Origin of the sequence: Planomonospora antibiotica (genome assembly GCF_014647955.1) — a bacterium.
In the GTDB taxonomy this organism is placed as follows: domain Bacteria; phylum Actinomycetota; class Actinomycetes; order Streptosporangiales; family Streptosporangiaceae; genus Planomonospora; species Planomonospora parontospora.
The window spans coordinates 1-51,429 of the sequence record NZ_BMQE01000050.1; the positions used below are offsets into that span (position 1 = coordinate 1).

The following is a 51,429-nucleotide window of genomic DNA, read 5'->3' on the forward strand; positions in this document are numbered from 1 at the left end:
TGGCCACCAGCGGTGACCTCAACCCGGCCACCTGCGGCTACTTTTACACGGCCACGGACAGATGCCGAGCTGAACACCCGCCCCAGTTTCCGCGGAGATAGCGGTTCAGCAGGCCACCCCGTAACAGGATCGGCGGCCAGGGCGATGGGCCGTTGCGCTGGTCCCAGAGAGAGCCTCTGTCACTGAGCCGGCTCGCCGAAGGGCAGGAGCTCATCGATGCCTTACCTGCAGTGAGTACGGCCCCGCCAAGAGTGCACACGGACCGTGCGGCCTCTTGCCCGGCTCGATCACACCCGGCCTGCTGGTCTGGCGCGGGCAGGCAGCGCTCACAGCGATGGCCATGGCCTCCGCCCTTGGGGCCAGGGGCAATCCAGCCACGCACGGATCTCCTCCGATGCCATCGCGAGAACGGAAGTGACGTAGCGCAACAGGGGTTGAGCGCCGCGTTCGGTGCGGGCGTTCATCTAACGGCCGGAGAACATCCTCCCCGGCCGCCGGTACGAGATCAGCGATGTCGATCGCGTGACCGTTCTCGCCGGGGGAGTGAGCGGCCGGGAGCTGCTCGACGCCCCCAGACTCAGTTGGACGGCTACCTCGAGGAGGATCCGATGTGTTCGAACATCGCGATGGTCGACGTGGCCGTGCTCATCCAGCGCCACTCGGTGGAGACCCGCCGTCACGAGCGAACTCCAGAGCCTCCTCGCGCAGGCCCTTCAGGATCTCGAAGTTGCGCACCATGACGTCGGGGTCGTAGGTGTGGTTCTCCTTCAACCGGGCGATCCGATCGAGCACCTCCTCGTCGGTCAGCTGGGCCAGCCAGGCCGTGATCTGACGGGCGCTCGGGGAGCCGTCCATCTGGCCGATCGTGTCGACGAGACCGTCCCGGGCCGACGCCGCGCGCAAGCGCTGCGTGTGGCGCTCTGCGGCCGACATCGTCGACCCCGCCGCCATCGCCTGACGCTCGTCCTCGTGTCCGACGGCGATTTCGTAGCGCGTCGGGAGCGCGGGCTCGGGCGGCTCCATACCCGTCACGAGGCGCGGCACCGCCTGAGTGCGGACCCAGTGAGAGATCTCCTCAAGCTCCTGCATCAGCACCGGCCACCGGTCCGTGCCCGGCCGGTTGATCCCGACCGTCGGGAACAATGTCATGGGGACCCGGGTGCCCATCGGGGTCTGGGCGATGACGTCGCCGACGCGCAGCGGCTCCTCGGGGCGCGGCGGGAGGTCACGGATCGAGCGGGGCCTCTGGTCGTCCTGGTACATGGCGGCTATGCGGACAGCCGTGATCGCCGGCGTCCGGTGCTTCGCGTGGTTCGTGTGGAGGACCAGCCGGGCCAGAGGGTGCATATGAGGATCGCTCTGACGGTGGAAGGGCTGCAGGCCGTCGATCCGCCGCACGAGCTCGCTGCCGGCCCGCAATGACGGCGGGCCGTTCTTCGCGCGCTTCTTCTTCCACTCCTCGAACGTCGCGTAGGTGCCCGACGCGGGCATCTCGACGAGCCTGGCCGCCTTCGCGTCCAGCGGTGAGCCGTCCAGGAACTCGACCTCGGCGAACAGCGCATGCTCGAGGGCGGCCCGCAGCGCCACCAGCGCGTCGGCCACGAGCAATGGAATCTTGCGGGGGATCGGAGCCACTCGTTCGACGACGGACCGACTGAACGGGCCCGCTGGCACCTCCGCCAGGCCGAAGACGCCGCCGGGCTGGGTCTGGTAGTCGAAGAGCAGGTCGGCGACCTGCCCGATCAGCTCGTCCGAGTGCGACAGCGTCGCGGCGACGCCGAGGTGGCGATCAGGGAGCCAGTGGTGCATCACGTCCTTCACGACGGGATTTTATGCGGCTGCGCGGCGCGCTCCTTTCCGCCCCGATCTTCCAGAGCCCAGGGGCGGAAGGTCCCGATTGACCGGAATAGTGCATCAGCTATCCCCGCCGCTCGCGGCGATTGCGTCGCGACGGCTCGTACGGCACCGCCGACTCCACCCATCCCGAAGATCACCCATGTTGGCGATCAAACCTTAGCGATCATGCTGCAGGCAGGCGAGACAGCCGGGGAATGCCTCATGATCGATGAGGCTGCCTCAAGTCCAGTGGGACTGGTGAACCACCTGCAGCGGCACTGCGAGTTTTGCCTGCTCAACACCGCGAGGGGAGCGAACACCGAGTGCAGCATAAGAATAGTTATGCATCAAAAGCGTGAGGATTCCTCGGGGGAGGGGCATTCTCCACCGCATCTCGGCATCCAGCGTCTCTACCGAGCACGTCGATCTGCACGTTGGCTCTATGGCTGCGCCGATCCATCCAGCACTGCAGGGTCAGTACGTCATAGTCCACCGAGCGGCGAACGCCTGGGCTGTCACTGCCGGTTGATGAAGGTGAGACAATAGGTAAATGCCGGATCCACTCCTGCCACGTCGTGACAGCAAACATAAGACCGGCAAGCGTGGCGTCGTGGCGGTGCATCACGCGGTACTCAACGAGCTGAACTGGGTTTTCCGGGAACAGTCCGATGAGGACTACGGCATTGATGCCCATATCGAAATCGTCGCTCAAGGCGATCAGCATGAGCTGGTAACCGGCCAGCTGATCGGCGCGCAAATCAAGGGTGGACCGACCCAGATCCGTGCGGCCACGGACCGCGAGGGCTGGTACTTCTACAGCACCAAGCTGCGGCAGTTGAACTACTGGCTCGGTCACAGCCTGCCGATCATCGTGATCGTCTACGACCAGGACACCGCCGCCTGTTACTGGCAGGCGGTCACTAATGCGACGGTGCAACGCACCAAGAAGGGCTTCAAGATCTTCATCCCGAAGGCGCAGCGCCTGGGTGCCTCCAGCCGGGAGGCGCTGGAGGATTTGGCACGCCGCCGCGGTCAGCACGCTCTGGAGGCCTATGACCGGTCCCTGTCACTGCTGCCCGAGGGGGCGTGTGCGGCGCTGCGGCATGCGCACGCCGTCGATCCCACCGCCGCGGCGCGAGTTGCTCAGCTGCTCGCCGACGGGCGGGCCCAGCCAGGAATGATCGCCTCACAGCTGCTCGGTGCTCAGCCGACCTGGTTGGTCGACAGTGATGCGGTCGCCTGGCTATGGAGTGCCATCGCCCTGTACGCAGACGCCCATCTGCACCATGAGGTCGCCGCACGCCTCTTCCTGCAGGCCGCCGCCTGCGGTGGCGAGTATGCCGACCGGCGCCGCGCCGTGGCCGGGCTGGCTTTCTACCGAGCCGACCTGCGCGAAGAAGCACGCCTGCACCTGCAGGCCGTGACGGCGGCCAACGCGCGGATGCTCGCCGATGTGGGCCTGGCGGCGTTGTCGGTTCCGCCCGGGGATGCGCGGCCCTTGCCGGAGCCGGAATCGATCACCACGGCGAGCCAGGCACAGATCCGCGAGGAGCCGGTGGTGGCGAACTTCCTGGCCGAGAATCGGCTCCGCGGCGGGGACTATGATTCCGCGATCGCGTTGCTGGAGTCGGTGCAGGAAAGCTCAGCAGGGCGTGATGCGCAGATCCGGCTGCGCCTGGCGGAAATGCTGCGCCGCCGGATGCATGCGCGCGGCGGGTTCGGCGGACCCGACAGCCACACGGCCCGTGCCCACGCCCGAGCCGCGCTGGAGGAACTGCGGCGCTGGGCCGGCCCCAGTTTCCTGGCGCTGAGCGAGCTGCTGGATCTGGAGATCCTCGACGGTGTCGCGCAAGAGGCGGTGACCATGGCGCTTCCAGCAGCGGCGGGCGGTACCGCGCTGGATGCAGAAGCCGCCCAGCCGGAGATCGCCCGCAAGGGCGCCACCGCGGCGCTGATGAGCCGAGATGAGCGCGCCCTGGCCCATTTCCGGCAGATACTGGCCGATGACGTCGGGCTGGCCCTGCTCAATGCCCAACAACAGGACCTGGCCGACCTATCCCTGCCGGAACGGCAGGAGTTGTGGCGAGGGGCCCTGCAGGCGACCGACGACGACCGTAGCCGAGCCATCATCGCCGCCCGCCTCACCGAGCTGGGCATCTGGCCGATCGCCGAACTTGAGGAGCTGCGGCAGCGATCGGCGATTCCCACCTGGATGTATCGCATGCTGGCGGCCAAGGCCCGGGCCGCGCACGGGCAGGTCGAGGAGGCCATCCGCGAGATGCGCATCCTCGCCGAAGAGTACGCCGGCGCGGCACTTGAACTGGTGCGCTTGCTGGACCAGGTCAGCGACGCCTCAGCGATGGAGGAGTGCCAGCGCCAATACCAGCGCTGGCACGACGGCATGCTCCTGGCCGTCATGCCCCACCTGAACCCGGCCGGCACCGACGTCGAACCGCTCTTCACGCGTCTGCTCGGTGATCGGCGGCTGCCGCGCGACGCGCGCGGCAGCATGCGTCGCCGGCTGGTGGCCATGGCAACCGCGCGCGGTGCCTGGCCACAGGTGGTCCAGCTGTGCGAGGCCGGGCTTGTCGAACACCCCGACGATGACCTGGCCTGGCAGTTGATCGCCGCCTGCCTGCATCTGCATGACATGCCCAAAGCCCGAGCCACCCTGGTCCGATACCGGCTGATTCCGCGCGATGAGAACACCGCTCGGTTGTGGGCGCGCCTGCACCTGGGTGCCGATCTGTCGATCGAGGCCGCTGAACTGGCGGTGGATCTGGCCGAGCGCTACGGGCCGGCGCTGGCCGAGCCCTTGGGAGTCATGCTGCTGCGGGAGATGAACCGCTCCCACACCGAGCAGCAGCCGTGGCCGCAGGCGCTCATCGACCGGGTCCACACGCTGGTAGCCACCGCTCAGGCATCCGGCTACGGGCCCGAACTGGTCGACCACGCCGAGCTGGTCCTCCGGCTCGAACAGCACGACTACGACGTCCTGGAGCAGCTGCGCCAGCAGGCCCATGCCGGGAAGATCCCGCTGAGTCAGCTCGCTGCCCGCGCGGCCCGCCCCTATGGCCAGGCGCTGTTGCAGCGGGCCGCGGGCGTGATCGTGGCGGCCGACCCTGAGCTCGGGCTCAATACCGCAGGTCAGGATGCCGCCCGCACCGTGCTGGCGAGCGGCCGGGCCGTGGCGGACCTATCGGCGCTGCTGCTGTTGCAGTTCCTCAACGATCACGGTCGCGACCTGCGCGCCCGTCTGCCCCATCTGATCATCAGCTCCAGCACCGCCGACGACGCCATCCGCACCCGCGATGCCATCTGGGCCGTCACCGGCGCCAGCTTCACCGCCCACCTGCACGACGGCGCCTTGCACCAGGACACCCTGAGTGCTCACGAGCGGGCATGGCTACGCGAGCTGGCCGCCCGGCTGGAAGAAGTAACCGCCCGCCTCAGCCACCAGGAGGCCGGCACCGGCCGCACACCCGCCGCCGATGCCCTCGCGCTGGCGGCCGGGCGCGGCATCGCCTTGTATGCCGATGACGTTGCCTTGCGGCAACTGGCCCGCGGCCGCGGGATCGCCACCTTCGGCACCGGCGACCTGATCGCAGCCCTAGGCGACCCGCCCGCCTCTCCCGCACACCTGCAGCTTCTCCTGGCCGAGCAATACGTTGTCGACCTGCCGCTCAGCGCCGAGCAGATCATCGAACTGCACCGGCGCGCCGAATGGCAGGTCGGCCCCGGCACGGCCGCGCTCGCCCGTCCGCAGTGGTGGCAGCATCTGGGCGCCAGCTGGCCCGCTGCCTGGCAGGCCATCGCGACCGCCGCCGCCCAGCACGCGGCCGGCACGCTCATCACCCTCACCCAGACGGCCCTGCGCGGCAGCCTGCAGCACGTACCGGCTGGCGAGCGCAGCCGCCGCTACCTGGAAGTGACCGTCGCCGCCCTGAAGGCCGCCCACCACACCGGCCAGAGTGTTCCCCCCGACGTCCTGGACCAGTTCGCCGACGGCTTTAACAACGCCATCCCACCCGCACCAAAGATCATCTTCCATGCGTTGCGCGCCGCCTTGCACCAGCACGGCACCGCCGACCCCGCAGCGGCCGCCGCTTGCCTACTGCCCAGCGTGTACGACGACCCGGCCACCTGGACCACCTGACCCTCTGTTCCTCAACCGATACGTCCAGCTCGGCGAGCAGACCTCTGCCCGCATCACCGCCGAGGCTGATCCAGCTCGACACCGCCGCTCCCACCGGCCGACAGCACAGGCTTTCGAGTTCCGCTGGCCCTTCGCGCCTCGGTCGCCTCTTGCCATGCCTTGTGGAGCTTGGCCGCATACGAGCGTGACGGCGCACGGCCGAAGGCCGTCATCATCCGCTCACGCGCCTGGGGGATCGAACCCTGGGTGTAGCCGAGCAAGGCGAGGAACGCCGGCCCCACATCACCACGTTGCAGGTCTTGTGCAGCCAGGGCGGCGATGTAGGTGGAGAGCTTCGCCCGATCGATCACGTCCCTCGCCTGCGTGTCTTGCAGGCGGCCGCTGAAATCATCACCGGTCAGCCGGATCCGGACAGCGATGACCTCCTCGAAGGAGAACACCCGATCCTCACTGCCGGTGAGCTGCAAGTGCTCATGCAGACTCGGCACGTACCCGTCCTGGTCATCACGCGGATACTCCACCGCTCATCCCCTCGTCGTGTTTCTGCTTCTTGAGCCAATCGGCGAAGCACTCTGGCCAGACGATCGCGATGCCGTGGTCACGACATGCGCGAACTAGGTCGCCGTCGGTTGGTTGGCGTTCGCAGGCGATGACGGGATGCACGCGTCGTCCCGGGGCAGCCAGTGCTGTCGCGTAGTGCAGCACCTGGCCGATGGCCAGCCGCACCTGCTGAACCTCGTTGGCGTCGGTAAGGCTCTTAACCTCGGTGACGTAGAGGTCGCCTGCGCCCAGGAACCATCCCAGGTCGTATTGGCTCTCGTCCGGGGCCGGGCGCAACGGGGTCAGATCAGCAGCCAGCAGCGCCTCGGCGAGCTGGTTCTGGACACGGTTGTGGGCGCGTAGCCCCCGCCCGGACAGATCGGGATCGCGCCCGCCGCCTTCTCGGGTGGTTGCCGCGAGTTCGGTGTGCTCGTCGACCGGTTCGTAGACACGCCCAACGCGAGCGTCGTCGGCGGCGGGGTGGACACGGTAACTGGAGTGGACTTCGCCGTGCTCGGCCTTGCCACGCTGGTGCTCGTTCCACCAGTACTGGCCGGACAGCTTGCCGAACAGCGGCGCCTCGGGCCGGTAGGTCTTGAAGTGGCCGCGGCAGATATGGAGCGCAGCCCCCAATCCATCGGTGCCGACCTTCCCGTCGCGCTCCAGCGCCTTGGTCACCGGATGGATGTCCAAGACGGAGTACCGGGTCAAAGGGACACCGCGACGCCGTTGATGCGCTCGCGACAGCTTCTCGGCCGGAACCTGTACGACGACGTCGACGTTCTTGCTGTGCATCAACCCGAATGTCATGGCCAGGGTGGCCATGGCGATGCCATAGCGCATGAACAGCGACTCGCAGAGGTTCTCCACGATGCCCGGGCGATCGGGATCCACGGGGAAGGACATCCTGGTGTACGGACTGGGTAGCTCACCTTCCGGGAGGTAGCGACCGTCGTCGCTGAGAAACCAGGTCATCAGGGCAAGGACGAAGGGCTTTCCCTTGTCCCATTCGACAAACAGTGTCGCATCCATCACCCAGCCGCCCTCGGCACGAGGCTGGCGGCTGACCCCCCAGCCGAAGGAGTGGTAACCCATCCAGTTGTCGATGCCCTGCGCCTCCACGAACGTGAACTCGTGCGACGGCACGACCGTCACCGTCGACAGCATCGCGTAGAGGTCATCAGGGGAGGTGCAGGGCCCCGGCGAGTTTGTGAATTGATCAGCTTGATGCGCTATGCCCGACTCGGAACAGGTCGAGGATGCGCTGGTGACCGTAAACATGGTGGCGTCGGGCGTAGGCGATGTTGACGTAGCCCGCATGACGCAGAGCGCCGATGGCGAGGTTGCGGAAGGTGGCCAGGGCGCGGGGGATGGTGCCGGTCCGCACCTGGTGAGCGTCTTCACCGAAGGTGACATCACGGACGTGATGAATGCCGTTCTCGATGGCCTTCCAGTGATCACGGACGTAGCGGGCGATCTGCGCGGCCGAGGCTTGATCGGCGGTCAGGTCGGTGACGCCGTAGACGACTTCCTTGCTGCGGCGTTGCCCGTCCAGGCCACCGCGGTAGCGCAGGATGCGGAAGACCTGACCGGCGTGCGGGAAGTCGATCCCGGTGGCCGCGGCAACGCGGGTGATGCGCTGTTCGGTGCGGCCGTGCCCGCGGTCGGCCTCCACGTGCATGGCATCGGCGAAATCGATGTCGGGGCCGGTCAACGCCGCGATCGCGGCGGCGTGCAACGTCGGCTGGTTGGCCTTGACGATCAGTACGTAGTGGCCGTGGTGGTCATCGACCAGCGCTCGCGCCGAGGCGCGCTGGGTGTGCAGCGCGTCCGCGGTGATGACCGCGCAGGCCAGTTCGGCCGGATCGAGCCGGTCAAGGAGCGGCCCCAGTGCGCTGATCTCGCTGCTTTTGGCGTCGACCTGGCGTTGGGCGCGCAGGGCGCCGGTGCCGTGCGCGGCCAGGCCCAGCAGGTGAACGCGGCCCCCGTCGGCGCGGCGGGCGCCTTTGAGCATCTTGCCGTCGGCGGCGTATCCGCGCAGTAGGCCGGTGGGCGCCGTTTGCGGGGGCCGCGCTGCGGCGCGTCGTGCCTCGCGTTCACGGCGGTGGCCGGGCGGGCTCGCAGCGCGGTCATCAGGCGGGCCATCGTCGAGTTCGGCCAGGAAGGCGCCGATCTGATCGTCGAGTTCGTCGTCGTCGAGTTCGGCCAGGATCCGGCGCAGGGTGCGTTCGCTGGGCGGCCGGCATCGTCCGGTGAGCGGGTCGCGCCACACGCCCAGGTCGGCGAGGACCTGTTGCGGGGCGTTGTCGGCCCATTGCTCGATGGCGGTCAGGCGATCGTTGCCCACGGCCACGGTCGCGCACGCCACCAGCGCCAGGACCGAGTCCAGGCGATGTCGCCGTCCCCGTGGTGAACGCGGGTCGCGAATCAGGGCGAAGTGTTCCAGCAGGCCCAGCCGGGCCGGTGAATCCAGGTGGATTCCCCCAAGCCGCAGGCGGTCGGCAGTGGTGATCAGGGATGATGGCGTAACGGGCACGGTTCCTCTTCGGGTCAGGCGGCTTAGACACCTCTGATCCTGGGGAGCCGTGCCTTTCTGTATCCGGCTGTTTGGTGTTTCCTGACCTGCGGTGTCGTACGCCTGCGAACGAACCCACTCAAAACATCAACTCGCCGGGGCCCTGAGGGGAGGTGTAGGTGTCGGTGAGGTAACGGGCGACGTTCTCGGCCGCGATCACTTTCGCCTTGCCCAACATGTCCGTCCGAACACCCGCGCCGACCTTGGGCCGGATACTGCGGGCAGCATTCTCGCCGCCGGGCCTGCTCAGAAGGTCGTAGAAAGGCTCCAGCGATTCCTCCCAACCCGGAACGCGGCTCGCCGCCACAGCGAGGTCGTAATAGCTGGGCGTCGACGCGCCCGCGGCCATGATCCGGTCGTGCAGCCGAGTCACTGATCCCCACCTTCGTCTATGACGGTCAAGGAAGACACCACCCCACAATGACGTCCGGCTACGACACTTTGCTCCGCAGTGCACGCACCCCAAGCCTGGATTCCGCGGCATCCTGAGCAGAACCGGCGACGCTCTCAAGGCGATCGTCGTACCCTTCAGAAGGTAATCGGACGCCAAAGACTCCTTGCTCAGCGTGCGGGCTGAAATCGGCGGAAGAAGAAGCGCTCGTCTCCACCCAGTTCACCCCCGTTTGGCCGGTATCCGCCGAATTCCTGGCGTGCCTCGGCGCCTTCGACGGCGAGCGCGGTTATCTGCACAAGCTGCGGACTGATCTCGGGATTCATGTCGAGTCGGAGAGTTGTGACCGGCGGCGGGTTCGCCTTAATGGGCTGGCACTGCGATCGTCAGAAGAGCGCAATAAAGCACTTAATGCCTTATTCGATCGCTACGTGCCGAAGGTGCGGCTGGAGTCCTCTATGGCGTGGATGCCCATCTGGGCACTCCATAGGGAAGGTGACGAAAACCGCATACCGGACAGTATATCAATACTGTTTGGTTAAAAGTGGGCTCCCCCGCAGAAGCAGCTGCCGTGAACGGGGCGATAGCGCATCCACCGCCTCCAGGGGTCCGCATCCGTCGGTGTGCCGATTTACCGTAGACCGCCTACAGCCAATGGATGACAACCCGCTCACGACGGTATCGCCCCATACGGTCAGCGGCTGCACCCTCAGGGGCTGGATCGCCGACCCGAATGCGGGCCTGTGGCACGGCGAGGCCGTCCAACTCGACGTGGCGGCCGACGGGACCGCGTGGGCCGGGCTCGGTGACCGTACCCCCTGCCGGGACATCCTGCTGACCGCCAACGTCTGCGACGCCTCGGGATCGCAGGCCGGGTGGGGGCAGTTCACCGGCTCCCACACCGGCGTCCCCATCGAGAACAACACCGTCGCCGGCACGCGCTGGGACGCGATCGGCACGCTCAACGCGCAGAACGTCCGCATCACCGGCAACACCGTGACCGGCCGCGCGGGCGGCATCTACGTGAAGTCGATCCAGGACCAGCCGCTGGCCACCGTCGAGATCACCGGCAACCGGATCAGCGGCATCGGTGACCGCGACGCCCTGGCGATCAGAACCGACGCGGCGGACGCCCCGATCACCGAAGCCGTCGTCGACGGCAACACCGTCGACTGCGCCGAAGTCCGCTACTACGGCGCCGTCACACCCAGGGCAGGCGCCGTACTCCAGTGCCGCTGACATGGTCATCCTGCGCGCCCCACACGACCGTCCCCGCCCCGGACGTCAGCCGCGCAACCGCTCAACAGTGATCACTCGTGCGGCTTCCACCTCAGTCGCCGCGCGGACCTCGACGAAACCGCTCTCGTTGCGCAGGATGGTGACGATCCCGGTGAGCAGCGTGTTCTGGCGGATACGGTCTCGAACGATGTGCTGCCGGTCGACCGACAGCACATCGACATGAGCGCGCTCGTCGGAGGCCCATACCCAGGCGCGGCCGCTGAACCCGGGATCGGGCCCGATCAGGACGGTGCGCACGCTGGAGGCCTCCAGCCGCAGGGTGGGTGCGCCGTGCGGGTTGAGCTCCCCGCCGATGCGCATGCTCGTCCGCAGTCGCGTGGCGTACTCCTCGATCTGCGACCGCGACCAGGAGCCAGAGCCCGCAGGCAGGCCGCCGAGCATATCGATGCGCAGATCGCCGAGTGCCTCCTCGGTGCGCTGCCAGGAGGCGGGTGTTTCCTGAGGGACGATGCCGCGGCTGATGCGGCCTTCGGCTTCGTGGTCCGAGGCGGGTGCCGGAGACTGAGCGGGGTGAGACCAGAGCAGTATGCCGGTCGGGGGTTCGGGTGCGGGCAGCGGGTGCAGGGCGGGCCACTCCCCCGAGATCGGCGCGGCGGAGCCGGGTGCGAGTGGAAGGATCTCGCGCATCCTGGCGGCGGTCTGGCCTCCTGTCTCCGACTCCGTGCGCAGCGCCGGGGCGGCGACATCGGCCAGTGGCCAGAACTGCAGCAGCCATGTCTCCTCGACGGCTTCGGTCAGAGCCCCATCACCGTCGGCAGGCCGGGTGCGGACGGGCCCGGCGTAGGCACGCAGGCCGTAGGCGAAGAACGGCGGGCCGATCAGCAGCATCTGTCCTGAGTGGCCGACCTCGAGGCTGCACAGGAACACGGTGCCGCCCGGGCTCAGGTAGAGGACCTGCCCAGCCTCACTCCAGGAGGTGCCGGGTGCGGGAGGTTCAGAGTCCCAGGCCTCCATGCGCACGTGCGCCGTTCGCGCCCAGGCCTGGCTTTTGATGCCAACTTGGCCCAGGGCGATCCGGCCGGGTTCGGTCAGCAGCGCGCCGGTCTCGGTTTCCTGTTCGGCGTCGTGACCGAGACCGGAGCCGTCGACCAGGTCGAACCGGCTGTAGGAGATCGGCATCTCGTCCTCGACGCTGCGGATCAGCTCGGCCATCGCGTCCCTCCACCCGTGATCATCACTTGCGGATGGAGACCTTAGCGACCATGGGTGACATAGGGACCTGTCGTTGGTGCTTGTTACTGAGCCGATCGTAAGTTCTGGGACTACCGGCGCTACGGCCTGATATAGGCCAGCTTCGGATCGGCGAAGAAGCCCCGGACGATGTCGGGACGTTTTTGCAGCCGGCGCATGCCGCGGTGCATGGCCGCGGCCAGCTCGTGCTCATCAGCGACCGCCTCACGGGCCGCCCTGGCCTTGATGTTCTGGTTGACCCACTCATCGGGGTTGAGCTCGGGTGCGTACGCCGGTAGGAAGAACAGGCGCAGCCGCCCGCCGGTGCGCGCGACGAAGTCGCGGACCGCCCGGGCGGTGTGGATCGAGGAGCCGTCGACGATCAGGACGATCGGGCGGGTGATGGTCCGCAGCAGCTGCGCGCAGAACCCGAGGAACGCCCAGCGGTCCATCACCCCGTGCCCCAGCCGGTAGCGCAGTGTGCCGTCGCAGGCCAGGGCCGAGAACATCTTCACCGACCGGCGGCCCGCCCCCGCGTGCGCAATCGGAGTACGCCCGACCACGCCCCAGGTGGTGCCCGAGCGGTGATCGACGCGCATGCTCATCTCGTCGGCGAACAGCACCACCGCTCCCCGCCGCCGCGCGCCGCGGCGGATCCGCGGGAAGACCGCGCCCATCCAGCGGGCGATGGCCGCCTCATCGCGCCGCGGCGACCGGTAGAGCGGGCGCTGCACCGACAGGCCCAGTGCGTGCAGCAACCGTCCGGTCGCCGCCACCGACAATCCGATGCCGAACCAGGTGGAGATCACCATCGCGACCAGCGCCCGGGTCCACAGCACCACCGCGCTGCCCAGTACCTGGCGGGGCGTGACATCGCGCACCACCGCCTGGACGGTCTGCTCCTGGCCGGGCCTCAGCCGCCGCGGCCGGCCCGGCGCCTTCTTGATCCGCAGGGCCTCGGTGCCGCCCGAGCGGGCCTGGCGTTTCCACCGGAAGATCGATTCGCGGCCCACGTCCAGGGCCTCGGCCACCCGGTCCGGTGACAGGCCCTGCTCCAGCAGCCGGAGGGCGAAGACCTTCTCCTCGAACGTCGCTCTGCGACCTTTTCTGGCCATCTCCCCAGCGTGCCCCGTACCGGCACGCTGTCCCCCACGGCCTCGAGCAAGTACCAAAACTTATGATCGGCTCAGTAGGTTTCTCAGCATGGTCATCGCGTACTTACTCACAGAGGATGAGCCGTCCAGCTGTGCGGAGCGATCAAGCAAGCATGATCACGTAGATGAGCAAGGTCGGCAGGGTGCTGATACTACTTATCTATGTGTTTCAGCGGCTTTTCCTTGCGCAGATTGGGCATCCAGACGGGTTTTTGCTTCTGCTGCGGTTCTTTAGTGGCGTGGTCCAGTCGTGACCACATCTCTGACAGTGCCAGTTAATTTGCTTCTGGCTGCCTGCAGTTATCTCATATGGTGTTACGGAATTTTTCTCGTAGTCCCAATCGAGAAGTAGTTCGGGGCGGATAGCGGCAAGGCAGTTTTCGGAATCAACTCTCCTCCCTGCACAGTATGGGCAGCCGCGTCCGCGCACACGATCGCAAATTTTCTGCTCGAATCGATGTCCTTTGCCGCAGATCCAGCTGATTTTTCTGCTGCTTTTTGTGTTAACCTGCCGGGGCGTCAATTCGCCGTTGGACGCCTCATCCCACTCAGCTGCCATATCGGGATGGGTTATGGCTAGCGACTCATCGCCGAGATCACGTTGGGCGACGTGAATAAGCATTTCACGTGCGAGCTCCTCTCCGAGAAGCTGGCCTTTTTCAACATAATCTTTCGCCGCTTCGTAGGTCGTGCCTTCAATCCATCCGCGTTCAAGCATGCGGCGGACAGTCGCAGCCGCAGCCTCAAGAGGTTTCACATTGGCGGGAACCTCTACGTCGTCAGCGTGCAACGAGGAGAGTGGATGCTCTCGAACCCGAATCAGATGGTAACCCGCTTTACGGAGCTGGCGGCTTTTACGACAATCGTGTTCCAATCGAGGGGCATGCCAGTAGGCGCCGTCGAACTCGATCGCAATCGTTCTTAGTTTCGTGGTGATGGTGATGTCGACCGGTCCGGCGCGAGAAGGCAGCTCAGATATATTGACATGGTGGCGCACAGCATCGGTGCCTAAAATTGGTTCGAATACTGCCAGAAGTTCGGTGAACAAGCGGACTTCTTGGCCTGATCGGTGTGAGGTGCTGCAAGTTGGGCATCCGGTTCCCTGACCTGTGCGCATGGCAATGACTGCTTGCCATTCATGGCCACGCGCGCAGATCCACCAAACTTTGGTGCTGGAGTAGGGTGCCATACTCTCAGGTCGGCATGCCGTATTTTTCTCGGGATGCCATTGGCGGACGATTTCCGGGAATAGGCCGGCTAAGCTTTGGCTGGGGACTACAGATCGACCTGAACATGCCGGACATTTACTCCGGCGACGGTTCGCCGGTGAAGCCGAATAAGATGGATGGCTTTTGTCTATAAGGCATTTCCAGAAAAACTTTCGATTGGATCCTGCCTTGATCATGTATGGAGTGTAGGGGTGATTTCGCTCGTCGTCCCATTCGGCTATCAAATGGGGAAGCTTCTCGGCTAAAGATTGGCCAGGATCGGGGTGGTCTCGGCGAGCTCCCGAGCAACTTCTGCACCCGAACTCAGACCCCTTGTCATTATATATTTTGAATCGGTTTGCAACTACTGCTTTGAATTCGGTCCCGCATCGACGACAGCGCCACTCTGCGCTCAGGTGACTTCTATAAGAGACAGCGTCAGGGGTTGCAGTTCCGTTTTTTGTCGGGTGCCATTCCTGAGCGAATTCCGGCATGCGGTCACTTACGCTATTGCCGGGTCGAGCAGGTCGGGAAATCCCATCGGCCACATGCCGTCCTGTACTCCGGGACACATGGTGATTATGCCTTGTATCACCGACAAAGCAAACCCGGATAGCAGAAAATGACGTTTTGTCCACAAAGGGGCCTGAGGGGCCCCTGATACAAAAGCTTTCGGAATTTTCCGCATCTGCTCAGCGGAGCACACGGCTACGAGTGACGAACCCGAGGAGTCGACTTACGGCATCTTCTCAACATCGAGCCGGAGCGGGAGGTACAGCTCCGGCTCGGCAGTGACGATCGGCCAGCCGGTCTGCACCGCCACCAGGCAGCAGTGCGCGGCGCACACGTCGCGGTGCAGCTCCGGGTACGGCGCCGCCAGGTAAGCGGCGTTTTCCAGGTCGATGCGATCGCTCAAGGCGTGTAGCGCGACTCCGGGTGAGGTCACCAGGTCGAACAACATCGGTTGTGCGCGCGGCCGACGGGCGATGGTCACCTGGTAGGCCGAGGCCGGGACAACCAGAGTGGCACCGTCGCGAGTGGCGACGTTGAGCAGGGTGCGCTGGTAGCCCTCGGGAGCGGCGGCGTACTGCAGGAGCGCGGACGGATCGAAGATCTTGCCGTAGTTGGTCACGCGCTCACTCGCGCCGGGTCCTCACCGCTGCGCCAGAACTGCTCCATGCGCTCGACGAGCGTGGGGTCCTCGGCGCGGACCGCTTCGACGGCGCGGCGGGCCTCGGCGACCTGACCCGGCGTGGCGACGCGTACGGCGGAGACGAAGGTGCCGTACAGCCGCTTCCGTAGTTCGTCGATCCCGGGGATGCCGGGTGCCTGGTCGCTCATGGTCTCCACCATAGCGCGCCCGGTGTGCGCGCTCCAGGCATGTGGCGTCTTGTTACTGGTAAACGCGGCTTTTGCGGGCGAGGGCGGCAGTTCGTTGCTGGCGCTTACCACTGACGGTGTGAGCCGATGTCAGCCTCTTCCCTTGGGCGGGCGAGGTCACCGCTTCATCACGGTGCACAGACGCTCGCTATTGCATCGCGGTCGCTTCTCCGTAGACTCTCTTGACTAGATCATGACAAACTCTGTCAGAAGCGTTCAGATGGGGTCTTCCTCTCTCTTCGGACGCTCTGATCCGAATCACCGCCGAAGCGGCCAGGCAGCGATGGCGTCACGGGGGACCCAGCGCAGCCGCATCCAGCCTGACCGCATCCAATGATCGAAACGGGGCGTGGACGTGAGTGCATCCGCCGACGGCACAGGCGCCGTCAATCTGCTCGATCTCACCGACGGCTCACCGGTGAGCGCCGGGGACGGTACGGCATCCGGCGACAGCGACACCCACAGTGAGCCCCGAACTGGTGCGAGCACCGCCTACGGATCTGACTCCCCCCACGACGGGGAGGTCAAGGAAGACATCGAACCGGACTTCTGGGGCGACGATGAAAAGCCGCGGCGGTTCTCGCTTGCGCCCCGGACGGCGCTGCTGGTCGGCACGGGCGTGCTGGTGATCATCACCGTTGCGGTGATCATGTTCTTCCTGGGCCGGGACCGGCCACCGCCGCCAGAAAGCGCCGCTCCGGTGCCGTCGGTGCCGGTCGTGCAGGAGCCCGATCCGGTCGTGGTGGAACCACCTCCTCCCCCGGTCATCAGCGAACCGCCCTCGCCACCGCCGGTTAAGCCGCGTGCCACCCGCCGGGCGGAGGCGAAGAGCACGGTGCCGCCCCCGCCGCAGGCCAGGGTCACCTCGGCGCCGTCGCGGCCGCCGGTCCGCCGCACGCCCGCCCCGGTGGCGCGGTTGACCGGTGCGCCGACGGCGGCCCCGCCCCCGCCGGACGCGCCCGGGCAGGGCTGGCCCGCCCGGCCGGCGAGCGCTCCCCCGCCCCCGGCCGGGCGGCCGCCGCTGACGGTCTCGGCGACCGCGGTGGATCTCAGCGCGGCGCGCACGGCGCCGCTGGTGCTGGCGGCGCGCGAGCCGGTCAGCTGGAGTATTAGTTCCAGCGCGGGTCTGGTGGTCTCGGCCACCGCGGGGACGCTGACGGCCGGGCAGAGCGCCACCGTCGTGGTCGGCGCGGCGCCGTCTCCCGCCGGGGCGCCGCCGGCCGGGTGCGGGCAGGCGCGCCGCGGCTCGGTCACGGTGCAGTGGAGCGGCGGCGCGGATCCGGCGCGCACGGCGGGGACGCACACGGTCGCGGTGGCGTTGTGGGTGCCGTGCCGATGAGCGCCCGCCCCGTCCACGATCCTCCAGCGGCGGGGGTGGTGCGGCTGCCCCATACCGGGCTGCAGGTGCCCGATGCGCGGCTGCGGGTGGTGCGCTGCCGCCCGCGCTATGCGAGCCGGTGGGAGTACCGGGCGCTGCTGGTGCGGGGCGAGCAGCGGGTCGGCCACATCCGGGGTCCGCTGCCGGATGTGGCCGAGCCCGGTCCAGCGGGTGTGGCGGGCGGCGGGCCGGTGGTGTCGTTCCATCCCCGCGGGCGGGCCTTCACCGAGGCCGATCTGGAGGACTTCGCGGCCGCCTGCCGCCTGGACGGCCAGGTGCTCTCGAGCGCGCGGGTGCTGACGCTGCTGGTCGATGAGTACCGGATCGAGCAGATGGTGCGCGGGTGCGCGCGCCGGGGCGGGGTCATGGCCCGCTGCTGCGGTGAGGGCTGGGTGCACTACATCCCATTGCGGGCTTATCCGCGTAGCGCCGGGCAGTGCGCGGCCGCGCTGGCGCAGCTGGAGCGGGCCAGCGGGGTGGGCGGCCCGTGGCGGATCTGGGACGGCCGGCACTGGAGCCCGCTGTCGGTCGGCTCCGGGCCGGACACCTCGCCGGGATGTGCCTGATGGCCGCGGACCGTGCCCTTGTCATTGCGCGTCGCCGGTTCGGCGTCCCTGGCCCAGCGGGCCGGGCGCGGGCGCGTGCTGGTCTTTGCCTGTGGGAGTGAATCATGGCGATCTCCGTCCTGAGAGCAGCGCGCCGTCACCCGCTCGTGCGCCGGGTGCAGCGCGCGGTGGCCATCGGGCGACGCCGGGGTGAGTATCTGGCCGGCATGCGCGGGCAGCGTGCCCGCACCGCCCAGGCGCACGGCGATGCGGCGCTGGCCACCTACGCCCGCCAGATGCAGGCGCAGCTGGCCGCCGCCCAGCCGAGCATGCGGCAGGTCTACGATCCGGCCTGGTGGGTGCAGGCCTCCCCCGAGCGGCTGGGCGCGGCCTGGCAGCTGATCGTCAGCTGGGCCGCGCTGGCCGAACCCGGCGCCCAGGCGGCGCTGGCGCACCTGAGCGCCCAAACCGAGGCCCGTTACGGGGTGCGCGTCGACAACGTGCGCATGCAGGCCCGGGACGTGGTCGGGTTGCTGGCGCGGGCCTGGCCACCGAGTGCGCGCGCTCCTCAGCCCGGTGGTCAGGCGCCGGTCGATGAGCCGGTCTACAGCTACGTGATCCGTGACCTGTGGCGGCAGACGATCGTGGCCCAGCAGATCGGGTGCCGACCCGGCGCCGGGATCGCGCCCGCGCTGTTCGGCGCCGAGCAGTTGCTGGCCTTCGACGCCGGACTCGGCGCGGCGACCGGGACGGCGGGCCCGGCGCGGTCGCTGCGGTTCGCGATCGAGGTCTACCCGGGTGAGGATGTCACCGCCACCCCGGTGGCCGACGTCAGCGGCCTGCACGCCGATGCGGTGCGGCAGCAGGCGCTGGAGCGGCGCGAAAAGGTCCTGGCCGGAGCCCCCGCCGACGCGCAGGAGCTGCACGATGCGCTGCTGGTGGAGCAGCGCCGCCTGCACGATCTGATCGCCGTGCACCGGCCGCCGGACACCGAGGAGATCACCGCCCCGGCGCACATCCCGGCGGCCGAGAGCGCCCTGCAGGAGCAACTCGCCTACATCCAGGTGCGGCTGGAAGCGACCGAAGCGACGCTGCGCGGCGAAAACGGCGAGCACGTCTACCAGCGCGCGGCCCTGCTGCACTGGCTGGATGACGCCTGGTGGCGCTCGGCCTCAGCCCAGGAGATCACCGAGGTCTGGGCGCAGGTCACCGGCTGGGGCGAGGGAGCGGCCAAACGGCAGACGCTGGACGTCCTGGCCGCAGAGCTGCACGCTCACCGCGATGTCACGGTGAGCTCGCAGACCACCGCGGCGCAGCTCCTGGACGAGCTGACCGTGGTCATCGTCGACGAACCCCCGGCCGCGCCTGACCCGTCCCGACCGGCCGCGCCCGTAGCCGATCAGAAGGTCTGGCCGGCTACGGGCGTGGTTGCGGCCTCGCCGACCGGTGATGCCGTTCACCCCCCGGTGATCAGTGACCACGCTCCGGCCGCGCCCCGGCAGGACGTGCCTGCTGCCCGGCCGGACACCGGCACGCAGCAGCCGATCACCGATCCCGATCCGAACACGACACCGCCCGCCCCCGCCGCGGCGGCCACTCCCGTCACCGGCCCGCCCGCGCCACCCCGCGCAGAACCCGCGCCTTCCTCCTCTCCCCCTGCCCAGCCCGTCAAGCCTGACCGATCAACGGCCCCGCCCACCGCCGGGGACAGGATCCTGCCCCCGGTGTCCGTTGCGCCGCCGGTCGCCGACCGGCGGGCGGCACCCCCGCCCCAGTCGGCCCCCGGCGTCCGTGACAGCGCACCGCCAGCCGCGCAACCCGCTGCCCCCTCACCTCCTGGCTCACCCGGGGACGAGCCCGTCGCAGACTCCACCGGCATTCCCGACGCGTCGGCTGCACCGGCGCGCGAGGTCGCCTCCGCAGCCGCACCTTCCGATGCGCCAGCCGCAGACCGTCAGGACAGTGCCCCGGCCACACCGGCCCCGGCATCCCCGCACAGGGATACGGCCACACCGGGCGCCGCTGTTACTACCTCGCCGCCCCGCCTCCGCGACCTGCCGCCTGCCGCCAGCGCCCCGACGCCTCCGGCTCGTCCGGATGCGGCGGTCTCGCCCGGTGACAGCGGTCCGGAGCCGGTTTCCGCGCCGGAACCGCCCGCACCCGCCCGTACTCCCCTCCCGGCACCTGCGGCATCGGCCGCTCCGCCGCCGCGGCGGCCGGGCACGGTGGCCGGACCCGATCCCCGCGCCGGCACAGCCCCGCCGGAGCCGGAGCGCACGCCGTCGCCGCCCCTGCCGGAGCCGAGCGGCCGCCGCGACCGGTTCGCCTCGGCTAAGGAGCTGGACGCCGCACGCGCCGTGCTCCAGCGCCTCTACCAGGCATGGGCCGCCACCCCGACGGCCACGCTCCTGCACAAAGAGGAAGAAGAGCTACGCGCCGAGCTCGGTACGGCCGGAACCAACGAAGGCGCGTTCATCGACCTGGCCTGGAGGAAGCTCAGTCCCGTATCCGATGCGCCCGGCCCGGCCGCCGCCGGGTATGCGGGGCTGCTTGAGGCGTGCACCACCGGGGAGCGGCTGCTGGCCGCCCGGCAGGTCTTCGTCACCGCCGATGATCGCCACATCCTGCAGCTGCTGGCCGCGCACGCCAGCGAGCTGACCGTACGGCTGCGCGCCACCGCCGCGAGCGGGCCGCCCGCGCGCACGGCTCCCGCCGGTGTCCGCGCACCGGATCGACGCACCCGCCTCGGCGACACCCCTGGCAGCCCAGCGGTGCCCCGCAACCGCGCTCCCGCCGCTTCCTCGTCTCCGGCCGGGCGGGAGCAGCCGACCCGCGCCGATACGCCCGCGTCCGCCCCGGTGCCGGCCCGCACCCCGCCGCAACCGCACCCGGCCGCGCGTCCGACGGGTGCCCGGTTTGCCAGCCTCGCGGAACTGCGCGCCTTCTACCGGCAGCAGGGCAGCGCCCTGGCCGATGAGGCCACCCTCGGGCTGGGGCGCGACGGGTCTCTGGCCTACCACCGTCCCGCCAGCCGCGTCGCCTGGCAGCTGCTGCACGCCGCGACCGCGACCCCGATCCGGCGCACGGACTTTCCCGGCGGCAGCGACGTGCTGCCGGAGTGGGGCAGCGAGCGCGCGATCCGCCGCCTGCTCGCGACGATCGAGCACCTGCGCGACGCCCAGGGCCAGCCCGTGGACTGGGACACCGACGATCCTGCGATCCTGCGGCAGCGGATCGACGCCTTCCGCACCGGCGACGGAGAGTCCTGGTGGGATGCGCTGCTGCGGGTGACCGCCGAGCACGACATCGCCGGTGGCCATCCCACCACCTCGGCGGCCCGCGGCTGGCTGGCCATCCGCACCGATCCGGACCGGCCTGCGCTGCCCGAGGGTCACAGCTACGGTGACCAGTTGCGGCCGGGCATGACGCTGACCGTGCGCGAGGACGACCACGCCGTGCCGACCTCCGCCCGCATCACCGCGGTCACGCCGGGGCACCGTACGGGCCAGTTCCAGGTGCACTTCGACAACGGCACCGACATCACCGTGCTGCGCAACGAACGCTTCCTGCTGGGTGAGGCGGCGATCGTGCGCGACCGCAGCGGAGCCGTGCGCGAGGAGCTGGTGCTCACCGCCGACCTGTCCGCCGGGCAACGGGTGCGCTGGACGACCACGGCCGGCGCGGTGGACCTGGAGCTGCTGGAGCGGGGATTTCGGCCCGGTGAGACGGTCACGATCACCGGGATGTTCCTGGGCCGCGATGAGCAGGACCCTTCCCTCATCCTGCTCGGCACCGTGGAGGTCCGCAGCCAGCAGCGCGACCGCGTCGTGCTGGTCCCGGACGTGCACGAGGTGGACGCCCCTGCCCGGGTCATGCTCCTGCACCCCCCAGCGCAGGAACGCACCGAACCCCCGGCGGACACGCACTCAACCGACCTTGCCCCTGCTGCCGTCCCCGGTCCCGAGCGGTCCCCCGCGCCGGCAGCGGAGGGGCCGGTGGCCTCACCGGATCCGCCCCCGGCACCGGCCCCGCCTGCCGGGCCGCGTCCTTTCGGTGACGCGCCTGCCTCCGCGCCGCCCCACGCGCCGGCCGCTCCTGCCCCCGCTGATCCGCCCCCTGTCCGGCCCGGTTCCGCTGGCCGTGCCGGTGATGCGGCCCCCGAACGCCCGGGCGAGGTCGATGGCGATCAGATGATGCTCGTCATCGGCGAGCCGACGCCCCTGTCCCGCAGCGCTCCCGCTCCCGGCGGCACCGCCGGTGAACCGTCGGCACCCGCCATCGCCGCGGCCGTCCCCGGCCCGCAGGCCACACCGCCAGCCACGCCAGCGATCGAGCAGCCGACCGCATCACCGCCGTCTTCAACCGCCGCCCCCGCCGCCCCGGCGGCCGGTGGCGCTGCCGCTGCGGTGCCCGGGCCCGCCACCGATGCCGACACCGCCCGCGCGCTGGGCCAACTGCCTCCATCCCTGCTGGCCACCCTGCTGCGCGGCCGCGACGACCCCCGGCACCTGCGCTTTGTGCACGCGGCCCTCGACCACCTCCGCAGCTCCGGCCAACCGGATGCCGATAGCGCACCCCAGATCGAGATCACCGCCGCAGGCCTGCGCATCAGCGCCGACGGCCACCGCGAAAGCAGCCTGACCTGGCAGGAGGTCATCCAGTGGCTGGAGCCCGCCGCCGAGCTGCCGCAGTGCGACATCCTGCGGCGCGCCGACCTGCTGCACGCCCGCTACGCCAGCGGTGAGGAAAGCCTGCGCCTGGTCGGCCAAGCACAGCTGGGCGCACTGGTGCGCGAGGAACTCCGCGACTACCAAGCGCAGGCGGCCACGTCGATCCTCCAGGCGGCCCAAGCCGCCCATGAGCGCTCCCCGGGCGGCCGCCCGGCCGCCCGCGTCCGGCCCAAGACGCGCCGCGATGCTCCCGATGACAACGCGCTGCTGTCGATCGGCGAGGTCGCCCCGGACGACGACCCCGAAGAACGCGCGGCCGCGATCCTTAAGCGCCTGGAGCGCCTGGAGGCGCTGGCCCCGCCGCGCGCCGGCGCGGGCACGCCGGTGCGGGTGAGGCAGCTGAAGGCCGGCATGGTCATCACCGACCCGCAGCAGTCCCGATGGCCGCTGCGCTTGACCGGACCGGCTACGGCCACCGGTACCGGGCTTCAGCTCAGCGGCGCCCTGCTGCAGCCCGGCCAGCCGCAGCCGGACACAGCCTGGTCCTACCCCGCTGACACCGGGGCCGATGAGCCGACCGTGTGGGCCCTGCGGACGCCTCCCTCGCTGCGCGAGCTCGACGGCACCTTCCCCGCGAACGTCACGGGAAAGGCCGGACTCTCACCGCCGTCCGCCGCCCGCGAGCGCGATGATGCGGCCGCAGCGGAGCGGGCGTGGCCGGGGTTCGCCACCCTGAGCGAGCTGCTGGCCTACCTCGAGAGTTTCCCGCCCGAGATGCGCCCCGAGCGGCAACGGCGGGCCACGCCGTTCGGGCCCGCCGACACCGACGACACCTACGCCGCGAAGATCAAAAAGCAGAAGGATCTGGCCGGGCATATCCGCCGCTGCCGCGAACTGGTCCTCAGCCCCGGCGGGCACCTGCTCATCTACACCGACCGCGACGGCCAGCGTCAGATCGCCCTGGCGCGCACGCTGCTGCATCTGCCCGCGGTGTTCCTGGAAGGGCGCAGCAGCCAGCAGGCCGTGGTCCTGGCCGGGTGGATCGAACAGCAGGTGCGCGACGCCGACGGTGCCGTCTTCCCCTGGAGTTCGCCCCAGGCCCGCCAGGAGATTAGGCAGTGGCACTCGGCCGACGGCCGCAGCATCCGCCAGGAGATCCAGCGGCAGATCGCCGCCTACGACCGCGCCCACGGCATCGCCTCCCTGGCGGTGCGCGAGGACGACGAACAGCAGGCGGCCGACCAGCAGCGCCAGCGGCCTGCGGCCGGTTCCATCACCCCGCAGGAGATCACCCTCGGCGAGCGGATCCGGGTGATCTCCCGCGGCGGCGTATGGGTGCAAGGTCACGTCCAGGCCATCACCGACCACCCCAGCCGTCCGGTCGTGAAGGTGGTGCGGCTGCGCGAGAGCGACGGCACCGAGGCCACGCAGGAGATCGACCCGGCCGAGCACAGCGTGATACGGCTGCCGGACCTGCAGGCCGCCCCCACCGGCCCGAGGGTGGGCGCCCCTGCCTCGCGCATCGACGCCGGCTCCCCCAGTGACCGTCTTTCCGCTCCTGCCGGCGAGCCCACCCGCCTCCACGACGCCGACGACCCGCAGCCGCCCGCAGCCGCCGAAAGAACCGAAGCCTCCCCCGATGCGCCGGTCCTCCCGGAGCCCTCAGCGTCCTCGGCGGCTTCGCCCGCCCCAGAGTTGCGGGCCCCTGCCAGAAGCTGGCCGGACGAACGTGACGCCCGCCTCCTGGACGCGGCAGAAGCGCTGGCCCCGGACGTGTTCACCGCAGCCGACACCGCGCGCATCCAAACCGCTCTCACCGGGCTGGCCGAGGCCGTGGCCTCCCCGCGGGAAGTTGAGGTCTACCAGGCCTGGATGGTGGCCGAGCATGTCCTGGCCACCACGCCACCTCCTGCGGACGGCGCCGGTGCCGCCGCCGAGCGGGAACGCCAGCGGCTGCTGCAGGTCGTCCGCGCCGCGGTGCGGGCCCGCGAGAACCGCTTTGCGACGCCATCGAAGATCAGCATCGAGTCGCTCATTCTGCACGGCAGTTTTGGCTTGCAGGACGGCTACGACGCCGAGCAGATGGCCGCAGCCGCACGTACGGTCCTGGCGGCCGCGCTGGCCGACCTGCCTTTGCGCGCCGCGGCCGCCGCGACGGACAAGGGCGACTTCACCGAACGCGTCTTCTCCCTCTGGCTCGTGCGGCTGGTGCGCTCCGGTGAGGCCGCGCTGCCGCCGGAGTTTCGCTCCTTGTACTTCAGCCACGTCCAGCATGACCTGCACCAGCGGCTGGCGGCGGCCGTGCAAGGCGTCGTCGCCCTGGAAGGAGTCGCGCCCGGCCACCCCGATACCGCCATCATCCCGGCGCAACCGCGCGACGAGGTGGAACGCGCCCAGGACCGGATCCTCACCGCCCTGCGCGAGGCCGGAGTCGCCTTCTACGTGATACATCGCGACGACGGTCACACATCGATTCAGATGTCCTACGACGGCAAACAGCAAGAGAGCGCCCACCTTCCGCTGGATGTCGCCGCCGCCCGGTTCGCTCCGCAGCTGGGCATCACCCCCCAGCCGCTGCGTGACAGCGACATCATCGACGCTCTTGCCCAGCGCTCCCCAGGCTGGTGGGCCAGCTTCATCAACTCGATCGACGAGGCGGCTCTCCATCTGGGCGGCTATGGCAGTGTCCTGACCATACGCACCGCCGTTGAGGTCACCGCCGACAACCTGTCCATCGAGGTCCGTGACGTCGACGGCACCCGCCGCGGCACAGTGCCGTGGCGGCAGATCATCGACCGGTGGATCCGGCCCGTGCTCACCGACCAGCACCGGCTCATCATCCGCACGTGGCTGGATGTCAGTGCCCAGTACACGCGCTGCCTCCAGCGGGGGGTATTCGACGCCACCGGCACCGTCGAGCACGCGCGCGCCGCGCAGCGCGCCCTGGATGAGGCCGCCGCCGCGGTCCGCGACGAGATCGCGGCGTTCGCCGCCCGCACCCCGCTGAGCCCGACCAACGCCTCGACCGCAGGTGCGGCACCACCGCAGGCCGAGAACCTGGTGCCGGTGGTCACCGAACCGGACCCTGCGGTCGTTGCCGCGCACCAGGACCGGCTGGAGCGCATCCGCGAACTGGCCGCGGAGGTGCCCGCGCAGTGGCAGAGCACCAAGGCGCTGTCTGAGCTGCGCGCTGGAGATGCCTTGGGCCCCTCCAACCCCGACGGGTATCTGTTCACTGAGGGACACCTGTTCGTCTTGACCGACGATCCGCGCGACAACGGCGACGAGGTCGTGGTGACCGGCCGCGTCCTGCACCACGGCGCCTACGCCGAACCCTCCACCCGCACCATCGCCAAGAACGGCGGCGACCCGGTCCAGCAGGTGATCCTGCTGCCGCGCTTCGCTCCACCGCCGCCCGAGCTGATCACCGCCGCCGCCCCGCCCGGCGCCACGGAACCGGTCCAGGCCGTCCTGCCGGCCCCCGCTGCTCCTGCCGAACAACACCCGCCCGCCGCACCGGCCCGGCCCGCCAGCGACACCCCCATAGAAGAGCTGGACGATCCCCCGTCGACCTCGGCCTGGTTTTCCGGCCTGTTCGGCTTCCCCCTGTCGCCGCAGGAGCGGGCACAAGCACTGGAAGCGCTCGACGCCGTGGCCGAACAGGCGCTCGAACATCCGGGTCTGCGCCGCGCCGCCACCGAGCTGGAGCTGCGTGACTTCGAGGTGCGGATCTTCCCGTTCTGGCTGACCGAGCAGATCCGCACCTCCCCTGCCGTGCCCGAGGCGTTACGCCGTACCTACTTCACGGGCACGCAATCGATGCTGTACATCCGCCTGGCCCGCTACCTGCACGGCCGCTGGCAGCGCATGGAGGCGCCCTCATCGCCGATATCGGCGCCGATCCCGATCAGCGACGCGTACACCGACCGGATCATGCAAGGGCTGCGGGATGAGTACGCCTACGGCCACGACCCGGTCTTCCACGACGACGGCCGCGTCCACGTCCACGTCTCCCTGCAAGGCGACACCCTCCCGCTGGATGTCGCCGCCGAACGACACGCCCCCAAGCTCGGCATCCGCTCCCAGCCTCTCACCGACGCCGATCTGGCGACCGTGCTGGGGCACCTCGGTTACCGGTGGCTGGCCCGCGCCCTGCGCGCCGCCGACGACCCCGGCCTGACCGCGGAGCTGTTCCCGTGGGGAAGCCACCGCCAGCGCGGCCCGGATGAAACCGACCCCGGCGCCCTGGAGGACATCCACGCCGACAAGGGCGGCCTGGAGATCCAGATCGAAACCCCGGCCGGTACCCGCCGGGGGCGGCGCGGCTGGCCGAAACTGCTGCCCTGGCTGCGCGAGCGGGTCCCCGACGGCCAGCGCCGGATCCTGCTGGCCGCCGATACCGCCCTGGACGGCTACCGCACACATCGGGAGCATTTCGCCCTCACCGGGCAAGAAGCGCTGCGGGATCAGGCCGTCACCGAGCTGACCGGTCTGGCCGACGCGGTCCGCGCCGCCGTACGGCAGGCGGCCACCGCACCGGCCGCGCCGGCCCGTTCCCGACCGCAGATGGCGACGCTGTTCGACGACGACAGCTCGCATGACGACGTCGACGTCGACGTCGAGGCGGTGCTGGCGCGCATCACCGCCCTCAGCGTGATCCTGCCCGAGGCGCGCACCACCAGTGCGCGCCTGTCGCAGCTGCGCCCGGGCGACGTCGTTCACCGCCCCGAGAACAGCAGCGCTCCCCTGCTCGTCACCCAGGAGCCGACCGAGGCCGACGGCCGCTGGAGCGTGGCCGGCGTCGTGCTCACCGCGGGCGTGCGCGGCGAGACCCTGTCCTGGCCGCCACCCGAGCACAGCCCCGAGCCTGATCCCGACGTCATCGTGCTGCACCTGCCCGGCTCCCTGGACGGCATCGTCACCCCGCCCCCAGCCGCCGAAGCCCCACGTGCAGAGCCGTCCACCACGACGCGCCCCTCCTCCACGGCGGTATCGAGCACAGCGCCAAACCTCACCAGCGCCGCCGACCCCACCCCACAACCGCTGCCCGCGGCCGCCGCACCCTTCGGTGATCCCGCTCGCGCTCAGGAGGCCGCCGACCCTCACGCAGGTACAGCCGCCGACCCCAGCGCACCAACCGGGTCGCCTGTGCCTCTCGGGGAAAGGGAAACGGACATCAGGTCCGCCTCGGCAGCGCGGACAACCACCACGGCACCGTCTTCACCGGCAGAAGACTCGGCACCCGCCGAACTGACCGACATCGACATCTTCTACGCGTTCAAGCTGTATGGCCCGCGTTTCATGTCGATCGTGCTGCGCAGTAAGGACGACCCTCAGGTTCTGCGCGATGAGATCTCCATCCATCGGGGCACCGGCGGCCGGCGAAACGGCGGCCCGGAACACGGCGTATCCGAGTCGATTGACGTGCGGCGCAACGGCTTGGAGATCGAAGTCGGCCGCGGCACCCGGCGCGGGTTGGTGCCCTGGAGGCGCCTGCGGCAGTGGCTCACCTCCAACCTGGACCCGCTCACCCAGGAAACCTTCCTGGCCGCCGAATGGCTGGCGACCGGCTACCGCACGGCGAGCACCGGTTTCGCCGCCATCGGCGAGCGGCACCTGCACCGCCAGGCGGTACAAGAGATCAACGACGTCCTGGAGATGCTCACCACCGACATCCTCGAACGAGCCTTGCAGGCGGATCCGCCCTCGCCTACACCACCCCGCCGCCGCGCGGCTACCGCCGAGGCACCTGATGGGCTGTTCGATCTCGGTGCCGAGGCCGTCACGGCCACCACCGATCACCCCTATGCCGGGCACCTGGCCCGGTTGCGGCAGCTGAGAGCGCTCTTGCCCGCACGCTGGGGTGAGCACATCCCGTTGAGCCAGGTACGGCCCGGCAGCGTCATCCACCGCCCTCACTCTGCTGAGCTGTTGCGCGTCACCGAACCGGTCACCGATCGCGGCGATGACCTCGAGCTGGTCGGCGAGCTGGTCGACAGCGGCGCCCGCGCCACCGCGACCTGGTCCAAGCACCCCTTTGGCTCGCCCGTCCCCAGCCCCGATCCCACCGTGGAGGTCATCGGGCTGCCGCAGTCGCTGGCTCCCCTGTTCGCCAGCGGCCCGCAATCGGCGCCCGCCTCTGTCCCTGCCGAGACGCAATCCCTCCGGTCTGCCGGCCATCCCGCCCCGGCTGCCGAACACCCCCGCGATCAGCAGGAGCGGCCTGCGTTCTCCCTCGGCCCTGGCAGCGCCGAACATGAGAGCGATGCTCTGGAAAAGGACGGTCCCGCAGGCGGTCGCGCCATCCCGGGTGAGTCCCCCGGCTCGTCGCGTGCGGTGGTCCCGCCGTCCGCTGCTGAGGCCGGTCCCGGCGCGCCCACGCCCGCCCTTCCCGTGGTGGTTCCCCTCTCCGGCACGGCACCGGACGCGCCGGCGACCGCCGACGCGGACCACACCCGGGACACACCTGAGGAGCGCAAGGCGCGCTTGCGCTCCGCGGTGGACGACCTGTGGGCGATCACCCTGCCCAAGGCGACCTTCGCCCCCGCCGACGCGGCCCGCATTCAACAGGCCATCGCCGATCTGGCCGAAACGCTCCCCGGGCCGCGCCCGGTGGAGATCTACCGCTGCTGGGCGGTGCTGCAGCACGTGCTGGCAACCGCCGAAGTCCCGGCCGAGGCTTCGGCCGCGGCGAGGTTCCACGACGCCTGCGAGCATCTGCTGGATGTGGCGCGCACCGCCCTGTCCGCCCGCGCGAACTACTACTACGACGGCACGATGATCATCGTTGAGTCGCTGCTGAAGGCCGACCATCCGCCCCTTGAGGGGATCACCACAGGGGTCAACGCGGTGACCGCGCTGGCGCTGGCCGATATGCCGTTGCGGGCCTCAGCCGCCACGCTGGAGTTCGACGACTTCACCGAGCGGGTCTTCTCCGCCTGGCTGGCGCGGTTGATGCACGCCGGCCAAGTCGAGCTGTCACCGGAGTTTCGCGCCTTTTACTTCTCCGACCGACAAAGCGACCTGCACCAGCTACTGGCGGCCGCCGTGCGCGGCATCGTCGCCGTCGACGGCATCGACCCCACCGGCGCCGCCGTAGCCGTCGAGCCCGCCCAACCGATCACTGAGGCCGAACGCATCCACGACGAGATCCTCACCGCGCTGCACGCCGCAGGCGTCGTCTACCGGATGACTTATTGGCCCGACGGGCGCACCTCGATCAAGATGACGCACAACGGCAACGAATCAGAGCACGCGGATCTGCCGTTGGACATCGCCGCCGCCCGCTTCGCCCCCCAGCTGGGCATCACCCCCAAGCCGTTGCGTGACGACGACGTCGTCACCGGGCTGAGCCGCTACAACACCTCCTGGTGGGCGCACTTCGTGTCCGTGATGGACGACCCTGCCGGACTGCGGGAGCTCACCTCCCAGATCAACGGGCAAGGCAACGCCCGAACCACCGCTCAGGGCCTGCACATGGAGGTGCACGCCGTCGACGGCACCCGCCGCGGGGTCGCACCCTGGCGGCAGATCATCGACCGGTGGATCCGGCCCGGACTGGCCCAGCAGCAGCGGCGCATCCTGGTGGAAGCCATGGCGGCCCACCACCACTCCATGCAGGGCCATGAAGTGTTCGCCATCACCGGCACCGACGAGCACGCCTCCGCCCTGCGCCGGGAGCTGAACACCTACGCCACGATGATCCGCGATGAGGCGATGGCGTTTGCCGCCCGCACCCCCCTGGGCCCCATCGGCTCACCGGGACCGGCCCACACGTCGGCGCCGCAGGCAGAAGACCTGTTCTCCGCCGCGGCAACCGATGACGAGCAGACGCTCTCGGCGGCCCGCCAGGAAGTGCTGGACCGCATCAGCGAGCTGATGGCCGAGCTCCCCGAGCAGTGGGAGACCACCACGGCGCTATCACAGTTGCGCGCTGGAGACGCGCTGGGCAGGCTCCGCCACGACATGCGGCTGTTCGTGCTGACCGAGGATCCACGCGATACCGGCGATGAGGTGGTCTTGACCGGCCGCATCCTGCGCCGCGGCGTCTACGCCGACCCCACCACCCGCACCATCGCCAAGGACGGTGAGGATCCGCCGCAGCAGATCGTACGGCTGCCGCGTTTCGCGCCCCTGCCGCCGGAACTCACCCCCGACCAGGATCCCCTCGCCGACGCCCCGGTGCAGGAACAGTCCGCCACCGCCGCGATGACGGCTCCCGAACCCGTCTCCCACGCGCCGGGCGGGGACACCCTCGCGCTCACCGACATCGACATCCGCTACGCCATCACCGACCAGAACCCGTGGTTCCTAGCCGCGCTGATTCGCAGCATCGACGACCACCGGGCACTCCACAGGGTGATCTCCGGGCAGCACGGATCCTCCGGGACCCGCTCCGGCGGGCCCGAGCCCGGCCTGTACCAGCTGACGCAGGTCCAGCCGAAGGGCATGGAGATCACGGTGCGCGCCCCGGACGGCACCCGGCACGGCCTGGTGACGTGGGGGCGCCTGCGGCAGTGGATCGCCCCTGGCCTCGACCCGCACCTGCGCGATGCGTTCTTGACCGCCTCGTCGGTGGATGCCCGCTACACCTCGGCCCGGGAGGTGTTCGGCGCGATCAGGGAATCCCACCTGCACGCGATGGCCCAGCAGGAACTCGACGCGCTCCTGCACGAGTTGCGGGCCACCATCCTCCACCGCGCCCTGCACACCCACCAGAGCGATCCCGCCGGACAGGATCCGCCCTCGCGCCGTACATCAGCGGTCCCGGACACCGCCGCCACGCTGTTCGACCTCGACGCAAACGCCGCAACCGACGATCCCTACGCCGCGTCCATGCAGCGCCTGCGCGATCTGGCGGCGGTCCTGCCCGACCACTGGCACGACCCCACGCCGCTCAGCCAGATCCCGATCGGCAGCTTCTACAACCACTCCGGCTACTCCGGCGCGGTGTGCCGCGTGACCGCACCCGCCATCGACCATGGCGAGTATGTCGAGATCGCCGGTGAACTGCTCAACGGCGAAGCCGTCACCAGCCGCTGGTACAAAAACAGCGGCTCCTCTGTCTGGGAGGCGGGCGCCGAGCCCGCGGTGAAGATCCTGGTGCTGCCCCGTTCGCTGGCGCCGTTGTTCCCCTCTGCCCCGGACGATCTTGCCACGGCTTCCATCCGCGGACCTCGCGCCGTCGCTTCGGCCGAATCCAGCGAATCCGCCGAACCTGCCGATCCCGTCCTGCTCCGTCCTCGCGATGACCTCGCCTCTGTACCTGAAGCCGACGCCCCTGCCGAGTCGACCAGCACCGGCCGGCGGACCGCCTACTATCCGGCGGACGGAGTCTTCGATCCTGCCGTCACCGAGCAGTTGCGCCAGGCCGCCATCCGGCTGGAGCACGCGCTGCGTCGCGGTACCGCCGCCGATCTGGACATCGCCTACGGCGCGTTCGTCGACGCCGTCCACGCGCCTGCGGTCAACGCCGCACCGACCGAGCCGGGCCCGGTCACCGGTGAAGTCGATCGCCTGCTGTATCGCGCCGCCAAGGCGTGCGAGCAGCGAGCGATGGACCTCATCCCGGCGATCGCCGCCGCCTACGGGCTCGACGAGCACGCCGCCGCCGCGCATATCGATGCGCAGCGACGTCATCGGCCACTGGAGGGCGTGGCCGCCTACGCCCGGCGCATGGATGACTGGGAACCGGAACAAGCCGACGCGACCGCGATGACCCTGCTCGCCGACCACCACACCGATCTGCCGGTCGATCCGCGGATCCTGCCGGCCCTGTCGGTCGCGCACCCCGAAGGTCCGGAAACCGAATACCTGGCCGGTGCGCAGCTCGCCGACACCTGCTACACGAAGAACGATCTTCGTTCGGCGTGGACGGCGGACGAGGAGACCGTGCGCGGCGCCGTCGACTACGCCCGCGCCCGGGCCCGCGTGCCGGACACCCGGACCGATCTGGACCCCGCCGGATGGGCCGATCTCGCCGCGGGCCTGGATCGCATCCGCGCCTGGCAGCAGACCATGCCCGAGGCCGAACGCCTCCGCGCGGTCGCGGCCCGCCTGGAGCTTCCCCCCATCGATACGGCCGTCGGCGGGTATGCACGACGTCGCGCGATCGCCACCGGCGCGCACACGCATCTGGCCCGGCTGCTGACGCTGTCGGACACCGCCGTGCAGGTGGAGGCCATAGGCCTGCACGCCCTGGTGGACCACCACGACCGCGCGCCCGGCCTGCCCCGCTTCCGGCGCGAAGAGATCATCGCCGAGGTATTGGCCCGCCTGGTCGCCTGGGATGCGTTTCTGCTGCACACCCAGGTCACCGATCCTGATCGGCCCGTGATTCCTGCTCCCGCCTACCGCTCTGGCATCGCGCTGGCCCGGAACCTGCGCGCCGAACGACGCGACCCTGAGGCGTTTGCCGCCGCGGTGCGCGCCGCCGACCGCGAGGCGTTGATCGGCGCCGCCGACTACGCCCAGGGGCGCGGCGTCGATCGCGAACTGGTGCCCTCCGTGCCTGAGGTGAAGGCCGAAGCACAGCGCTGGCAGGATGTGGCCGCCGCTATCTGGACGGCTCTGGAGATCACTGCGGAGCAGCGGCCCGAACTGACCGGCCTCCCCCTCAGTGCCCTTCCATTGCCCGGGACGGCCACCGATGCCGATGTCCCCGCGGCGCCGTCCGCGTCCTCCGGTCAGCCGAGCGCGCCGTCTACCGCGGATGAGCCGCAGCTTCGCGTACCGACCGGCCCACAAACTCAAGACCAGCCCTCGGGACCGTTCGCCCCCGCCGATGGCCTGTTTCCCGCCGAGACGCACCGCGAGCTGATCGAGCACGCCCGCACCTACCGCGACGCCCTCGACAGCCGTGATGCCGCCAGCATCGATATCGCCTACCAGCAGCTGGCCGCCGCGTGGCGCGGTGCGGTCGCCGACCTGGACCCACCGCGTGACGCCCCCGTGCTCAACGAACGCGATCGCGTCCTGGGCCAGGCCCGCCAAGCCGGGATCGAGGCCGCCGTCGCCCTCACCCGGCGCATCGCCCTGGCCAACGGCGCCAGCGCCGCAGAAGCCGAACGATTCGCCAGCCAGCAGCGCACCATGCTGGAGCCGTTGGCCGGTGTCAGCCGCCTTGCCGAGTTCCTCGCCCAACGCACGCCGGCCGAGCTGGACGCCTCCGCCATGGTCCAGCGGGCCCGACTGGACGTCGGCCTGTTCTCCAACGAGGCCGCTCTCCCGGCGCTGTCGGTCGTCCAGACCCGGCCTCCCAGCGTCGCCTACCTGGCCGGGGCCGAATTCGCCCGCACCCTGCATGATCAGCAGAACGTCGATGAGGCATGGGACGCTGATCGTGAGACGGTGCGCGGTGCGCTGGACTACGCCTGGGCGCGGGTGGGGATCAGCTCCCACCACGCCGCCGCCCAGGTGTCGACGTGGACTCCCATCCGAAATCACCTGCAGCGCATCTGGAACCACCGCAGCCCTCAGATGGACGAGGCTCGCCTGCGGCGCTTGGCCCGGACCCTGCACCTTGCCGATCCGCCGGTGGAGGCTCTGGCCGAGCTGACCGTGACACCCGCCCCAGCTGAGGAGATCACCCGGCAAGAAAACGCCCTGCGAAACGCCAGCGACGACGACGTCCACACCGAGGCGATGGCGATCCGGGCGATGCTCGACCTGCTCGGCGACGCTCCGCAGATCTCCGCCGATGACCGCCGTAACCAGTTGCGGCAGACCCTGCTCGTGCGGCTGCCGGCCTGGGATGCCGTCACCGCGAACCTGGCCCGTGACACCCAGCGCGCGCCGCTGCCGGATCCGGCTTACCTGGACGGCGCCGATCTGGCCCGGAGTCTGCACGACCAGCAGCTGGATGCTGCGGGCATCCGCGCCCGGCTCGACGGCTGCGACCCGCGCACGCTGCGCGGCGCCGCCGCCTACGCCCATGAGCGCGGTGACTTGATCAACCGCGGATGGGTACCGCTGGATTCAGCAGCCAGAGCCGCGGGGATGTTCGCCTGGCAGCTCCTCGATTCCCAGCTTCGCCAGCAGCGCGACAGCCTGTCGCAGCCGGCGGACGCTCCCGGCGGCAGCCTCGATCTTGCCTCCGCGTCGATCACTTCCGCGCCGACCGCTCCCTCCCCGCCCGTCCCGCCCGCCGATGCCCTCGCGCCCGTCGCCGGGGCTCCCGCATCGACGGGCGCGTCCCTCACCGCCGAACCACCGGCCGACGTCACGCAGATGCTGCACCGCTGGGGCAAGCTCGCAGCCGACGAATCGATCACCATGTCCCCCGGGCACCGGTGGTTCCTGCGTGACATCGCCGATCCGGCCATCACGAACGAGGTCACGTTCACCCTCACCCCCGGGCGCCGTCTGGCTGTACAGCGATCAGGATCCAAGGGCCGCTACTCCTACCGCATCATCACCAGCGCCGATGGGCGTCCCCTGCCGGAGGCGTTCCAATCTCAGCACAAGGGCTTCAAGGGAGCGCTGTCCCTGGCGACCGCGTATGAACAGCGTCTGATCGGTGGTGACGGCGCTCCTTACCTCTGGGGCGTCGGTACGGAGGCTGATCAGGAATGGCGCTCGGAGCGGGATGAGCACGTGGGTGAGGCGCTCGCCCGGATCAAGGGCGAGCATGACCGCGACCACGGATATGCGACCAAGGACGCCGAGAAGGTCATCGCCTATGAGCGCGGGGTCACCGTGCAGCCCGATCGGGCGCCATCCGGCCCCGGACACGTCTACGGCGATCAGATCCAGCCCGGCGATCGCATCCGCGTCCAGGCCGGATTCGCCTGGGAGAACAAGCACGTCATCGACGAGGTCACCCAGACGACGGAAGTACATCCAGGTGCCTTCGAGGTCGTCTTGGCCGATGGCACCATCGCCACGGTGCTGCGAAACGACCGGCTGGAGCGGGATCCGGACGAGCCGATCGTGCGCGACCAGGACGGACGCCGCTACGGGCAGAAGGTCCCGAACCACCGGCTGGCGGCCGGAGACAGCGTCGAGTTCGACGAGTACGACCCGCACCTGAACGCGCTGGCCGGTCTGGGACGCGGCCAGGAGCTGCGGGTGCGGGCGCGCATCGCCGGGGAGCGGTTCGACTGCGTCCAGGGCGGCCCGCTGCAGGATGTGACCTTCCACCGCGCCGACGGCACCGAGCTGCCCATCGATGACATCTACCGGGGCCGGTACACGCGGTGGGTTCCCGCCCCCGTCACGACGCTGCTCGACGCCCCGCAGCCGGAGCGGCAGATGCTGCCCGCCGCCGCGGCCGCGCTGGATCGGCCGCTGCCGGAGGGCTGGACGCAGGGGGAAGGCTTCTCCTACCTGCTCCAGCCGGGCGATGACGTCGCGGTGATCACCACGGTGTCCGTGCGGGACAACCCGGAGGCCTTCGAGGGCACTCCGGCGGCCCACCTGCACCAGGTCCGCGTCACCGGCCGCGTCGCTCCCGGGAGCCGCACCCAGCGGGGAGGCACCTACAGCGAGCTGGAACTGCTGGATGCCCGCTGGCAGGCCCTCGACAGCTTCGGCGCCCCGATGGGGGCCCTGCTGCCGCTGGGCAGCCGGCACACCGACGAGCTGGGGCGGGCGCTGACCTCGCTGCAGGTGTACTCCACCCACCGGGTCGCCTACCGCCGGCCGCCGCAGCTGCCCGACCCGCACCTGCCCCACCATCCCGGCCTGCTGCTGGAGCGTGTCGGCGACCAGCCGGAATACCGCCTGCTGCAGGGGGATGCGCCGCTGGGCGGCATCCGGCGCTTTCCGTCCGGGTGGCACTTCAAGCAAGAAGACGCCGACCCCTCCGAGCTGGAAGCGCACAGCTGGCGCGATGCGCTGGATCATCTCCTGCACGCCACGACCGGGCGCCTGCTGGACGGCGCGGCCCCCGGAGTGCGCTTCACCCGCTTGGAAGAGGCCGTTGAGCATCTGCGATCCGGCGGGGACCGGCCCTTCCCCGCGGCCGCCGCCGGGGCCCAGCACCTGGCGCGCCTGCCGGAACCGCGGTTGGCCGCCGACGGCTCCTTTGTGATCATCCGTGGTCCTGGTGACGCGTCCTGGCGCGTCGCCCACACCGGCAGCGGCCTGCTGCTGCGCAACTACGCTGTCGCCACCGCCCAGCAGGCGGCGGACTTTGCCGCCGCCCTCAAGCCGCTGCCCGGCCCCGACGGGCAGCCCTTCGCCTGGGATGCCGCCGATGCGGCCACCCGTCTTGCCGCGCTGAGCCCCGCGATCACGGCGGCCTACGTCGAGCTGATGATCGGCTCCGCCGTCTCCGGGCTGCCGCCGGAGGAACACCACGACGCCGTCGCGCGTCTGCGGGCGGCCTACGCCGATCAAGAACCGCCGGACTTCACCCCCTGCCCTCCTGAAGGCGAGCACGCCGAAAAGACGGTCCCCGCCGGCACCGGCCCGGCCCCCACCGTCCACCCCGACGAGGCCGCGCTCACCACCGACCTGCAACGCACCTGGCACGACCTGCACGGCTGCGACCCCGCCCACTGCCCGCTGGGTGATCTCGACGACACCCGCGCCGAGCAGCTGCGCCGTGCCCTGGACATCACCGCGCACCTCACCCAGCTGGGGATCGCCACCGGCAGCCACGCCGTGGTGTGGGAGGCCGGCACCCGCACCCTTCGCGTGCGCTGGCAGCCCCCCGGTCAGGATCCGCCGTGGAGCCTCACCGTCGACGACAGCCCCGACCGGGCGAAAGTCCACCGGGGCAATCAGTGGCTGCTCACCGGATCGCCGGAGATCTCGGCAACGACGCCACCCGCACAGGCCGCCCGCGCCTTCCACACCCTGCTGATCGCCATCGCCGGCCTGCCCGACCCGGCAACCGTCCTACCTGCCGGATCCGCTCCTGCCTCGGCCACCGCGACGGATCGCGCCGACGACACCACGGCTGAGGAGGTGGCGGCGATCCGCGCCCGCCTGGCGTCCCTTCCGGCCCAGGCCCTGCCCACCCGCCGCCCCGCTGGAGCCGATGAGCCGGAAGAAAGCACCGAAGCCTTCACTGAGCGACTGGCCCGGGCCCGCCAGCGGTTGACGGCCATCGCCGCCAGCCCGCACCTGACCCCCACCCCGCACGGGAACCTGCTGGTCGTCGGCGACGAGACCGGCCTGCGCATCGTGACGGCGTTCGCCGGCCTCGACATCGTGCCCGAGCTCCTTCTTCGCGGTCGCCCCGCCCAGGAAGTCGACGCGCTGGCCGCCATCGTGGAGGCCGAACTGCGCGATGCCCACGGCCAGCCGTTCGCCTGGGAGACGGCCGATACCACCGACTGGACCGCGTGGAGCTCCGCACGCGGTCTGGGACTCCGCGACGATGTGATCCATCTGATCGCCGGATACGACCGCGACCACGGCCGCAGCGACTCGACAGCGCTGGTCCGCGACAACGAACGCATCTGGACCGAGCACCACGCCCGCCAAGGCCGTCCCCGGGGGCGCATCGACCGCCATGACATCCGCCCCGGTGACCGGCTCCAGATCATCAAGAGCCGCGGCCGCGGCTGGGACCACGACACGCGCGACGTCCTCGTCGCCGGAGACGATGACGCGGTCCGCCAGCGTGAGAACACGACCGAAATCGACGTCATCGGTGATGACGGCCCGACCACCCTCACCCTCACCTCCGATCACGCCCTGGTCCGACTCGGTGATCTATGGGCGCTGCCCGCGCCGTCAGCTGCCTCTCCCCCTGCCTCTGGCCCGTTGCCTGATGAGCAGGCCACGCCCCATCCGGGGCAGGCTCTCCCCCTGCCTGCCGAGGCGGTGGTCGAACGGCCATCAGTGCCGGACGGCGTCGACAACGCAGCACGTTCCGAGTCGCCGCGGGAAGAAGGTCCGGCCGCGAGCGCCGGTCCACAGGACCGGCAGACGCTCCCCGCCACACTCGCCGAGCAGGCCGCAGCGGCTGACCCTGTCCTGCCGCGGGCGGACGCGATCGGCTTCAGCCGCGACGACCTGGAGATCGGCGACTTCATCGAGGTCGACGGCGTCTGGCACCGCGTCCGGCGGCTCAACACCCTGTCGGTCACCGCCGACAATCAAGCAGGCGCCTCCCCCCGCCACAAATACGACCACATCGGCCGGGTCCGCCGCCCCCGCCCGGACGGCACCGCACCCACCGTCCCCCGCTGGAGGCGCCAGGCCTTCGCCCTGCCGATCGACGCCGTCCGGCACGCCCATCGCCACTCCGACGACCAGCACCTGACCTACCGCGTCTACCGGCGCGACAACGTGTTCGTCGCCGACACCGAGCCCACCGACCGGCCGCACTACGCGATCGACCAGGGCGTCTGGACCCGCGTCGCCAACGGCACGGCCGAGCCGGTGTCCGGGCCGCCCGACTGGAAGGCCCTGACCGAACTGGCCGACGGCGCCTCGGCGACTGCCATCTCACCGGCTCCGATTGATCTCGCTCCGGAGCAGGCCGCACCGGCGAGTAGCGCCGGTGAAGGCCCCGCTGATGCCCCTGCCGTCCCCAGCGGAACCGGTGACCCCGCGACCCCGGAGCAGGTGCGATCGGCCGAGGAACTACAGCAGGCCTGGCACCGCGCCCACCAGCACGTCTACGACTGCACCCCGGACGCCTGCCGAGCCGCTCCCGTGAGCGAAGAGGGCCTGCGGGATCTGCAGCACGCACTGAAGATCAACGATGCGCTCGCACGACGCGGCATCCCCAACGGCCACCACGAGGTGATCTGGGATGACAAGGTGCAGGGGTTCGGCGTCAGCTGGCGCCCGAACCGGCGCAGGCGCCGCTGGGCGGTGTACGTCAAGGCCGACGGCGGCGGCATCTTCCCGATCATGTACGGCGATCAGTGGGCCAGTGCCGGGATCCGCCTGACCAGCGCCACCCCCGTCGAGGAGGTCGCCGCCCGCTTCCACGGCCTCTTGGTCCAGCGCGCCGGCCTGGACGCCCCGGCCACCCCTCCGACCGACGCCGGGCCCGATGTCGCGCCCGCGCAGCCTGCTGTGACGCCGGAGGTTTCCCGTCCCGCTGACAGCAGTCCGGCCCCGACCCCGTCCGCCGCGCCTGCCCCCGATCCCGGCGATGCGCCTGCCGACGTGCCCGGGCCCCTGGCGAACCGCATCCGCATCAGCGCCACCGGCGCCCAGCCCACCGTGTCGGGCACCGCCTTCAACGACCCACCGCCCCTGCGCCACGCTCTCAAGGACAACCACTTCGAATGGAGGAAAGAGCAGCGTGCCTGGGTCTATGAGGGCCCGTCCGGCGATGCCGACCATCACCTCGCCCAGCTGCGCGCGACCATCACCACCCTGGACCGTCAGCACGCCCGCAACGCCGCCGCGGCGACAGCCAAAGCCGAAGCGGCCAAGGCCAAACCGTCCTACCCGCCCACCGCTCAGCAGCAGGCCATCATCGACGCCTGCCTGCAAGGCCTGGATGTCGTCGTCCCGGCGCTGGCCGGGACCGGCAAGACCTCCACGCTACGGATGGTCGCGCACGCGATGGCCGAGGCCCACCCCACCAAGAAGATCATTTACTTCGCGTTCAACCGCTCCATCGCCTACGAGGCGCAAAACGCCTTCCCCGACAACGTCACCGCCAGCACCGCGCACTCCTTCGCCCGGGCCGCGCTGATCGACGGCCGCTACAAGAAGAAGATCAGGAACGTCGGCAAGGGTGTGCGCCTGCCCGCCGAGCAGGCCGCCCTCTTGCACATCCCCCCGGTCTTCCAGGCCGACGGGCAGGAGTTCACCGGAGCCGAGGCCGCCCGCCTGGTGATGGCGACAGTGCAGCGCTACCGCGAAAGCGGCGATGAGCGGCTCAGCGACAAGCACCTGCCGCCCGACGTGCAGGCGAGCCCTTACCTGGCGGGCGCGGTGCTGGCGTACGCGCGCGACGCCTGGGCCGACATCACCGATCCGGCCGGGAAACTGATCTTCGATCACGACGACTACTTCAAGATCTGGGCGCTGGGCAAACCACGCCTGCCCTTCGACATGATCTTCTTCGACGAGGCCCAGGACATCAACGGCGTGCTGCTGAAGGTCGTCCAAGACCAGCCAGTGCAGACCATCGTGGTGGGCGACTCCAACCAGAGCATCTACGCCTTCCGCGGGGCGATCGACGCCCTGGACGGCTGGCCCGCCGATACGACCCTGCCGCTGACGCAAAGCTGGCGTTTCGGCCCCGCCGTCGCCGCCGCCGGCAACCGGTTTTTGACCCTGCTCGACTCGCCGTTCCTGCTGGAGGGCAACCCGCGGCTGGACACCCGTATCGGAACGGTGCCGGAGCCGGACGCGGTGCTGTGCCGGACCAACGCCGGAGCGATCGGGGTGGTCGTCGAAGCGCTGGAAGCGGGCAAGCGGGTGGCCATGGTCGGCGGCGGCCAAGCGCTCAAGGACATCGCCCGCGCGGCCCTGGACCTGAAGAAAGGCCGCCGGACCAAGCACCCGGAGCTGGCCGACTTCCCCACCTGGGACGCGGTGCGTGACCATGTGCGCGACGATTCCGGCAACCAGAGCCTCCAGGTGTTCGTCACCCTGGTGGAGCGCTACGGCGCCGGGCACCTGATCCGCACCCTGGACCAGCTGGTCGACGAAGACGTCGCCGATGAGGAGCAGGCGCCGCAGCTGGTGGTCTCCACCGCGCACAAGGCCAAGGGCCGCGAATGGAACCACGTCCGGATCGCCGACGACTTCCGCGTGCCCAACTTCAGCCAGGACGCCGGGCCGCTCGTCATGCCCTCCGCCGAAGATCTCCGGCTGGCCTATGTGACCGTCACCCGGGCCCAGCGCAGCGTGGATCTCGGGTCGCTGGGATGGATCCTCAACGACGAGGTCGTGGCCGAGGTGATGGCCCGGCTGTCTGAGGGCCGCCAGGAGATCGACCGGCCGATCCCGGTCATCCCGCAGCCCGCGCACCCCGAGGCCGACACGGCCCTCGACGACCAACCGGTTCGGGCGCAGGAGACCCCCGCGGCCGCCGACGCGCCGCAGTCCCGGGAACACGGCGACCGCGCGGTGCCGCAGACGCCGCCGGGCGCCGATAGCGTCTTCGCGGTACAGCGCGACCCGGAGACTGCCGCCGCGGCGGGAGGCGTGGCGGCTGCCGATGCCGCCGGGCTTCCGGGCCCCGGCGTCGGGGATGGCGCCGCTGCCCGCGCCACGGCGCCGGCTCCCTCGCCCGGCGATGGCCTCGGCACCGTTGCCCCCGCGACCGCTGACCCCAGGATCGTGCTGGATGCCGCCGGACCGCTGACCTTGAACCAGTTGCGGGCGTACCTGCGTGAGCACCATGCCGCCATCACGGCCGAGATGCCGGCCGACAAACGCGACAACGCCACCGTTGAACTGCAGCGCCTCGCCGACGACCCGACGCTGACGGTGTCGGCCTCGGGCAACCTGTACTGGTTCAAGGACGGACGCTCCTGGCAGATCGGGGCCGTCGGATCAGCGCTCCCGCTGCTGCGTCCCGACATGGCCGTCCGCACCAAAGAGGTCGCCCACCTGGCGATTCAGCTGGAAAAGCAGCTGAAAGACGCTCACGGGCAGCCCGTGCCCTGGCGGGCGGTCAACCTGCGAGCGATCGCGGCGACCTGGCGCTCAGACGATGGCCTCAATCTGAGCGATGCGCTCACCGTGATCCGCGCGAACTTCGACCGCGCTCGCGGCCGGACCTCCACCGCCGCGACCAAGGCCCACGACCGCGTCATCGCGGCGCAGCAGGCCCGCGCCGAACACGCCCAGCGCCAGGCCGCGCTTCGCGAGCACGCCGCCGCCACCGGCCGGTTCCTCGCCACCGTCACCGAGTTGATCACCGGTGATGAGATCGAGTTCACCACCGTGCTGGACAGCGGGGACGTCAAACGGCTCGGCGGCGACGACCGGCCGGGCCGCGCCAACCAGGTGACGATCACCGGTACCTTGCGGCGCCAGCCCGACCTCAAGGCGAAGGTCGTCGAGTTCATCGCCGGCACGGGCCGCTGGCGGCACGCCGACGGGCGCCACGGTCCTCTCGTCGAAAGCCGCGGCAGCGAACGCTGGGCCTACCCGCGCGGCGAGGTCCTGGTGCGCCGCGCCGCGCACCTGCAGCAGCTCACCGTCGGCCCGCAGGCCGCGCACGCGTGCGTCCAGCAGGCCGAAGCGCTCGAGGTCTCCCCGGCGGGGGTGGCCGCCGTCCGGGCCTACCTGACGGGGCTGGAGCAGGAGCCGGTGCTGTGGAGCAGCCGGGCCGCGCGTGATACGGCCGCCGAGCACATGAGCCGCAGCGACGCCGACCTGGACGCGGTGACCACGGCGATCCGGGCCTGGTTCGACGTGGCCGAGGCCCATGACCGGCTGGGTGATCCCGCACAGGAAGGCGGCACGCTCGGCTACCTGGCCCTGCAGCTGCTCGCCGTCCATGCCGAGCGCACCCGCCGCGGCCTGGAGCTCGCGCCGACGCAAGACCACCGGGACGGCTGGCGGACGGTCACCGCGTGGATCGGGACCCAGCGCTGGCCCGACGACCTGCAAGCGCTGTCGCCGCAGGAGTACACCGGGGCACGCGACTACACCCACGGCCGCATCCACGCTCTCGGCAACTTCCTGGACCGTACGGCCGCGATGGATGCCGAGCTGCAGCAGTGGCACGATCTGGGCGGGGTGTTCACCGCGGTCGACCGCGCCAACGAGCAAGAGCGCGCCCGCCAGCAGCACCGCCAGCAGGCCGAGGAGGAGGCCCGCGCGCTACCGGCGCGCATCGCCGCACTCGCCGATCCGACCGGCGGTCAGCGGGCCGCCGGACGGCGCATGACCGAACTGCTGGTCTCCATCGCGGCCGAGGATGTCGGAGAGGTGCCCGACTCCTGGGCGGTCGTCTCCGACTACCTCAGCGACGCCGACCGGCGCGGCGTCGACGGTGCGGGCGTGCTGCTGGACGAGGTCGCCGCGCTGCTGGAGGCCGAAGGGTATGAGGCGCCCCGTCCGTACCTGCGCCAGCAGCGCGCCGCGTGGGCGGCCATGTCCGATGCCGAACTCCTGCAGGCCTACACCGCCGCTCCGCTCGGCCAGGCCGACGTGCGGGAAGGCATCGAGCAGGTGCTGCACGAGCGCGGCTGGGACGCCGACCGGGGTCTTCCGTATCGCGGTACCGCGCACCTGCTGGCCGACGCCCAGTACCCGTCGGAGGCGCTGGTGGGCCGGCGCGTGGCGTACAACGACCACGGCATCCAGATGTTGGGGCTCCTGGCGCATGACGCCGACGGCGACTTCAAAATCACCGACTCCGTCGGCCGCCGCAGCCTCATCTACCTCGACAACGATGAGTTCATCGGCGTCGTCGCCCCGGACGATCCGCGTCTGGCGGACCTGGAGCCCGACGAGCTGCTCACCGCCGAGCTGGAGGCCCGGCTGGTGGGCGTGGAGCGCCACCTGCAAGGGCTGTGGGAGGCGCGGCGCCGGTTCGACGACGTCGAATTCACCCGGGCCTTCGAACAGCATCGCCTGCTCGCCGCGCTCTGGCAGGCCCGACCGGACCGCAGCACCGATGAGTCGGTGCCTTTCGTTGACGCGCTGCTGCAGGAACTGCCAGGCCTGGACGTAGCGCAGGAGTCCGTCGCCGTCGAGGAGCGGCGGGCTCTTCCCCTACCGGACGGTGAAGCGCTCCCGCGCCTCGATCGGCCGGCCTCGTCCTCGCAGGCCGCACCCGCCGATGCAGGCGAGGCCCCGGCGCAGGCTGTCACGTCGACCGGCACGGCCGCGGATGCCGGTGACGGTGCCGGTGACCGGCCCGCCGCGCACGCAGATCATCACCCCATCACCGGCGAGCCGGCCGCCGGACCGGTGCCTGCCACTGACGGCGCCGTGCTGCCCGCATCTGCGGACGTCGCACCTGCCGTACCACCGATGAGCACCTCCGGCCCGCCGCACCAGGACGGCCCTGCTCCGGTCGACGGCACGGACACGGCAGGGACGACGTCCTCCGCGCAGCCGTCGACGGCGGCACTCGACGGCGGATCTGGCACCGAGGCCGCACCGGCCGCAGACGGTGATCAGCCCGCCCTCACCGGCCAGGCCCCGGGCGGCGACGCTGCCCAGCACCCGGTCGGCGCCCCAGGTGAGGACTTCGATCCGCTGACGGCGCCGCTGGCCGAGCTGCCGGACCGCCCTGCGTTCGCCACGCTGGCCCTGGCGCGCAAGGCGGGTGTCCGGCTGCCGGAGTACGCCAAACTCGCGCCGGGAGGCCGGTACGCCACCGGCAAATCAAGCAGGCACAGCCAGAAGGTGCGCGTCTACCGGCTGTCGGACGGCCAGGTCGCCGACCCCGAGGTCTACCCGACCCAGGAAAAGGCGCTATGGGCCGCCGACCGCCTGCTGTGGCGAGAGCAGCAGGCCGATGCCCGGCAGCTGGCCGCGGACTCCAGTCCGGGACCGTACGCCGATGTGTCCGCCGAGGACGGGCCCGCGCTGGCCCGTGAGCGGATGAGGCAGGCGCGACTCGAGGTGGAGGCGGCGTGGCAGGCCTGGGAGACCTCCTCGGAGCGTGCGACGCTGAACGGCTCGCGCGCCGGGCGTGCGGCCAGCAAGGCACTGGATGACGCCTGGGCCAGTCGCATCCCCAAGTACGGCAAGGCCAACGTAGGCCTGCGAATCGAGGCGTACCTGGCGGTGCATCGGGCCGCGGTGGCCGCGTTGAAACAGCTGGGCGGCGCAAGCGAAGCGGTTTTCCTCGGCGAGGAGACCGCCACCGGCGGTGAACTGCGGCGTCTGGCGCAGCTCGCCGGATGGGACGCTCACCGGACGCTGGCCACGGTCGATGCCCATCGTGAGCTCCGCGAACGCGCCAAGCAGGCCGAGAAACAGGCTGAGCAGACCGAGAAACAGGCCGAGAAGCAAGCCGCGGTGGAGGCGGTCAGCCGGTCCCTGAGCGCAGCGGGCGGCGATGCCGTCGACGGCGCTGCGGCGCTGCCGACGCGCGCGCAACCCGTCGACGGTGAAGACGGCTACCACTACGCGATCATCGAAGGCGACGTCGTCGTCTACGGCCCCGACCACACTGTCATCAGCCAAGCACCCGCTTCAGAGCGGTGGTCGCGCTACCTGTCGGTCGGCAAGGTCGACGGGCGGCGGGTGGCCGGCCGTGACAGCAGCGAGTTCGCGCGCCATGCCGCCCGCCAGCATCGCACCTTGGCCATGCCCGCAGATCAGCGGGAGAAGGTCTGGATCGAGATCGTGGCGGACCGTACCGCCAAATCTGGTCTTGTCATCCTGCTGAACGGGAGCAAAGAAGGCGACGCCTATGATCAGGCGGCGAAGAATGCCGGGCATTTCCTGTGGTCGAACGTAAATAGTGCACGGGTAAGCGGACGGCACTGGAAAAAGGAGACGCGTGACGATAATTTCGCTGCGTTGCTGGCCGAGTTCGCCGCCCAGAACTGGTTCGTTCTCATCGAGGACCGCACCCGCCCCCAAGTCTCCACGACCGCATCGGACGGAGAGGGCCAATCGGCGGCTCGCAGTGTAAGTGAGTTGACCGATGAGCAGCTCGTCGAAGCATTCGACAAAGCTGAAGGGAAAATCGCCTCGTGGAGCCACCGTAGCTTCAGCGGCGCAAGAGTCCCGTATGGGCTGTCCGCCGCCTACACCGAACGAGACGAACTGCGGGTGGAACTGGCCCGCCGCATGCTGGCGGACGTGAAGACCCGGCCGGTCCCCGAGGAGGTCGACGACACCGCGGCGCTGAAAGCCGAGCTTCAGGCCCTGAAAGACGTGCAGCACCGGTACAAGATGAGCGACGCCCAGAGCGCGGTCGAAGACCGCATTCGGGTGATCGACAGGGAGGTCAAGCATCGCGCGGCCCTGGAGGTCGCCGCGCGGCCGTCTCCTGACCGGCTCGAAACCGTGGACCTGGTGCTGGAGGAGTCCAAGCTTCAGCGCATGGAGTCGGACTACGACGCCGGCAGCGACGACCGGCAGATCATCCGGGCGCGGATCACCGCTCTTGTCGCCGAGTGGTCGCAACGCGAGGTGGCCCGCCTGAGCGCCCTGCCGGATCCCGCCGGCTTGGACGACTTCAAACTTGATGCGGAGCGCAAAAAGCTCCTCACCGAAAAACCGTCCATCACGGAGGTGTCCGAGGAGTACCGGGCCGCGCATGCGGCTCGTATCGATGCGCTGGCCGAGCAAGCAGAGCGTCGTGATGCCGCCACGCATCGACAGGTCTTGTCCCGGGTCACATTGGGTGGCGTACGAAACGATGAAATCTATATAGACGGTCAGAGCTACGGCACCCTGGGACCGGATTACCAGCACCCAGAGCGTTTCATAGCCCAAAAAACTCGGCCGCCAGGACAAAGCGATGAACGGCGTTATGGCCGCTCCCGTGCTGCGGCGTTGGCCTCCATGGTGGCCGCGTTCGATGAGGACAAGGCGATGGAGGGCGCCCGCACGTGGGGCCCGTACATGCGTATAGAAACCCCTCGGGCGTTCGTTACCGCCTACAAGGAGGTGCATCGCTCCCACCGGCGCGAAGCTGCCGCTCCTGAGCTGCGGTACCTTGCCGAGGTATTCCGTCAGGAGGAAAGCTCCACCGGCCGGAAGGCGGCTGTCCAGGTGCCGGCCGGGTTGCTGGCGGAATTGGAACGCCAAACCCGTGCCCTGGTGGCCGACCGGCAATCGATCCAGCTGGACCGCAGCCGGGACCGCACCGATCGGGATCGGGCCAAGCGGCAGGTGACGGCGGCGGCTGAGGTGCTGCGGGAGATCGAGACGCGGCGCGCCGAGGTCCGGGCCAAGGGATGGGACGATGATCGCAAAGTCCTGTCCCGGCAGGAGATCGAACGGCAGCTCGCCGAGCTGGCCGCGGCCGGGAATGCGCTGGGTGAGGAGGAGGCCGATGGACAGGTACGGGCAGCTGGCCAAGGAGTACTGGACGGCGGAACGGCCCCGCGAGCTGGCGGCGATGCGGGATCCGGAGACGTTCTTCACGAACCTGGGGATGCGCGTGCAGATGCGGATCGGCGAGCTGATGCAGGAGATCAGCACGCAGATGCCGGAGACGGACGACTATCAGCAGCGGATCGGCCAGCACAACCAGGCGCGGGCGATGGCCGAGGAACGGGTGCTGGCGGAGATGGTGTTCATCGGGCCGGAGGAACCGGTGCCGAGCGACCCGAGCTGACGGAGGAGTGGTGGCGCGCCCAGGAAGAGCACGCACCGACCGATCCGGTGGACAGGGCGGCGGCGAACGTGGCGGCCGTCAGACTCCTGAAACAGCGTCAGGAGGCACCACGCGCGCTCACGCGCGCCGAGCTCGGGATCTTGACGCGCTGGTCTGGGTGGGGGTCGGTGCCGCTGCTGTTCGCCGAGCGTCCGCACAAGGACAGCCCGGTCTATGGGCCCGGCGGGGAACGCGAAGGCGGCTTCGAGGCGGCGCTGGCCACGTGGCAGGAGTTCGCGGCCGCCCGCGGTGAGCTGGAGTACCTGCTGTCGCCGACCGAGTGGCGGGCGGCGTCGGCCTCCACCGTCTCGGCGCACTACACCCCGCCCGCGGTCTCCGCTGCGATGTGGCAGGGATTGTCGCTGTTCGGGTTCGACGGCGGCGAGGTGCTGGAGCCGGGGTCCGGCGGCGGGATGTTTTTTGCCACCGCTCCCCTCAACGTGCGGTTGACGGGCGTGGAGATCGACCGCACCACCGCGGAGATCTGCCGGCTGTGCTTTCCCCAGGCCACTGTCTTGAACGAGTCGTTCGCCGAGACCGACGTCTCCGAGGGCACGTTCGATGCGGTGATCGGGAACTTCCCGTTCGCGCGCGTCCCGATGGCTGATGCCGATCCGCACCTGGACGGGTTGTCGCTGCACGACTACTTCGCGGTCAAGGCGCTGAAGCTGACCCGGCCCGGCGGGATGATGGTGGCCATCACCTCCCGCTACACCCTGGACGCCCGACAATCACGCGCCCGCGAAGAGCTGGCCCGCTACGGCGACCTGGTCGGCGCCGTACGGCTGCCCGCCGGGGCCTTCGCCCGCTCGGCCGGCACCGACGTGGTGGCCGATGTGCTCATTCTGCGCCGCCGCCTGCCCGGCGAGAGCACGGGCGATACGGCGTGGCTGCGCGCCAGCCCGATGACGATCGGGTCCCACACCCCGGACGTCAACGACTACTTCCAGGCTCACCCCGAGCACGTCCTCGGCACGCTCGCCGTGGCGGCCAGCCAGCACGGGCCGAAGCTGACCGTCACCGGCACTCCCGCGACGGCCGGAGCGGACCTGCAGGCCGCCCTCTCTGCGATCGCCCAGCAGGCCGCCGCGGACAACCTGGTCTACGTCCGGCATCCGCAGTGGCCCCATCGGCCGGTCCTGACGTTGCAAGAAGCCCGGATCAAGCACGCCAACGATTTCTCCGGTCGCCTGGAGATCGACGACAACGGCCGCATCTGGCAGCACAACACCGGGCTGGCGCCGATCGAAGCCGTCTGCGCCGACGGCGACACCGACCGCCTGCGGCACCTGATCGGCATGCGCGACCTCGCGTTGGAGCTGCGCGCGCTGGATGCCGCGCCCTCCGGGGACCGCGCCGAAGCCGACCGGCTGCGGGCCCGCCTCAAGGCCGCTCACGGCGCCTACACCCACCGGTGGGGGCCGCTGTCCAAGCCGGGACAGACCACCGTGCGCGCGGCCGCCCGCCAGCCCGGCGCGGCTACCTCGAGCACGCAGCAGCGGCCCACCGCGTGGGGCTGGTTCCTGATGGACCCCCAGGCCGCGACCGTGCTCGGGCTGGAGCGCTGGGACAAAGAGCGCGGCGAGCCGGTGCTGGCCACCATCTTGGAGCGGCGGGCCGAGGCCGTCGCCGCACCGCCCGAGCGCACCGCGGATCCGGCGGCGGCGCTGGCCGCCGTGGTGGGCCGCACCGGCCGCGTCGACCTGGCCGAGATCGCCCGCCTGCTGGACCTCGACGAAGCCCAGGCGCGCGCGGCGCTGGGCACCGAGGTCTTCGACGATCCCGTCAGCGGTGAGCTGGTGCCCGCCTGGAAGTACCTCACCGGCGCGGTCCGCGACAAGCTGCAGCAGGCCCGGGCGGCGGCGCGCCTGGATCCGGCGTTCAACGTCAACGCCGCCGCGCTGGAGGCGGCGCTGCCGCCACCGCGGAAGATCGGCCAGTTCAAGGCGAAGCTGGGCGCCGCGTGGGTGCCCGAGGAACTGGTCCAGCAGTACCTGCGCGAGATCCTCGACGATCCGACCCTGGTGGTGGCGCACAGCCGCGTGGGCTGGTCGGTGCACGCCACCTCGGTCTCCGATGCCCGCAACCGGCTCCACGGCACCGCGCGGCGGCGGGCGACCGAGGTCGCCATGAAAGCCCTCAACGGCGGCACCACCCAGGTCAAGCGCGTCGAAGTGGTGCAGCTGAAGGGGGAGCGCACCCGCACCATCGAGGTCGTCGACGAGGACGCCTCCCGCGCCTACCGGCAAAAAGTCGAAGCGATGCGCGCCGGTTTCGAGGCCTGGGTGCTGGCCGACGACGCCCGCTTGCACGCGGTGACCGCCGCCTACAACGAGCGGATGAACGCCCATGTCCTGACCACCTGGGAGGGCCGCACCCCGCCGCTCGACGGGCTGACCCGCGAGCGCACGCTGCAGCCGCACCAGAACGCGGCCGCCGCCCGGATGCTGCACGCCAAGGCGGTCGTCGTCGGCCATGAGGTCGGGCTGGGCAAGACCACCACGGCACTGGTCGGCGTCATGGGCCTCAAGCAGGCCGGGCGGATCGCCAAGCCGTTCGTCGTGGTGCCCAACAAGGCGGTGGGCGTGTGGGAGCGCGAGGCCCGCTTCCTGTATCCCAACGCCGACATCACCGTCATCCGCACCGAGGACCTGGCCGGCGCCAAGCGGCGCCCGACGCTGGAATACCTGCGCAACCACGTCTATGACCTGGTGATCTGGCAGGAGGAGGCGTTCCAGTCGGTCAAGGCCAGCCCCGAAGCCCAGGAAGTCTACGAAGAACACGAGATCCGCCTGCTGGAGCAGCAGATCCGTACCGAAAAGACCCGCCTGGGCAAAGACCTGAAGGTCAAGGTCTTGGAAGAGCGGCTGGAGCGGCGCCGCCAGGAGATCCGCAAGGCCAAGGCGCCCATCCGCACCCCCGGCGAGGTGTACTTCGACGAGCTGCGTTTCGACTACGCGGTGGTCGATGAGGCCCACCGCTACAAGGGCATCGCGATCAAGTCGGGCCTGCTGCACAACGCGCCCGAGGACTCGCTGCGCGGCATCGACCTGCACCAGAAGCTGACCGTGCTGCACGCCGCGCGCGGCAGCGAGCCGACGGTCGCGCTGCTGACCGGCACGCCGATGACCAACACCATCGCCGAGATGCACAACATGCTGCGCCTGGGCGACCCGGACGTGCTGGAGGCGTTCGGTGTGCTGCGTTTCGACGACTGGGGCATGACGTTCGGGGAAGTCGTCGAACGCATCGAGCAGGCCCCCGACGGATCCGGTATCCGCCTGGTCGAACGCTTCTCCCGCTTCGTGGACCTGCAGGCGTTGCTGACGATGTGGTTGAGCGTCGCGGACGTGCAGACGGCCGACGATGCGGGCGTCGAGCGGCCCGCCATCCGCGGCGGGACACCCGAGCTGCATGTGGTGGAGGCCACGCCCGCGCAACGCGCGATCGGCGCCCAGCTGATCGCCCGGGGCGCGGCGATCCACTCGGGCCAGGCCACCGCCAACTGGCTGCAGGAGCTGCAGGCGTGGGAGGACGCCGGCCGTCCCGGGGGGCGGGCAGGCATGCCCAAGCCCGACATCATGCTGATGATCATGTCTGACGGTCGGAAGATGGCGCTGGACCCGCGGCTGCTGGACGCCGCATCCGACGCCGGCTCGAAGATCCCCTACACGGCGCGGCTGATCGCCGAGCGCTACCACGCCACCGCCGACCTCCCCTACACCTACGCCAAGGGGGATCCGCGCCCGCACCCGCGGCCCGGTGGGGTGATCCTGGTCTTTTGCGACCTGGGCACCCCCGGCGGCGCCGCTGCCCTGTTCAACGTCTATCAGGCGCTGAAAGACGAGATCATCGCCTTGGGCGTCGAGGAAGAGCACGTCGCCTTCATTGAGCGGGTTCCATCCTGTTTCCACAGGTGGGGGAGGGTGGCCTGGTCGGGGATGACGTGA

16 protein-coding genes and 1 pseudogene are annotated in these 51,429 nt (G+C 70.1%); 5 read left to right on the forward strand and 12 right to left on the reverse strand.

Annotated elements, in window-relative coordinates; all coding sequences use genetic code 11:
* Positions 1–645 precede the first annotated feature (645 nt).
* The gene (locus tag IEZ06_RS30165) at positions 646–1,821 is read right to left on the reverse strand and encodes a hypothetical protein (RefSeq protein ID WP_189240084.1); all 1,176 of its coding nucleotides are present in this window, start codon (positions 1,819–1,821) and stop codon (positions 646–648) included.
* Between the two features lie 565 nt (positions 1,822–2,386).
* On the opposite strand from IEZ06_RS30165, the gene IEZ06_RS30170 reads away from it, so the two are divergent.
* Positions 2,387–5,992 carry a DUF4365 domain-containing protein gene (locus IEZ06_RS30170; protein ID WP_189240085.1) on the forward strand — a complete coding sequence of 1,202 codons (3,606 nt, stop codon included), beginning with the start codon at positions 2,387–2,389 and terminating at the stop codon, positions 5,990–5,992.
* Positions 5,993–6,045: 53 nt separating this feature from the next.
* Here the strand turns inward: IEZ06_RS30170 and IEZ06_RS30175 are convergent, their stop codons facing one another.
* The 5 genes from IEZ06_RS30175 to IEZ06_RS30195 form a co-directional block, all read right to left on the reverse strand.
* A complete protein-coding gene (locus IEZ06_RS30175) occupies positions 6,046–6,513 on the reverse strand; it encodes a hypothetical protein (RefSeq protein WP_189240086.1) in 468 nt (155 codons plus the stop codon).
* Positions 6,497–7,699, reverse strand: coding sequence for a hypothetical protein (locus IEZ06_RS30180; protein WP_189240087.1), 1,203 nt, complete (start codon positions 7,697–7,699; stop codon positions 6,497–6,499). The genes IEZ06_RS30175 and IEZ06_RS30180 overlap by 17 nt, the downstream gene beginning before the upstream one ends.
* A 52-nt stretch (positions 7,700–7,751) precedes the next feature.
* A complete protein-coding gene (locus IEZ06_RS30185) occupies positions 7,752–9,068 on the reverse strand; it encodes an ISAs1 family transposase (protein ID WP_189240088.1) in 1,317 nt (438 codons plus the stop codon).
* A gap of 118 nt (positions 9,069–9,186) precedes the next feature.
* A complete protein-coding gene (locus IEZ06_RS30190) occupies positions 9,187–9,480 on the reverse strand; it encodes a hypothetical protein (protein ID WP_189240089.1) in 294 nt (97 codons plus the stop codon).
* Positions 9,481–9,668: 188 nt separating this feature from the next.
* A complete protein-coding gene (locus IEZ06_RS30195; RefSeq protein WP_189240090.1) occupies positions 9,669–9,824 on the reverse strand; it encodes a hypothetical protein in 156 nt (51 codons plus the stop codon).
* 328 nt (positions 9,825–10,152) lie between these two features.
* On the opposite strand from IEZ06_RS30195, the gene IEZ06_RS30200 reads away from it, so the two are divergent.
* Entirely contained in the window at positions 10,153–10,737 is a 585-nt protein-coding gene (locus tag IEZ06_RS30200) for a right-handed parallel beta-helix repeat-containing protein (protein ID WP_189240091.1), read from the forward strand.
* 45 nt (positions 10,738–10,782) lie between these two features.
* On the opposite strand, the gene IEZ06_RS30205 is transcribed toward IEZ06_RS30200, so the two are convergent.
* From IEZ06_RS30205 to IEZ06_RS30225, 6 genes and pseudogenes are all read right to left on the reverse strand, one after another.
* A complete protein-coding gene (locus tag IEZ06_RS30205; protein WP_189240092.1) occupies positions 10,783–11,949 on the reverse strand; it encodes a hypothetical protein in 1,167 nt (388 codons plus the stop codon).
* Between the two features lie 119 nt (positions 11,950–12,068).
* Positions 12,069–13,082, reverse strand: coding sequence for an IS630 family transposase (locus IEZ06_RS30210; RefSeq protein WP_189240093.1), 1,014 nt, complete (start codon positions 13,080–13,082; stop codon positions 12,069–12,071).
* 208 nt (positions 13,083–13,290) lie between these two features.
* Entirely contained in the window at positions 13,291–14,169 is an 879-nt protein-coding gene (locus IEZ06_RS36825; RefSeq protein WP_229798911.1) for a zinc-ribbon domain-containing protein, read from the reverse strand.
* Positions 14,170–14,208: 39 nt separating this feature from the next.
* Positions 14,209–14,823 (reverse strand): annotated as a pseudogene (locus IEZ06_RS37755) (zinc-ribbon domain-containing protein); the annotation flags it as partial.
* A 242-nt stretch (positions 14,824–15,065) separates the two neighbouring features.
* Positions 15,066–15,461, reverse strand: coding sequence for a hypothetical protein (locus IEZ06_RS30220; RefSeq protein WP_189240095.1), 396 nt, complete (start codon positions 15,459–15,461; stop codon positions 15,066–15,068).
* Positions 15,458–15,670 carry a hypothetical protein gene (locus IEZ06_RS30225; protein WP_189240096.1) on the reverse strand — a complete coding sequence of 71 codons (213 nt, stop codon included), beginning with the start codon at positions 15,668–15,670 and terminating at the stop codon, positions 15,458–15,460. The genes IEZ06_RS30220 and IEZ06_RS30225 overlap by 4 nt, the downstream gene beginning before the upstream one ends.
* 388 nt (positions 15,671–16,058) lie before the next feature.
* On the opposite strand from IEZ06_RS30225, the gene IEZ06_RS30230 reads away from it, so the two are divergent.
* From IEZ06_RS30230 to IEZ06_RS30240, 3 genes are all read left to right on the forward strand, one after another.
* Positions 16,059–17,048, forward strand: a complete 990-nt coding sequence (locus IEZ06_RS30230) for a hypothetical protein (RefSeq protein ID WP_189240097.1) — start codon at positions 16,059–16,061, stop codon at positions 17,046–17,048.
* Entirely contained in the window at positions 17,045–17,653 is a 609-nt protein-coding gene (locus tag IEZ06_RS30235) for a hypothetical protein (protein ID WP_189240098.1), read from the forward strand. The genes IEZ06_RS30230 and IEZ06_RS30235 overlap by 4 nt, the downstream gene beginning before the upstream one ends.
* A 104-nt stretch (positions 17,654–17,757) precedes the next feature.
* Entirely contained in the window at positions 17,758–51,429 is a 33,672-nt protein-coding gene (locus tag IEZ06_RS30240) for a DUF8437 domain-containing protein (RefSeq protein WP_189240099.1), read from the forward strand.

Excerpts from the sequence above, each read along its gene's own strand:
- IEZ06_RS30235 (WP_189240098.1), top strand. The coding sequence starts at position 17,045 with ATGAGCGCCCGCCCCGTCCACGATCCTCCAGCGGCGGGGGTGGTGCGG.
- IEZ06_RS30200 (WP_189240091.1), top strand. The coding sequence starts at position 10,153 with ATGGATGACAACCCGCTCACGACGGTATCGCCCCATACGGTCAGCGGC.
- IEZ06_RS30195 (WP_189240090.1), bottom strand. The coding sequence starts at position 9,824 with ATGAATCCCGAGATCAGTCCGCAGCTTGTGCAGATAACCGCGCTCGCC.
- IEZ06_RS30240 (WP_189240099.1), top strand. The coding sequence starts at position 17,758 with ATGGCGATCTCCGTCCTGAGAGCAGCGCGCCGTCACCCGCTCGTGCGC.
- IEZ06_RS30205 (WP_189240092.1), bottom strand. The coding sequence starts at position 11,949 with ATGGCCGAGCTGATCCGCAGCGTCGAGGACGAGATGCCGATCTCCTAC.
- IEZ06_RS30170 (WP_189240085.1), top strand. The coding sequence starts at position 2,387 with ATGCCGGATCCACTCCTGCCACGTCGTGACAGCAAACATAAGACCGGC.
- IEZ06_RS30225 (WP_189240096.1), bottom strand. The coding sequence starts at position 15,670 with ATGAGCGACCAGGCACCCGGCATCCCCGGGATCGACGAACTACGGAAG.
- IEZ06_RS30180 (WP_189240087.1), bottom strand. The coding sequence starts at position 7,699 with ATGCTGTCGACGGTGACGGTCGTGCCGTCGCACGAGTTCACGTTCGTG.
- IEZ06_RS30210 (WP_189240093.1), bottom strand. The coding sequence starts at position 13,082 with ATGGCCAGAAAAGGTCGCAGAGCGACGTTCGAGGAGAAGGTCTTCGCC.